Annotated in this window: 56 protein-coding genes, 1 pseudogene and 1 riboswitch (1 of these 58 cut by a window edge); of the genes and pseudogenes, 38 read left to right on the plus strand and 19 right to left on the minus strand. The window is 54.0% G+C overall.

What is annotated here, in order from left to right; translation table 11 throughout:
• Nucleotides 1–368 (minus strand): IS3 family transposase (locus tag FHS72_RS16310; protein WP_425511123.1); only part of this gene is annotated, 368 nt, incomplete at its 3' end.
• A 204-nt stretch (nucleotides 369–572) separates the two neighbouring features.
• Nucleotides 573–755: pseudogene (locus tag FHS72_RS16315) on the minus strand (transposase); the annotation flags it as partial.
• Between the two features lie 149 nt (nucleotides 756–904).
• On the opposite strand from FHS72_RS16315, the gene FHS72_RS16320 reads away from it, so the two are divergent.
• On the plus strand, nucleotides 905–2,017 hold the full coding sequence (locus FHS72_RS16320; protein WP_183530791.1) for an LTA synthase family protein: 1,113 nt from the start codon (nucleotides 905–907) through the stop codon (nucleotides 2,015–2,017).
• Nucleotides 2,018–2,070: 53 nt separating this feature from the next.
• Nucleotides 2,071–2,268 carry a Rossmann-fold NAD(P)-binding domain-containing protein gene (locus FHS72_RS16325; RefSeq protein WP_183530793.1) on the plus strand — a complete coding sequence of 66 codons (198 nt, stop codon included), beginning with the start codon at nucleotides 2,071–2,073 and terminating at the stop codon, nucleotides 2,266–2,268.
• A 224-nt stretch (nucleotides 2,269–2,492) separates the two neighbouring features.
• On the opposite strand, the gene FHS72_RS16330 is transcribed toward FHS72_RS16325, so the two are convergent.
• The 4 genes from FHS72_RS16330 to serB form a co-directional block, all read right to left on the minus strand.
• The gene (locus tag FHS72_RS16330; RefSeq protein WP_183530795.1) at nucleotides 2,493–3,413 is read right to left on the minus strand and encodes a helix-turn-helix domain-containing protein; all 921 of its coding nucleotides are present in this window, start codon (nucleotides 3,411–3,413) and stop codon (nucleotides 2,493–2,495) included.
• A 232-nt stretch (nucleotides 3,414–3,645) separates the two neighbouring features.
• Complete coding sequence (locus tag FHS72_RS16335; RefSeq protein ID WP_183530797.1) at nucleotides 3,646–5,778, minus strand: hybrid sensor histidine kinase/response regulator; 2,133 nt, start codon at nucleotides 5,776–5,778, stop codon at nucleotides 3,646–3,648.
• Nucleotides 5,779–5,784: 6 nt separating this feature from the next.
• Complete coding sequence (locus FHS72_RS16340; protein WP_246414832.1) at nucleotides 5,785–6,807, minus strand: transporter substrate-binding domain-containing protein; 1,023 nt, start codon at nucleotides 6,805–6,807, stop codon at nucleotides 5,785–5,787.
• Nucleotides 6,804–7,682 carry a phosphoserine phosphatase SerB gene (serB, locus tag FHS72_RS16345; RefSeq protein WP_183530799.1) on the minus strand — a complete coding sequence of 293 codons (879 nt, stop codon included), beginning with the start codon at nucleotides 7,680–7,682 and terminating at the stop codon, nucleotides 6,804–6,806. Before serB ends, FHS72_RS16340 begins: the two co-directional genes overlap by 4 nt.
• 386 nt (nucleotides 7,683–8,068) lie before the next feature.
• Between serB and FHS72_RS16350 the strand changes: the two genes are divergently transcribed.
• The 7 genes from FHS72_RS16350 to FHS72_RS16380 all read left to right on the plus strand — a co-directional run bounded on the left by FHS72_RS16350 (nucleotide 8,069) and on the right by FHS72_RS16380 (nucleotide 14,763).
• The gene (locus FHS72_RS16350) at nucleotides 8,069–9,079 is read left to right on the plus strand and encodes an amino acid ABC transporter substrate-binding protein (RefSeq protein ID WP_183530801.1); all 1,011 of its coding nucleotides are present in this window, start codon (nucleotides 8,069–8,071) and stop codon (nucleotides 9,077–9,079) included.
• Nucleotides 9,080–9,158: 79 nt separating this feature from the next.
• On the plus strand, nucleotides 9,159–10,331 hold the full coding sequence (locus FHS72_RS16355; protein WP_183530803.1) for an amino acid ABC transporter permease: 1,173 nt from the start codon (nucleotides 9,159–9,161) through the stop codon (nucleotides 10,329–10,331).
• Between the two features lie 4 nt (nucleotides 10,332–10,335).
• Nucleotides 10,336–11,451, plus strand: a complete 1,116-nt coding sequence (locus FHS72_RS16360) for an amino acid ABC transporter permease (protein WP_183530805.1) — start codon at nucleotides 10,336–10,338, stop codon at nucleotides 11,449–11,451.
• 15 nt (nucleotides 11,452–11,466) lie between these two features.
• The gene (locus tag FHS72_RS16365; RefSeq protein ID WP_183530807.1) at nucleotides 11,467–12,237 is read left to right on the plus strand and encodes an amino acid ABC transporter ATP-binding protein; all 771 of its coding nucleotides are present in this window, start codon (nucleotides 11,467–11,469) and stop codon (nucleotides 12,235–12,237) included.
• A 59-nt stretch (nucleotides 12,238–12,296) separates the two neighbouring features.
• Nucleotides 12,297–13,898 carry a Na/Pi cotransporter family protein gene (locus FHS72_RS16370; protein WP_343042711.1) on the plus strand — a complete coding sequence of 534 codons (1,602 nt, stop codon included), beginning with the start codon at nucleotides 12,297–12,299 and terminating at the stop codon, nucleotides 13,896–13,898.
• A gap of 48 nt (nucleotides 13,899–13,946) precedes the next feature.
• Entirely contained in the window at nucleotides 13,947–14,096 is a 150-nt protein-coding gene (locus FHS72_RS16375; RefSeq protein ID WP_183530811.1) for a hypothetical protein, read from the plus strand.
• 25 nt (nucleotides 14,097–14,121) lie between these two features.
• Complete coding sequence (locus tag FHS72_RS16380; protein ID WP_183530812.1) at nucleotides 14,122–14,763, plus strand: response regulator; 642 nt, start codon at nucleotides 14,122–14,124, stop codon at nucleotides 14,761–14,763.
• A gap of 22 nt (nucleotides 14,764–14,785) precedes the next feature.
• Here FHS72_RS16380 and FHS72_RS16385 read toward each other — a convergent pair whose 3' ends face one another.
• Nucleotides 14,786–15,682: a LysR substrate-binding domain-containing protein gene (locus tag FHS72_RS16385; protein ID WP_183530814.1), complete on the minus strand. Its 897-nt coding sequence runs from the start codon at nucleotides 15,680–15,682 to the stop codon at nucleotides 14,786–14,788.
• 144 nt (nucleotides 15,683–15,826) lie between these two features.
• Between FHS72_RS16385 and ugpB the strand changes: the two genes are divergently transcribed.
• The 5 genes from ugpB to FHS72_RS16410 all read left to right on the plus strand — a co-directional run bounded on the left by ugpB (nucleotide 15,827) and on the right by FHS72_RS16410 (nucleotide 20,662).
• The gene (ugpB, locus tag FHS72_RS16390; protein WP_246414834.1) at nucleotides 15,827–17,137 is read left to right on the plus strand and encodes a sn-glycerol-3-phosphate ABC transporter substrate-binding protein UgpB; all 1,311 of its coding nucleotides are present in this window, start codon (nucleotides 15,827–15,829) and stop codon (nucleotides 17,135–17,137) included.
• Between the two features lie 61 nt (nucleotides 17,138–17,198).
• On the plus strand, nucleotides 17,199–18,080 hold the full coding sequence (ugpA, locus tag FHS72_RS16395; RefSeq protein ID WP_183530816.1) for a sn-glycerol-3-phosphate ABC transporter permease UgpA: 882 nt from the start codon (nucleotides 17,199–17,201) through the stop codon (nucleotides 18,078–18,080).
• Nucleotides 18,081–18,106: 26 nt separating this feature from the next.
• Nucleotides 18,107–18,943 (plus strand): sn-glycerol-3-phosphate ABC transporter permease UgpE, encoded by an 837-nt coding sequence (ugpE, locus tag FHS72_RS16400; RefSeq protein WP_183530900.1) that lies wholly within the window; start codon nucleotides 18,107–18,109, stop codon nucleotides 18,941–18,943.
• A gap of 6 nt (nucleotides 18,944–18,949) precedes the next feature.
• The gene (locus FHS72_RS16405) at nucleotides 18,950–19,999 is read left to right on the plus strand and encodes a sn-glycerol-3-phosphate import ATP-binding protein UgpC (RefSeq protein ID WP_183530818.1); all 1,050 of its coding nucleotides are present in this window, start codon (nucleotides 18,950–18,952) and stop codon (nucleotides 19,997–19,999) included.
• Nucleotides 20,000–20,116: 117 nt separating this feature from the next.
• On the plus strand, nucleotides 20,117–20,662 hold the full coding sequence (locus FHS72_RS16410) for a YaeQ family protein (protein ID WP_183530820.1): 546 nt from the start codon (nucleotides 20,117–20,119) through the stop codon (nucleotides 20,660–20,662).
• A gap of 53 nt (nucleotides 20,663–20,715) precedes the next feature.
• Here FHS72_RS16410 and FHS72_RS16415 read toward each other — a convergent pair whose 3' ends face one another.
• On the minus strand, nucleotides 20,716–22,131 hold the full coding sequence (locus FHS72_RS16415; protein ID WP_183530822.1) for a PAS domain S-box protein: 1,416 nt from the start codon (nucleotides 22,129–22,131) through the stop codon (nucleotides 20,716–20,718).
• A 257-nt stretch (nucleotides 22,132–22,388) separates the two neighbouring features.
• Between FHS72_RS16415 and FHS72_RS16420 the strand changes: the two genes are divergently transcribed.
• Nucleotides 22,389–23,765 (plus strand): NAD-dependent succinate-semialdehyde dehydrogenase, encoded by a 1,377-nt coding sequence (locus FHS72_RS16420; protein WP_183530824.1) that lies wholly within the window; start codon nucleotides 22,389–22,391, stop codon nucleotides 23,763–23,765.
• A gap of 53 nt (nucleotides 23,766–23,818) precedes the next feature.
• Entirely contained in the window at nucleotides 23,819–24,907 is a 1,089-nt protein-coding gene (locus FHS72_RS16425) for an alkene reductase (protein WP_183530826.1), read from the plus strand.
• Nucleotides 24,908–25,035: 128 nt separating this feature from the next.
• Here the strand turns inward: FHS72_RS16425 and FHS72_RS16430 are convergent, their stop codons facing one another.
• The 9 genes from FHS72_RS16430 to FHS72_RS16470 all read right to left on the minus strand — a co-directional run bounded on the left by FHS72_RS16430 (nucleotide 25,036) and on the right by FHS72_RS16470 (nucleotide 33,810).
• Nucleotides 25,036–25,332 (minus strand): PRC-barrel domain-containing protein, encoded by a 297-nt coding sequence (locus tag FHS72_RS16430; RefSeq protein ID WP_183530828.1) that lies wholly within the window; start codon nucleotides 25,330–25,332, stop codon nucleotides 25,036–25,038.
• A 159-nt stretch (nucleotides 25,333–25,491) separates the two neighbouring features.
• Nucleotides 25,492–26,934: a UdgX family uracil-DNA binding protein gene (locus FHS72_RS16435; RefSeq protein ID WP_183530829.1), complete on the minus strand. Its 1,443-nt coding sequence runs from the start codon at nucleotides 26,932–26,934 to the stop codon at nucleotides 25,492–25,494.
• Entirely contained in the window at nucleotides 26,934–28,169 is a 1,236-nt protein-coding gene (locus FHS72_RS16440) for a putative DNA modification/repair radical SAM protein (protein ID WP_183530831.1), read from the minus strand. The genes FHS72_RS16435 and FHS72_RS16440 overlap by 1 nt, the downstream gene beginning before the upstream one ends.
• 34 nt (nucleotides 28,170–28,203) lie before the next feature.
• Nucleotides 28,204–28,812 carry a poly-gamma-glutamate hydrolase family protein gene (locus tag FHS72_RS16445; protein ID WP_183530832.1) on the minus strand — a complete coding sequence of 203 codons (609 nt, stop codon included), beginning with the start codon at nucleotides 28,810–28,812 and terminating at the stop codon, nucleotides 28,204–28,206.
• Between the two features lie 14 nt (nucleotides 28,813–28,826).
• On the minus strand, nucleotides 28,827–29,777 hold the full coding sequence (locus FHS72_RS16450; protein ID WP_183530834.1) for a class II glutamine amidotransferase: 951 nt from the start codon (nucleotides 29,775–29,777) through the stop codon (nucleotides 28,827–28,829).
• A gap of 264 nt (nucleotides 29,778–30,041) precedes the next feature.
• Entirely contained in the window at nucleotides 30,042–31,247 is a 1,206-nt protein-coding gene (locus FHS72_RS16455; RefSeq protein ID WP_183530836.1) for a glycosyltransferase family 87 protein, read from the minus strand.
• On the minus strand, nucleotides 31,244–31,702 hold the full coding sequence (locus FHS72_RS18675) for a GtrA family protein (RefSeq protein ID WP_425511124.1): 459 nt from the start codon (nucleotides 31,700–31,702) through the stop codon (nucleotides 31,244–31,246). Before FHS72_RS18675 ends, FHS72_RS16455 begins: the two co-directional genes overlap by 4 nt.
• Nucleotide 31,703: 1 nt before the next feature.
• Entirely contained in the window at nucleotides 31,704–32,699 is a 996-nt protein-coding gene (locus FHS72_RS16465) for a glycosyltransferase family 2 protein (RefSeq protein WP_183530839.1), read from the minus strand.
• A 238-nt stretch (nucleotides 32,700–32,937) separates the two neighbouring features.
• Complete coding sequence (locus tag FHS72_RS16470; RefSeq protein ID WP_183530841.1) at nucleotides 32,938–33,810, minus strand: MurR/RpiR family transcriptional regulator; 873 nt, start codon at nucleotides 33,808–33,810, stop codon at nucleotides 32,938–32,940.
• Nucleotides 33,811–33,927: 117 nt separating this feature from the next.
• Between FHS72_RS16470 and FHS72_RS16475 the strand changes: the two genes are divergently transcribed.
• The 11 genes from FHS72_RS16475 (at nucleotide 33,928) to FHS72_RS16525 (ending at nucleotide 45,727) form a co-directional block, all read left to right on the plus strand.
• Nucleotides 33,928–34,707 (plus strand): N-formylglutamate amidohydrolase, encoded by a 780-nt coding sequence (locus tag FHS72_RS16475; RefSeq protein ID WP_183530843.1) that lies wholly within the window; start codon nucleotides 33,928–33,930, stop codon nucleotides 34,705–34,707.
• Entirely contained in the window at nucleotides 34,695–35,264 is a 570-nt protein-coding gene (locus FHS72_RS16480; protein WP_183530844.1) for a TRAP transporter small permease subunit, read from the plus strand. The genes FHS72_RS16475 and FHS72_RS16480 overlap by 13 nt, the downstream gene beginning before the upstream one ends.
• On the plus strand, nucleotides 35,264–36,592 hold the full coding sequence (locus FHS72_RS16485) for a TRAP transporter large permease (protein ID WP_183530846.1): 1,329 nt from the start codon (nucleotides 35,264–35,266) through the stop codon (nucleotides 36,590–36,592). Before FHS72_RS16480 ends, FHS72_RS16485 begins: the two co-directional genes overlap by 1 nt.
• Before the next feature lie 46 nt (nucleotides 36,593–36,638).
• Nucleotides 36,639–37,670 (plus strand): TRAP transporter substrate-binding protein, encoded by a 1,032-nt coding sequence (locus FHS72_RS16490; protein ID WP_183530848.1) that lies wholly within the window; start codon nucleotides 36,639–36,641, stop codon nucleotides 37,668–37,670.
• Nucleotides 37,671–37,733: 63 nt separating this feature from the next.
• Nucleotides 37,734–39,098, plus strand: coding sequence for a glutamine synthetase family protein (locus FHS72_RS16495; RefSeq protein ID WP_183530850.1), 1,365 nt, complete (start codon nucleotides 37,734–37,736; stop codon nucleotides 39,096–39,098).
• A 6-nt stretch (nucleotides 39,099–39,104) separates the two neighbouring features.
• Nucleotides 39,105–40,478 carry an aldehyde dehydrogenase family protein gene (locus FHS72_RS16500; protein WP_183530851.1) on the plus strand — a complete coding sequence of 458 codons (1,374 nt, stop codon included), beginning with the start codon at nucleotides 39,105–39,107 and terminating at the stop codon, nucleotides 40,476–40,478.
• 4 nt (nucleotides 40,479–40,482) lie between these two features.
• A complete protein-coding gene (locus FHS72_RS16505) occupies nucleotides 40,483–41,628 on the plus strand; it encodes an iron-containing alcohol dehydrogenase (protein ID WP_183530852.1) in 1,146 nt (381 codons plus the stop codon).
• A 150-nt stretch (nucleotides 41,629–41,778) separates the two neighbouring features.
• The gene (locus FHS72_RS16510) at nucleotides 41,779–42,840 is read left to right on the plus strand and encodes an extracellular solute-binding protein (protein WP_183530853.1); all 1,062 of its coding nucleotides are present in this window, start codon (nucleotides 41,779–41,781) and stop codon (nucleotides 42,838–42,840) included.
• A 62-nt stretch (nucleotides 42,841–42,902) separates the two neighbouring features.
• Entirely contained in the window at nucleotides 42,903–44,006 is a 1,104-nt protein-coding gene (locus tag FHS72_RS16515) for an ABC transporter ATP-binding protein (RefSeq protein ID WP_183530854.1), read from the plus strand.
• A 1-nt stretch (nucleotide 44,007) separates the two neighbouring features.
• Nucleotides 44,008–44,871: an ABC transporter permease gene (locus FHS72_RS16520; RefSeq protein WP_183530855.1), complete on the plus strand. Its 864-nt coding sequence runs from the start codon at nucleotides 44,008–44,010 to the stop codon at nucleotides 44,869–44,871.
• Between the two features lies 1 nt (nucleotide 44,872).
• The gene (locus FHS72_RS16525; RefSeq protein WP_183530857.1) at nucleotides 44,873–45,727 is read left to right on the plus strand and encodes an ABC transporter permease; all 855 of its coding nucleotides are present in this window, start codon (nucleotides 44,873–44,875) and stop codon (nucleotides 45,725–45,727) included.
• 40 nt (nucleotides 45,728–45,767) lie between these two features.
• Here FHS72_RS16525 and fabA read toward each other — a convergent pair whose 3' ends face one another.
• Nucleotides 45,768–46,277, minus strand: a complete 510-nt coding sequence (gene fabA / locus FHS72_RS16530; protein WP_183530859.1) for a bifunctional 3-hydroxydecanoyl-ACP dehydratase/trans-2-decenoyl-ACP isomerase — start codon at nucleotides 46,275–46,277, stop codon at nucleotides 45,768–45,770.
• 165 nt (nucleotides 46,278–46,442) lie between these two features.
• Between fabA and irr the strand changes: the two genes are divergently transcribed.
• The 3 genes from irr to FHS72_RS16545 all read left to right on the plus strand — a co-directional run bounded on the left by irr (nucleotide 46,443) and on the right by FHS72_RS16545 (nucleotide 48,330).
• A complete protein-coding gene (gene irr, locus FHS72_RS16535) occupies nucleotides 46,443–46,871 on the plus strand; it encodes a Fur family transcriptional regulator Irr (protein WP_183530860.1) in 429 nt (142 codons plus the stop codon).
• Nucleotides 46,872–46,985: 114 nt separating this feature from the next.
• Complete coding sequence (locus FHS72_RS16540; protein WP_183530861.1) at nucleotides 46,986–47,744, plus strand: hypothetical protein; 759 nt, start codon at nucleotides 46,986–46,988, stop codon at nucleotides 47,742–47,744.
• Between the two features lie 49 nt (nucleotides 47,745–47,793).
• Nucleotides 47,794–48,330 carry an REP-associated tyrosine transposase gene (locus FHS72_RS16545; protein WP_183530862.1) on the plus strand — a complete coding sequence of 179 codons (537 nt, stop codon included), beginning with the start codon at nucleotides 47,794–47,796 and terminating at the stop codon, nucleotides 48,328–48,330.
• A gap of 1 nt (nucleotide 48,331) precedes the next feature.
• On the opposite strand, the gene FHS72_RS16550 is transcribed toward FHS72_RS16545, so the two are convergent.
• Nucleotides 48,332–49,192 carry a glycosyltransferase family 2 protein gene (locus tag FHS72_RS16550; RefSeq protein ID WP_183530863.1) on the minus strand — a complete coding sequence of 287 codons (861 nt, stop codon included), beginning with the start codon at nucleotides 49,190–49,192 and terminating at the stop codon, nucleotides 48,332–48,334.
• Between the two features lie 174 nt (nucleotides 49,193–49,366).
• Between FHS72_RS16550 and miaB the strand changes: the two genes are divergently transcribed.
• From miaB to metK, 8 genes are all read left to right on the plus strand, one after another.
• Complete coding sequence (gene miaB / locus FHS72_RS16555; protein WP_246414837.1) at nucleotides 49,367–50,644, plus strand: tRNA (N6-isopentenyl adenosine(37)-C2)-methylthiotransferase MiaB; 1,278 nt, start codon at nucleotides 49,367–49,369, stop codon at nucleotides 50,642–50,644.
• Between the two features lie 180 nt (nucleotides 50,645–50,824).
• Nucleotides 50,825–51,430 (plus strand): OmpA family protein, encoded by a 606-nt coding sequence (locus tag FHS72_RS16560; protein ID WP_183530865.1) that lies wholly within the window; start codon nucleotides 50,825–50,827, stop codon nucleotides 51,428–51,430.
• A gap of 11 nt (nucleotides 51,431–51,441) precedes the next feature.
• Nucleotides 51,442–51,774, plus strand: coding sequence for a hypothetical protein (locus tag FHS72_RS16565; RefSeq protein ID WP_183530866.1), 333 nt, complete (start codon nucleotides 51,442–51,444; stop codon nucleotides 51,772–51,774).
• Between the two features lie 157 nt (nucleotides 51,775–51,931).
• Nucleotides 51,932–52,963 (plus strand): PhoH family protein, encoded by a 1,032-nt coding sequence (locus FHS72_RS16570; RefSeq protein WP_183530867.1) that lies wholly within the window; start codon nucleotides 51,932–51,934, stop codon nucleotides 52,961–52,963.
• A 33-nt stretch (nucleotides 52,964–52,996) separates the two neighbouring features.
• The gene (gene ybeY / locus FHS72_RS16575) at nucleotides 52,997–53,491 is read left to right on the plus strand and encodes an rRNA maturation RNase YbeY (protein ID WP_183530868.1); all 495 of its coding nucleotides are present in this window, start codon (nucleotides 52,997–52,999) and stop codon (nucleotides 53,489–53,491) included.
• 35 nt (nucleotides 53,492–53,526) lie between these two features.
• Nucleotides 53,527–54,417: a hemolysin family protein gene (locus FHS72_RS16580; RefSeq protein WP_183530869.1), complete on the plus strand. Its 891-nt coding sequence runs from the start codon at nucleotides 53,527–53,529 to the stop codon at nucleotides 54,415–54,417.
• Nucleotides 54,401–55,918: an apolipoprotein N-acyltransferase gene (gene lnt, locus FHS72_RS16585; RefSeq protein ID WP_183530870.1), complete on the plus strand. Its 1,518-nt coding sequence runs from the start codon at nucleotides 54,401–54,403 to the stop codon at nucleotides 55,916–55,918. The genes FHS72_RS16580 and lnt overlap by 17 nt, the downstream gene beginning before the upstream one ends.
• Nucleotides 55,919–55,954: 36 nt before the next feature.
• A riboswitch (SAM-SAH riboswitch) is annotated at nucleotides 55,955–56,002 on the plus strand.
• Between the two features lie 7 nt (nucleotides 56,003–56,009).
• A protein-coding gene (metK, locus tag FHS72_RS16590; protein ID WP_183530871.1) for a methionine adenosyltransferase crosses the window boundary here: on the plus strand, nucleotides 56,010–56,848 show its 5' portion. The gene runs 343 nt beyond the window's last position; the window shows 839 of its 1,182 coding nt (coding positions 1–839); it begins with the start codon at nucleotides 56,010–56,012; its stop codon lies beyond the right edge, outside the window.

The raw sequence follows: 56,848 nt of genomic DNA on the forward strand, positions 1-56,848 counted from the left end.
ATGCGGAAACGACGCCCGTCTGTCAGTGCATCGGATACGAAATCCAATGACCATCGCTGGTTTGGGCCATCCACTGCCCGGCAGTTGTTTGCTTGCAAACAATGAGAGGGAGGCAACACCATCGGCTTCCTTGTGCCCAAAGCACGCTTTCGGCCACCTCTACGGCGTACCTGAAGCTTCTCTTCGACGTAAATGCGCCTGACCTTTTTGTGGTTCACGACAAAACCCTCCCGCGCAATCATCACGTGGACACGACGACAACCAAACCGACGCCGTTCTCGCGAAACCCGTTTGATTGCATCACGCAAATCAGTGTCATCGCCCCGTCGCGACAGATATCGCACTGAAGAATGATCAACCTGCAGCACATCGCACGCCCCCTCTCGGCAGATTTGGCTTTGCTAAATCGCCTGCCGGGCGACGGTCGCTGGCTCACCTGATGAACATCCATCAAATGCGCCACAGCTTTCCGCTTTCCAACGGGCGTCACCATTTTTTTGAATTGATGTCTCGCAGCATGGCATTGTCCCCTGCCCGGCAGGGCATTGCGCAGCAATGTCCCGAGAGGGGAACATCTGCTCCGCCAACAACTTCTTCAGCTTGCCGTTCTCGTCTTCCAACGCCCTCAGCCGCTTCGCATCAGATGGCTCCATACCGCCATACTTCGACTTGTATTTGTAAAAGGTGCCCTGACTGATCCCGTGCCGCCGACACACGTCAGCAGTCTTCTCACCAGCTTCCTGTTCCTTGATCATCGCCCCTCTCGGCAGATTGCTACGCAATCGGCTGCCGGGCAATGAATGATCTGTTCGTCCGTAAATTGTGCCTTCATTTGTCCGTCCTTTTGTTGGGCAGACCCTACACAAATCTGGAGGAGTTTTAGGGGCGCAGCGCTAATACTTTTATGGCCAGCGCGCTGGATAGCGGCACGTTGGCACCTGAACCGCCACACGGCCGCCTACGCAACGTTCTGGTAGTCTATCTAGAAGGGGTGTCGCAATTCAGCCTCGAAAACGGCAGCATGCCGTTTCTCAAAAGTCTTGCGGCCGACAACCTGTCCTTCAGCCGCTATTTCGGCACGCAGTTGCAGACAAGCAACGGCCTTTATTCCAGTTTAACCAGACATTATCCAAATTTCCTCAGTGTCTCCTCTCCTTGGGATACGCTGCGCAGCGACAGACCTGACGCGCAGCAGTCTTTGCCCCGTGTCTTGGCGCAGCGGGGATACCGCACAGCATTTCTGCAAAGCGCTGATCTTGGGTTTATGAACAAGGCCGAACATCTGTCGCAGCTTGGGTTTGAGGACGTCAAAGGCCGCGAGAGCTGGACCGACTTCCATTCGGAAAACGGCTGGGGCATCGACGATTTGGGGCTATTCGAAGCGACGTTGGGCTACATTGACGAGCTTCCGACAGACAGACCTTGGCTGTTATCACTTCTGACCTCAGGCACTCATGCGCCCTACAACGTGCCGGCAAGTTACCGGCCCGGTGAACCCGATCGCCTGCGCGCCTTGACCTACGCCGACGCGGCAGCACAGGCGCTCATGGAGGGCCTGCGGACGCGGGGGCTGCTGGACGATATGGTTGTCATCTTCACCGCAGACGAATCCCGCGAACCTGGCGGCAAAAGTAACCTTGAAAACGCCATTCTGCTGAATTGGTTGCCGCTGATCGTCGTGAACCCCAATGGTCAGGGCAGCACCATCGAGTGGCCGCTGGCGGCCACAACATTCCGTGATCTGGTGCTGCGGGTAGCAGGCGACTGGACGCCCCGGGACATCGAAGAGCTGAACACGCCGGACTCGCCGCTGGTCTTCGGCAACTACTATAACTCGCGCATCTTCTGGTTCGACCGCAAACGTGGCGATTTCTATGCCTGCTATACGCAGAATTTTCTGTGTGCGCAGTTCAAGGACATCAGCGATCTGACCCAGCTTGCGGGGCTCAGTCCCGCTGCTGTGTCTCAGGAGCCGGCGATGCAGGCGATCTTTCAAAAGCACGAAGCTAGCCAGTGAATGACGCCAACAAGACCTCTGGACCGTGAATGGGATGGGGGCACTGCACAGCAATGGGCATTACAACGCAAGAGGCATTCCTCGACTCCAAGCTCGAAAGCATGCCGCGGATTCTTGCGATGAATACGTTGGCGCCCAACACGATCGCGCAGGGTGTGGCGCGGGATGTGGTTGCTCGCGGATCGGGCGGTTCAAATGTGAACGTGTCGAGCATCGCGGCGCAGATCGGATTCGCGAAACACATGGCGTGAAGCACGTACAAGTCCGCATTGGATGGATCACTCGGGTTATGGCTATCGAGCTTTAGTCAACATGGCATTCGGGGCAATTCGATGGACCCCGTTGGCGGTCAAAGCATGGATCGGTCCATTGAAGGCTGATCGTGTCAAAGCATGTGCTTTACCAGCCCGAAGAAGTTGCCGCCACTATCGCATCTTTGTTGCGCGATGATGCGTCGTTGACGAGAGGTCAAAGCTTAATTGTTGACGGTTGCCTGTTGGTTAATTGCCTCGTCGCCACGCGCGTGGAGTAGCAATTGCCGGTATTTTGTTGGTGGTACGCCTTTTTCAGCGAGAAACCGACGATTGAAATTCGAGAGGTTTTGATAGCCGGATTCGTAGCAAATATCGGTGATCTGTAAGCTGGTATCCGAGAGCAATTCGCAGGCTTTTGCGACACGAAGCTTGCGAACGTATTCGACAAATGTACTTTTCATGTTGCGTTTGAAGAAGCGCGAGAACGTGGGTTCCGTCATATCGACCAGTCGGGCCGCAGCGGACAGGCGCACATTGTCGGTTAGGTTATCGTATACATATTGCATGACCGTCGCGAGCGCGTCTTGCACTCTGGGGTCTAGGTTTGGCACGTAATCATGACTGGATAGAATGGTATATTCTGCGGTCTCCGCAAGGACTTGCAGGAGCTCAAGCATGAGGCTTAGTCGGATTAACCCGCTCTGCTGGCCTATTTTTTCGAGTATTTCACCTCCGCAACGTTCTGCTTCACCATGGAACACCACCCCACGCTTTGAACGCTCGATCAGGCTACTGATGGCGGCGAACTCTGGTAGCACGTCTGCGGCTTCGGCAAAACGCTCTGCCTGAAACTGCAGGACAACATGATCATCCGCCGCGATCTCGCCACGACGCAAGTTGGGCACCCAATTGTGTGGCAGATTAGGGCCTACCAGAACAAGATACCCGGGCTGGTATTGTGATAAATGATCGCCGACTGTGGCAACGCCGCTTGTGTTCCTGATACGGTGAATTTCACATTCAGGATGATGGTTCCAGTGTGCGACTTCGCAGGGAAAATCATGCACATGCCACCGAAATGACGAGCCGGGGTCAAGATCGATCCATTCGAACTTTGGCGCATTAGTCGTCAAATTGGTCATCGCCTCGAACCCCTGAATTGGTTATTCGCCCGTGCCCTTGGTATCAGGTTGCAAGCTTGATTTGAAGGGTAACGTCAGTGGGTCGCACGTTCGGCGGGCTCGATTGACTGATGAAAAGTGAAGGCTTCCGGCGACCTGTGCGCTGCAAGTTGGGCCATTCGCTGTTTCAGAGGCGGATCAACTTCGCCCGTCCGATAAGACCCGTCAAGTGCTGCTGGTGACGTCACCTAAATTATCGATTTCGGCATAAAAATCGAACGAGGCTAGCCAGTCGATTTATCATGAATGGTTTTTCCATGACATGAATTCTTGGATCGACTTTCCAGTCGTTGGGCAGTCGTGCTGGGCTGGCTGTTGCGACGATGACGCCCTGCATCTGTTGGTTCTTTGATAATAACTCCGTCACGAAATCCGACGTCGTGTTCCCTCTGCCAAGATCAAAGTCGGTTATGAACAGAAATGGGGTTTCGTGGTCGGCAATGACGCGTTTGACCTCTTTGATTGACTTTGCCGCGGTCACGTTTCCGCCGAGCGCCTCAAGCTGACTTTGCGTGATTGAGGTCACTGTCGCGTTGTCTTCCAGCAGGATGATATTAAGGCCTGAGAGGCTGTGCCTTGGGGGTTCTATCGAGGGGCTCGAAGACAGGGCTGTCTGCTCGGCGAGGGGTACGGAGAAGTTGAAAATGGTGCCGCCTTTTTCCGGACTGTGATAGTTTAACTTGGACCCCATCGCGTTCGCCAAGGCGAAGCAGATCGACAGACCCAATCCGTAGTGTGGAATATCTGCGTTGCTCGCTCTGTTTGACGTCGTAGCGAGGCCGGGGCCATCGTCGGACACTTTGAAAACAGCGGTGCCGTTCTTGAGAAAGCATTCGACTGCGACAATACCTTTGTCTCCGTATTCGATTGCGTTGATGATGAGGTTGCTCAGAATGCGGTAAATTGCTTCGCTGTCACCGAGCACCATTTCGTTTGAGATCTGGTTTGTGATGGACAGGTCCACGTTTTCGGCCGCGGCACGTGTAGGGAATTCGGAGCGCAGGCGGTCGAACAATTCACCCACATCCACGGTTACTTTGATTGCGGTGAATGTGCCGGTTTCCAACTTGGAGAGATCAAGGATCGAGTTGAACATCTGACCTGTTTCGCGCGTTAAGGCAGCCAAATTTTCGATGGTGCCTGCCGTTTCCGCGTCAACTTTGGTGCGATCAATGCCGCCGAGCAAAAGCCCCATTGCGTGTATCGGTTGGCGTAGGTCGTGACTGGCGGCGGCCAGCAGTTTGGACTTCGAACGGTTCGCTTGCTCTGCTTCTGAACGTGCTTCTGTCGCGGTTACATTCAGGGCCACAAGCCGTTCCTCGCGTTCGTCTATGGTGTCGCGAAGCGTGTCGAATGAGACCTCAATCGTGGTGATTTCGTTCCACTGAGCATCATTTTGCGCGGCGCCGCTTTTGCCGATGTAGGCGTTAATTTGACGGGTCAATTGTTGGATGCGGCCGACGACATTTTTGTCAAGATAGAAGAAGATCGCCACCGCAATCGAAGCAAAGACCATGAAACATACTAGAATTAAATAGGCATTAAGGCGCATCTTTTTCTGAATTAATGCGCTACGTTCGGTCGTGCTTTTGTTGAGTATCGACGACATCAGTTGCGTGGAGTCTGTGAGTAAAGATGCCAGTTGTGCGTGGTGGTTCAACCCGCCTTGGATCAATCGTTCGACGCTTGCGAGGTCGCGGCGTTTGCTCAAGAGGATAGGTATCATCGCACGTGTGGCGGAGGTGAACCCAGTCTCATACATGGCCTCGAACGCACGCTCTATCCGGGTGACGATGATGGGATTGCGTGCGTCTTCGAGGTCGTTGAGGAGTAGCAAGAACGGCCTTTGCAGATCTGCGGCGACTTCGGCTTGGCGTGCTTGTAGGACCAATTTCTGATATTCTGTTTCGCTGTCGATCCGCTGAGTAATGAGGTCCATCAGGGATCGCAGGTTCGACGTCAGTTGTGTTAGGCGATCATCGATTTTGGCAAAGTCCGCTGACAAAAGGCCGACATCTTGGACTTGGTCGCGAAGCCGTCCGATCGCTTCTAATTGGTCGTCGATCTGAATGCGTACGGTTCCCAATGCGCTGTTGGAATGGACCAAAGCCAAGGCGCCGACTTGGCTTGTTAATCCTGAAATCGCACCGTTCAATCGGATCGACGCGTCGGCTTGCGGCAGGTCTACCTCTACCAGCCGGTCAAATTCTTGGCCGTATGACTGGACGCCGAAAATGGCTGTAAACCCTATCGCCAAGGTTCCCAAAGACATGCAAAGCAAAGACGCGAAGACGATTTTTCCGATGCCCAACTGCGTGCGTTGCATGGCCGCTTAGTCCGTGCTCATGGGGAGGGGGTACATCAGTCCGCCGTCTCGCCAGAGGTTGTTGAGGCCGCGTTTGATGCCCAACGCGCTGTCGTCGCCCAAGTTGCGTGCGAAAATGTCACCGTAATTTCCGACTTGGGAAATGATTTGTGAGGCCCAGCCGTCTGAAAGTCCAAGTGCGGTTGGTGCGGGTATTGAAAGCTGTGAAATGACCGTGGCACCGCTATCTTTACCGACACCTTCGGCTTCTGAGAGGACGAGTAGATTGACGACCCATCGGATGATTTGTTCCCATTGCTGATCCCCTTCGAGGACAACGGAACTGAGGGGTTCATTTGCGATTTCATCGTCCAAGATTACAAATGTTCGCTCGTCTAGACCTTGCGCTGCGACCATCGCGCTGAGGTCGCTGTAGTCACTGGTTACCGCGTCGCATTCTTGTCCAAAAAAGGCGCGCCAGCGGCCTGCTTGGGATGAAATTTCGAGGATATCTACGTCAACGTCATTTGCTTCAATAGCTTTGCGGATGTTGGCGATGCTTGTCGTGCCTGCGTTTGCGCAGATAGTGAATCCGTCGAGGTCGGCCAAGCGTTTTGCGTTGGTGCTTGCGTGAGCGAGGACACGTTGCGAGTCGTAGTAGGTGATCGCAGGGAATTCGAAACCAAGGGCGACGTCGCGATCCATGGTGTAGGTGGTTGTGCGAAATAGGACGTCCACGTCACCGTCTTTTAAAGCCCTTAAACGGTTGAGGCTGTCGAGTGGGACAAACTCAACGGCTTGTGCATCGCCTAATGTGGCGGCAGCGACAGCGCGGCAAAAATCGACGTCGAAACCAGCCCAGTTCCCGTTCACTTGCTGTGCTGCAAAGCCGATATCGGCGACGCCAACTCCGCAGATCAGGTAGCCCCTGTCGAGGACCGTAGATAACGTTGTGCTGTTTTCATCGGCGTGGCCTTGCGTCGCAAGTGACGACAAGACGGCGGTACAAAGGGCAAGTGACGTCATTCGCGCGGTTTTTGAGAGTTTCATAACGGGTCCACAATATCCTCGGATCGGAAGCCTTGCGCATACAGGATTGCAGTTAAATCACTATGAATGATGTTCAGGTCAACGCGGTCGCGCACGATTGACTTGCCGTGATAGCTCGCTGCGAGACCAGCGTATTCAAGCATATCAAGGTCGTTTGCGCCATCCCCGACGCAACAGGCTTGATCGGGCTCAACGCCGAGATCACGACAGACCCTGAACAGCGTGTCCTTCTTTGTTAAGGACGTGCAAATCGGGTGGTCAAGTTCGCCTGTCAGAATGCCATTTTTGACGATAGGTCTGTTGGCGATGACCTCGTCAAAGCCACAGGCGTTGGCCACAACTTTGGCGAAGATTTCATACCCGCCCGTCACAAGAGCCGTTTTTGCGCCTGACCTTTTCATGCTGGCGACCAGCGACTTTGCTGCGGGCGCGTATCTGATCTTTGCGCAGAGCGTTTCGAGTTGGGATAACGGGGTTCCGGCGAAGAGCGCGGTGCGTTCAACAAGGGATTGCGCAAAATCCATCTCGCCGTTCATTGCGCGTGACGTGATCTGTGCGACGGCATCGCCGACACCGCGTTCAACCGCCAAAATGTCCAGCATTTCGTCCAGAATGATGGTGGCTTCCATATCGGCGACGAGCACTTTTTTCTTCTCGATGGGCTTGGGTGATATGAAAAGGTCGAGCTTTAATCGTGCAGCCCGTTGCAACAAGCTGTCGATGTCCGCGCCATCTAGGTCGTGGTTGGCTGTGAAGTGTGCGGCGTGTCCTTTCGAGAGGCAATCGGCGGCGGTGACACCACCTTCGCTGAGAAACGCATGTAGCGCGCCTGCGGGGCAGTCCTTTGGTCCAACCAAAACGAAATTTAATGTCACGATCTACCTCGGTCATTTGTTAAGTTCTTAGAGCTTGGAGCCAAAGGTCGCACGATAGCGGCTTTCAGCCCATTCCGCACAAAGACCCAAGGGTATTGTAGCTTGGGCTTTTAGTATAAATTGGTTAGTCGCCTGAAAATGCTCGCATAAATGCGATAGCATCCTCCGAAATGACTAGTCCTTCCGGTTGGTGTGGCAGGTTTATTGCCGGCATCAGCCACCAGTCTCATTCCCAATGACGATATGCTGACGGGGGCGTGTTTCGTAGCGTTTACGAGAGCGGACGCAAGAATTCGCCACTTCAATTTGCATTCTTTCTCGTCCGTGCGGCCTTCAAAATTTTGGCATGCAGCAAGGACGTTGAAGACCATCAGGGAAACGTAGAAATGAAAAACGTAAGTCTAATTTCAGCAATTGCACTCGTGGCTGCGACGGCGGGTTCAGCGCAAGCTCAGACGCTTGAAAAAGTAATCAGCGAAGGCGTTCTTGCCTGTGGCGTAAGTGAAGGCGTTCCGGGCTTTTCAAACCCGAACTCAGAAGGCGTTTGGGAAGGTCTCGACGTTGATATCTGCCGCGCAGTTGCGGCTGCTGTTTTGGGCGATTCGGACGCCGTGCGCTTTTCGCCTTTGACGTCGAGCCAAAAGATTTTGGCAGTGTCGAGCGGCCAAGTTGATATGACGTCGCGCACAACCACGTGGACGATGAAGCGTGATAGCTCTGAGGGCGTCGATTTTACGCAGGTGGTGTTCTATGACGGCCAAGGCTTTATGGTCCGTGCGGAATCCGGGATAACGGATGCCAATCAGCTCGACTCTGCGACGGTTTGTGTAACGACGGGTACGACGACGGAACTGAACCTTGCCGATTTTGCGCGTGCCCAGAACATCACCATCGAACCCGTTGTCTTTGAAGGTAAACGTGAAGCGGTGGCTGCGTATGAATCCGGTCGTTGCGATGCGTTGACAACAGATGCGAGCCAGCTTGGCGCGTTTCGGACCAGCTTTATCGATCCAGAAGCGCATACAATCTTGGACACGCTGATTTCCAAAGAACCGTTGGCCCCGCTTGTCGCGCATGGCGATAACCAGTGGAAAGACATCGTGACCTGGACCATCTTTGGTCTGATCTCAGCAGAAGAGTTGGGCATCACATCCGAAAACGTCGAAGACCTTGCCGCCAATTCTGACAATCCAGATGTTCAACGTTTGCTGGGTGTGTCCGGCGATACTGGTGGTTTCATTGGGCTGGAAGGGACGTGGATGAAAGATGTGATCGCGTCTGTTGGCAATTATGGCGAAATCTTTGATCGCAACCTGACCCAAACATTGGGCCTAGAGCGCGGTTTGAACGCACAGTGGAACGATGGCGGTATCTTGTACGCGATGCCGATCCGCTGATCCGTTGATCTGAAAGTGAAGCAGAAACAGGCCGCGTTGCCTGTTTCTGTAATTTCCCCTCTGTTCAATGGAAGTTGCGATGTCGAGTATTCCCAAAATCAAATCAAAGAGCCTGAGTGGACAGGTCTTGTGGGCGGTGTTTGCCCAAGGCGCTGTCCTCGTCGTCGTCCTGAGTGCGGCCTATTTTCTGTTCCAAAACACCCAAGCGAACTTGGACGCCAAAGGCATCAAAAGCGGCTTTGCGTTTCTGGGACATGAGGCGGGTTTGCCGATTGGCGATAGCCTGATCGAATATAACCCCACCAAGAGTTATGGTTACGCCTTTCTTGTCGGTATTCTGAATACACTTATGGTGTCGGTGCTTGCGATTATCTTGAGTACGATTTTGGGGATTTTGGTCGGTGTCGCGCGTGTGTCAAATAACTGGTTGCTTGCTAGGCTCGCCGCTATTTATGTCGAAACGCTGCGCAACATTCCGTTGCTGTTAACGCTGATCTTTACCTACATTATTATCATCGGGTCCTTGCCGCACCCACGCGACGCGATCTCGTTGTTTGATGGGTATTTTCTTAGCAATCGCGGCATCTATATTCCCAAGCCCATCGCCGAAGACGGGTTCGGGATCTTCATCATCGCGGCCATCGTCGCATCCGTGCTGGCGATCAGCTTTGGGGTTTGGGCCAAGCAGTACAAACGCCGTACGGGCAGGTTGGTCCCCGGTATCTGGGGCGGCTTGGCGATCTTTGCGGTGCTCACGGGCCTCGCGTTTCTGGCTACGGGCAATCCTATCGGGTCAGAAACGCCAGAGTTTCGCGGCTTTAACTTCAGCGGCGGTCTGGGGCTAAAACCTGAATTTGTGGCGTTACTGACCGGCCTCGTTTTATACACGGCAGCCTACATCGGCGAGAACGTGCGAAGCGGTATCGAATCCGTCCATGCGGGCCAGATTGAGGCGGCAAATGCGCTGGGCGTGCCCAGTGGCGTTGTTACCCGACTTGTGATGTTGCCCCAAGCGTTGCGCGTTACCATTCCGGCCACGACCAACGACTATGCGAGTTTGGTCAAGAACAGTTCGCTTGCGGTGGCAATTGGGTTCCCCGACATGGTGTCCATCGGTGGTACGATCATTGGTCAAAATGGGCAAGCCATTGAAGTTATTGCGATGTGGATGGCGGTTTATCTGACAATCAACATGTTGATTTCGTTTGGGATGAACTTGTTGAACTCTCGCGTGCAGATTGTGGAAAGGTAAGTCGATGACACAGATAACCTCGGAAGCTGACACCAAAACCTTTGAACCTTTAGCCGCGCGCGGCGCACCGACACGACAAATAGGCCCCTTGAACTGGTTGCGCAAAAACTTGTTCAGTGGCTGGTTGAACAGCCTGACGTCCCTGGTGCTGATCGGTGTGCTACTTTGGGTTTTGCCAGTGATGATCAATTGGCTGTTCCTTGATGCGGTCTTTCGCGGGAACGGCGAGGTTTGCCGTCAAAGTGCGGGTGCCTGTTGGCCATTCATCTATGAAAAAATCCCCGTGTTGATGGTGGGCGTGTACCCGCAGGAACTGATTTGGCGGCCCGCTGTGGCTGGCGTTGCGTTGCTGGCCTTGGTGTACTTAACATTCTCGGACAGAATACGCGGGTTTGTCCTGATCAGTGCTTGGTTGGCCTTGCCGCTGTTTGCATTGGTCATGATTGGCGGTGCCTTTGGCATGACAGAGGTTAATCAATCCCTTTGGGGTGGATTAATGCTGAGCATCTTGCTTGCGCTCGTTGGTGTCATTGTATCGATCCCGCTTGGTGTGATGCTGGCGCTGGGCCGTTTCTACGGATCGCCGCTGGTGAAGGCACTATGCATCGGGTTCATCGAGCTTATTCGCGGCGTCCCATTGATTACGATCCTCTTCATGGTTTCGGTAATGATGCCGCTTTTCCTGCCACCCGAGATGATCATCAATAACCTGATGCGCATTCAAATCGGCATGATCTTCTTTTCAGCCGCCTACATGGCCGAGGTAATTAGAGGCGGGTTGCAAGCCATACCCAAGGGGCAAACTGAGGCGTCATTGGCCTTGGGCGTTAGCCCAAACCGCACAATCCTGTTTGTGATCGTGCCACAGGCGCTACGTCATGTTCTGCCACCTCTGATCGGGCGTTGCATCGCGTTGTTCAAAGACACGTCGCTGGTCATCATCGTGGGGCTTTTGGACTTCCTTGGCATGATCAAAGGGGCCGCCCTTGATCCCGATTGGCTCGGGTTCCAGACCGAAGCCTATTTTTTCGCAGCCTTTGTATATTGGCTCATTTGTTACAGCCTTAGCCGTTATGGTCGTGCCCTCGAAAATCGCGGACCAAACGGCGCAAAACGCTAAAGTTAGGAGATTTCCATGACAACGAAAATTGAAAGCCGCGTCACGACCAATGAAACCGTGATTGAAGTGGCAAAGGTTAACAAATGGTTCGGCGATTTCCATGTGCTGAAGGACGTGTCGCTGTCGGTCAAAAAAGGCGAACGCATCGTGATTTGCGGTCCGTCTGGGTCGGGTAAATCGACATTGATCCGTTGCATCAACCATCTTGAAGAACACCAAGAAGGTAGGATTACGGTGAACGGCACTGTGCTTGATGAAAACCTGAAAAATATCACCAACGTCCGTCGCGAAGTTGGCATGGTGTTTCAGCAATTCAATCTGTTTCCTCACATGACCATTCTGGATAACCTGTGTTTTGCACCGGTTTGGGCGCGCAATATGCCGCGTAAAGAGGCCGAAGATACGGCAGTTATGTATCTGGAACGCGTGGGCATTGCGGAGCAAAGAGACAAATACCCCGGTCAACTTTCGGGCGGTCAGCAGCAACGTGTCGCGATTGCGCGGTCGCTGTGTATGAATCCGTCTGTGATGTTGTTTGACGAGCCGACATCGGCGCTTGATCCGGAAATGATTAAAGAAGTTTTGGATGTTATGGTTGAGCTTGCCAGTTCTGGCATGACGATGATCTGCGTGACCCACGAGATGTCGTTTGCGCGTCTGGTTGCTGACCGCGTCATCTTTATGGATGGCGGTGAGATCGTGGAAGAAAACACGCCTGACAAGTTCTTTGATAATCCGCAAATTGATCGGACCCAAAAATTCTTAAGTCAAATTCTGGCTCATTAGGCGCATGATCTACCGCCCACGGTGTCCCTTTTTGAAATCCCCCTTCGGAGGACGAGACCATTTCTAGTACTGCAACTCTTGTTCAAATAATCGGATCTGTCGCCCTTATGTTATGGGGCATCCGGCTGATCCGAACGGGTATCATGCGTGCGTTTGGAGGGTCATTAAGGCATGTTCTGGGGGCGATCACCAACGGGCGGATCATGTCTTTTGGCGTTGGGGCTGGCGTCACGGTTTTCATCCAAAGCAGCACAGCCACAGCGATGATTATTGCCTCACTGGCGAGCAAAGGATTGGTCGGCGCACCTGCGGCGCTTGCGGTGATGTTGGGTGCGGATGTTGGCACGTCAGTCGCCGCGCAAATCTTGTCGTTCGATTTAAGCACGGCGTCCTATGGCCTTATCTTCGTAGGTTTTGTGATCCATTCGCAGTCTGTAGACCATGTAAAACGACAGATAGGGCGGTCGATTTTGGGGCTGGGCATGGTCCTGTTGGCGCTCTCGCTGATACGCATGTCGTCTGCGCCGCTGCGGGATTCTGCACTATTGGTTGATCTGTTGACGACGCTTGAAAGCGAGATGTTGTTAACGTTGTTTATTGTCGCGGTGTTAACGTGGTTGATACATTCCAGCCTCGCGGTCGTGTTGTTGACAGCGTCACTTTATGCAGCGGGCGTGATCCAAACTGAAATGGGTTTGCTAATGATTTTGGGGGCAAATATTGGCGGCACAATTCCGGCAATTATCGCAACAATGAATGCCGAAGTCGAAGGGCAGCGCGTTGCCATGGGGAACGCGGTTTTTAAACTGACGGCCTGCCTGCTGGTGCTTCCGATCCTTCATTTTAAGGGCGATATTCTGATCGGTTATTTGGGCGAAACCCATGCGCTGATTAACTTTCATACGGTGTTCAACATATTTGTAGCGGTTTTGTTTTTGCCTTGGGTCGGGGTGTTCGCGCGTCTGTTTGAGCGGTTGATACCTGCAACAGAACAAGAGGGGGCCGAGCGTGTTGTGCGGTATTTGGATCGCGATCTTTTGGAGACACCCACACTGGCGCTTGCGAGTGCATCGCGCGAATTGAACCGCATCCCAGAACAGATCGAAGAGGCATTGCTTGCGCTTAAAACTGCTGTGCTCACCGATGATCTCGCTACGGTCACGATTGCGATGAAAAACCACGCCAATGTCGCAGCAACCTTAGATGCGCTGAAGTTTTACCTCAGCGATGTGACCCGTGGCGAAATTTCGGACAACGAAAGCGATCGTGCCATGAACATGGTGCTGTTGTCCGCAAATCTGGGGCATGTCTCGGAACTGGTGCTGAACGCCGTGACTTTGTGTGAAGCGCGCATCAGGGATCAAGTGCGGTTCTCGAATGAGGGCCGGGACGAGCTTTTGCCGCTGATCGATATTATCCTTCAAGGGTTGCGCCATACCCTGGTTTCTTCGCTTCAGGGCGACAGTCAAGTCCGCAAAAACATCAACAAACAGCGCAAAGAATTGGATAATTTGGTCGAAGCTAGCTGGCAGGCCCATTTCCGACGTCTTAGTGAAGGGAATCCGTCTGCGATATCGACATCCGGTTTACACAGCGAACTTCTACGCGATTTTACCCGTATTTTTTATCATATCCATGCCGCGTCCAAGGTCGGCATCTGATGTAAATTTCGGTTTTTGATATTTTAAGATCGGAATGGGGCAAAAGTTGTGACCGCACCGATCGGCGCGGTGAGAGCGATTGCTGCCGCTGGGTTGTCGCTGAGTGGTGAAACCATGCGCAGCATTGGCAACGATATGCATGAACGCTATAAGGAAACATCATTGGGGGGCTTGGCCCTTTTCGTCACCGCTTGCTGAGGCAACAAGCCAAGAACTGAGCGATATGCGCAAAATACTTATTGTCGATGATCATTCAGTCATCCGGTCCGGAATGAAAACCCTGTTAGAGCTGGAGCTTGGTGACGTTCAGGTTTTGGCGGCAGCAACCGTGGCTGATGCATTGCAGATCGTACGAGACAGCAAACCCGTAGATTTATTGCTGCTCGATTTGAACTTACCGGACTCGAAAGACTTTGATGGGCTAACGCGGCTCAAACAAGCAGACCCTGCAATGCCTATTGCGCTGGTGTCCGGTGATGAGGACGGCAGCACGATCCGCCGTGCAAGCGAAGCTGGTGCAGACGGCTATATCCCAAAGACGGCAGACCCTGACATCCTTGTTCATGCAGTGAGTTTGCTACTGAAGGGCGAGGTCTTTTTTCCCCGCGTTTTGTTTGAGCAGACTGTAGGCGACGCGCGTGTTGCCGTGGCGTCTGAACCAATACCTGCCCTGCCTGTGTTAACCGAGCGCCAGACAAACGTGTTTGATTGCATCGTTCAGGGGTTGTCGAATAAAGAAATTGCGCGTGAGCTTTTGCTAACGGAAAGCACGGTCAAAACGCATGTGGCAGCGATATTGCAGAAATTTCAGGTGAGTTCCCGTGGTAAATTGATGGCTCAAGCTGGGTTTCCTGCGCAGGAGTAAAGGACTGTCCTTAGATTTTCCTTCAAGCGACAAAATCGTTCAGGCTTGCCTTAAATGCTTCCATAAAATCCAAGGTTATGCGCGAAGGTAGCTTGTGGGTTGGCCTGACGAGGGAAACCTTATGAGGGATGCTTGGTGCGAAGGGGCGGAATTCTAGTCGGTCTTGGTACGTTCGCGCATCGATTTCGCTGACCACTGACACGCCCACGCCTAGGGCGACGAGTTCGCAAGCTGCCGTGAATTGCCGTGCTTCGACGACGTGTTTGGGGGCTACTGATGCTTTGTGGAATACATCGCTTAATGCACGGTAAAAACGGCTGTCGCGGCGTGTGTGGATAAAGCGTTCTTGGTCTAGATGTTCGGGTTCGACTTTTTTCAACTGCGCGAACCGATGCCCTTTGGGAAAAATACAGACCGTTCTGATGTCGAGCGTTGTGCTGTCGATCGCTGGGTGACCGTCAAATCCGTCGGTGATGCCGCAATCGTATTGTTCGCCGATAATCCATTCGAGGATGCGTTCAGGGCGGTCTGGCTCCAACGTGATTGTCACGTCTGTGCGCGTCCTGAGAAAATCAGTCACGACAGCGGGTAGGTGGCTAGTGGCGAAACCGGGAAGGCAGGCAACGCTGAGGTGTCCGGCTGTTCTGTCGTTTAGGTTTTGGCTGGTGTCGGTGATGTTTTTGAGAACTTCAAGCACACGCGTAATATCGGGCAGGATATAGCGGGCCTCTTGTGTGGGGACGAGCCGGCCATCTTTGCGTTCGAGTAGGGTAAAGCCCAACTCGCCTGATAAATCAGCCAGTAAACGACTGACGGCAGGTTGTGAAATTTCTAGGCTTTGGGCCGCCCGTGTCATCGTCCCGTGATCTACGACTGATTTAAGGGCTTCGAGCTGTCGCAGTTTGGGACGTGTTGTCATTGTTGTTTTGTACCTTATGCCGAGTTTCATAATGTTATGTTATGAATTTCAGCCAAGGAATAGTCTTGAATTATGCGAAAGCTCGGATAACGTGTAGAAATTCCGTGTCGGCGAAACCGCCGATACGATTCCTGGGAGGAACACATGAAAAACCTGACAGCAGGCGCATTGATCGCCGGATCAACCATGCTTTCGCCGATTGCGGCGTTTGCGCAAACCGAAGTCCAATTCTGGCATGCCTTCACAGGACGCCTTGGTGAATTGGTCGCGGTCCAAGTTGAAGATTTCAACGCAAGCCAAGACGATTTTACCGTCGTCGCATCCTTTAAAGGTAACTATTCCGAAACGTTAAACGCTGGTATCGCTGCGTTCCGTGCGGGCGAACAGCCTGAAATTCTTATGGTATTTGAAGTCGGCACCGCGACGATGATGTCCGCAAAAGGCGCTGTCCGGTCTGTGACCGAAGTGATGGAAGCCTCTGGCGCCGCGTTCGATCCGGACGCTTATATCGGGTCCGTCAAAGGCTATTACACCAGCACAGACGGCGAAATGTTGTCGTTGCCATTCAACGCATCCACGCCTGTTTTGTGGGTGAACCGTGATGCATTCGAAGACGCTGGCGTCGATCCTGACACTGATCTGTCCACATGGCAGAACGTCGGAGAAGTGCTGGGTCAGCTGAAAGAAGGTGGCAGCACTTGCCCACTGACAACAGCTTGGCAGAGCTGGATTCAACTAGAAAACTTCTCAGCTTATCATGACGTTCCGTTCGCAACGCAGGCCAATGGTTTTGCCGGTGTTGATACGGAACTTGCGTTCAACGGACCTGCTCAGGTCGCGCATATCGCGGCAATGGGTGAATGGGCGCAGGACGGCAAATTTATCTATGCGGGTCGTCGTAATGAAGGCGGCGCAAACTTCCGCGCTGGCGAATGTGCGTTGTTCACCGAGAGCTCTGCTGGCTACGCGGGCATCAAGGCTGAAGCCGAATTTGACTTCGACGTGCGTCCGCTTCCGTATTGGGAAGGCGTCGGCAATAGCCCACAAAACACCATCATCGGTGGTGCATCTTTGTGGGTAATGGAAGGTCACGAAGAAGATGAATACGAAGGCGCTGCACAGTTCCTCGCGTATCTGTCGTCGTCGGACGTCCAGGAGCAATGGCACAAAGATACAGGCTATTTGCCGATCACAACCGCCGCTGCGGACGCCACACGCGAGTCCGGTTTTTATGAAGAAAACCTTGGCACTGAAGTCGCCGTGATCCAGATGACCACAAACGAGCCTACCGAAAACTCCAAGGGTTTGCGTCTTGGGTCTTTTGATCAAATTCGCACGATCATCGACGAAGAACTCGAGGCTGTTTGGGCTGGTGATAAAGACGCGCAAGCGGCTCTTGATAGTGCTGTAATGCGTGGCGATCAATTGCTGCGCCGCTTTGAAGCTGCGAACTAAACAAACGTAAGATGCGGGCGGCCAAATGCGGTCGCCCGTATGTCTTTTGGGGGCATCTGAGATGGAAAAACGGGTCACATTCAAGGGCTGGCTATTGCCGCTGTGCCTGATCGCGCCGCAGGTCCTCGTGTCTGCGGTGTTCTTTTTCTATCCGGCGGGGCAGGCGATTTGGCAGTCCTTGTTCATCCCCGATCCGTTCGGATTGTCGATGCAGTTTGTAGGCCTTGGCAACTTTGAGTACCTGTTGTCGGACCCGTATTACCGCACCTCATTTCTGACGACTGCAATCTTTTCGACCCTTGTGACGCTCGCGTCGATGATACCCGCGTTGTTTCTGGCGGTCGTCGCTGATCGCTTGATCAAGGGCGCAGGCGTTTACCGCACCATGTTGATCTGGCCCTACGCCGTAGCACCCGCCGTTGCAGGTGTGCTTTGGCTGTTTATGTTCAACACCCGCGTCGGCGTGGTGTCATGGTATTTGGGCAATCTAGGCTATGACTGGAACCACGTTTTGAACGGTGGCGAAGCCATGGGGCTGGTCGTTGTCGCGTCCGCATGGGGACGCATCAGCTATAACTTTTTGTTCTTCTTTGCCGCTCTACAGGCGATCCCGAAATCGGTGATTGAGGCCGCTGCCATCGACGGCGCAAGGTTCTGGAAACGGTTTTGGACTATCGTTTTGCCGCTGCTATCGCCCACCACATTTTTCCTGCTCGTCGTGAACATCGTTTACGCATTCTTTGAAACCTTCGGTGTAATCCACACGATCACATCGGGTGGGCCGCAACAATCGACAACGATCCTAGTGTATAAGGTGTTTTCAGACGGTTTTGTCGGCCAAGACCTCGGCTCTTCTGCTGCGCAATCTGTGATCCTGTTGATCGTCGTCGGGGCGCTTACAATCTTTCAATTCAAGTTTGTGGAACGGAGGGTGCACTATTGACCCATCCTAAAGATCCCCCACCGGGCATGGTTGAAAAGCGCGGTGCGTCGCTTTGGATTAGCCATATCATCATGATCGCTGGCGTGCTGGTTGTGTTCTTTCCGATCTGGCTGGCCTTTGTCGCATCAACCGTAACGCAAGCTGAAATCGTTCAACCGCCCATGCCGCTGTGGCCCGGTGATCAATTCATTAACAACTACCGCGAGGCTTTGTTTTCGGGGTTCAATGTTCCCGTCGCCACGATGCTGTTGAACAGTTTGATTATGGCAATGGGGATCGCAATCGGCAAGATTATCATTTCCTTGCTGTCGGCGTTTGCCATCGTGTATTTCAAGTTTCCGGGCAAGATGATCTTTTTCTGGCTGATTTTCCTGACGCTGATGCTGCCTGTCGAAGTGCGGATCGTACCGACTTACGAAGTCATCGCGAACTTTGGCATGCTTAACAGTTACGGTGGTTTGATCCTGCCGTTGATCGCATCGGCCACGGCGACTTTCCTGTTTCGCCAGTTCTACATGACAGTGCCGGATGAACTTGCCGAAGCAGCGCGGGTCGATGGCGCGTCACCGATGCGGTTTTTCTGGGATATTTTGTTCCCTATGAGCCGTACAAACATCGCGGCATTGTTCGTCATTCTGTTCATTTACGGCTGGAACCAGTACCTTTGGCCGTTGCTGATCACGACCGATCCGTCGATGAACACCATCGTGATGGGCATCAAACAGATGTTCCCGTCGGGTGATGATTTGGCTAACTGGCCCGTTATCTTGGCGACATCTATTTTGGCCATGGTCCCACCGATCATCGTCGTCATCTCAATGCAAAAACTGTTTGTCCGTGGTCTCGTGGACAGCGAAAAGTAGGCAATCATGGCAACTGTAGAGCTTTCCAATATCAAGAAACGTTTTGGGTCGACGGAGGTCATCCACGGTGTCAGCACGGCGATTGAAGACGGTGAATTCATCGTCATCGTCGGCCCATCAGGTTGCGGCAAGTCTACGCTGTTGCGCATGGTTGCAGGGCTGGAATCCGTGTCTGAAGGTGAAATCAAAATCGGCGACAAGCGCGTGAACGAGCTAGAGCCGATGGACCGTGATATCGCCATGGTGTTTCAGAACTACGCGCTTTATCCGCATATGTCGGTGCGTCAAAATATGGGATACGGGCTGAAAATCGCCAAATTGCCCAAGGCCGAGATTGAAAAGAAAGTACGCGCTGCGGCCAAGCTGTTGCAACTTGAGGACTACCTCGACCGTCGTCCGCGCGATTTATCGGGTGGGCAGCGCCAGCGTGTTGCAATGGGGCGCGCGATTGTCCGCGAACCTGCGGTGTTTTTGTTTGATGAACCATTGTCCAATCTCGATGCGAAACTGCGTGTGCAGATGCGTTTAGAAATCCGCGATCTGCAACACCGCCTTGGGATCACGTCGCTTTACGTGACCCATGACCAAGTCGAAGCGATGACCATGGCCGACCGTATGATCGTGATGAACGCAGGGCGGGCCGAGCAAATCGGTACACCGCTTGAAGTTTACGAGCGTCCTGCAACCTTATTCGCCGCACAGTTCATCGGCAGCCCATCGATGAATGTTCTGGACGGGGAAATCAACGCCAGCGGTCTGACAATTGGTGACGCGCAGGTGCCCACGCATACGAAGCACACTGGTAAGGTAACGGTTGGTATCCGGCCTGAACATATCATTGCTGACCCGAATGGGCCGTTATCGATGACCGTTCAAATGGGTGAACCTTTGGGGGCGAACACGCTGTTGCATGGGCGCATTACAGGCCGCCGAGATGCGTTTACGATTAGCCTACCCGGCGTGCATCATGCGACATCGGGTGATGTTGTGCGGTTCGGGATTGATCCAAACCACTTGCATTTCTTTGATCCAATAAGCGAGATGCGACTGGATTGATTAGACTTCGCTTGAATTGTACGGCCAGATAAGGGCCAGCAGTCATCCGACGTTATCCGCTTTCACACACTCGACAAACGCAGTAGGCATCCCAATCTTGAAGGTTTGGGACAAATCATGGCGCTAAAATCAACCATTTATAAAGTTGAACTGTCAGTCTCTGACATGGATCGGCATTATTACGAGACCCATAAGCTGACCGTCGCGAAACATCCTTCTGAGACGGATGAACGTCTGATGGTGCGGATTCTCGCTTTTGCTTTGAATGCTCATGAACATCTGGAGATGACCAAGGGACTTTCAACAGACGACGAACCGGACATTTGGCAGAAAAGCCTGAGTGGCGAGCTGGAATTGTGGGTCGCCTTGGGCTTGCCCAGCGAAAAGGTGGTGCGCCAATCCTGTGGAAAAGCCAACAAGGTGGTTATCTATCCTTACGGCGGCAGGAATGCCGATATGTGGTGGGATAAGATCAAGAATAGCACCACGCGTTTTGAAAATCTTCAGGTTGTCAATTTGTCCGAGACCGACACGAGCGCGCTGGCGAAACTGGCTAGTCGCGCGATGAAGCTTCAGGTCAATATTCAAGAGGGCGATGTGATGGTCAGTGTTGATAACAGCATCGTTTACGTGACGCCCGTGGAATGGAAAAACGGTACATAAATTACCGCGCTAAGTGCGGCTATCGACACATAGGGACGCACAAACCAACCTCGTCAGCCGCATTGCACATCCAGTTTGAAGTGCTCGCTAGGGATGGCAATCGTCCATCTGATCTCGCGCTCTCCGACATCATAAGTCGAATCCGCCCCGATCATTGTAGGTGCGAGCGATGTTAAGACTTTGCCGCCAAATCCTTTGCGTTCTGGCTGCAGGCTGATCGTGATATCGGTCTCGTGCCAGCACAGATGTAGCAGCGGGCCAGTTGCGCCGTCGATGACCTTCCAATTGATGCTGATTTGACCGCTACGCTGCATCAATGCGCCATGTTTAGCCGAATTGGTCGCGAGTTCATGCAGCGCCATTCCGACGGCCTGAACGCTTTGCGGCGGTAGTTTTAGCGCTGGGCCAGACGTCGCATACGAATTTTCACAAGGGTCCACGAACGGTTCGAGTTGACCGTTCACCAAGTCCGCCAAGCCAACACTGGTCCACGCATTCCTGACAAGCAGATCGGTCGATCTTGACAGTGACTGTAGACGCGCCTCGAAACTGCTTTTGAAGCCTTCGACGGTCGTTTCGGCCCGAGCTGTCTGGCGTTGAATGGCGACCACGATGCTTAACATGTTCTTGGCGCGGTGAATGACTTCGTGCGCGATCAAGTCACGGGATTTTTCGGCGTTACGAACTTCTGTGATGTCGCGGTGGATGTTGGAAATCGCGACGATATCGCCGTCCGAACTGCGGATCGGGGCGCAGCTGATCCATACTTCGTGTCGTGTTCCGTCCTTGGCAACGCGCGTCGCTTCGAAACTTTCCAGACGACCCGCGAGCACTTCGTCGCGGTAATGCGTTACTGGTTTTGGCCAATTTTGTGGATACAAAAGTTCAACGGATTGTCCCAATGCTTCGTCGGAACTGTACCCGTACATGCGTTCCGCCGCGCCATTCCAAGTCGTGATTTTACCATCGAGATCAAAGCTGAGGATCGGATCGGACGTGGTCGCCACGAGTGCTACCATCGCATTCGAATTGATGAAGGCTTGTTCGATCTCGGTCCGCTCGATGTGCCGGATGGTAATGTTGCGGTGCTGCAAGAGCAGGTAATAGTCGCCATCTTGGGCGAGCCTATTCACGGTTAATTCAAACCATCGTTTGACCGTCGGGCTATCGCAGGGATATTCGCACCTGAACTGTTTTCCGGTGCGCAGCGTTGCGGCACATCCGTCGGGGATGATCATCGCTTCGGCGCTCGACGGGCCGTCCGCGCTACGGCAGATGTCCAGATAGTTCGCGCCGACATAAGACGTCGTCACATCGCCGCCGTTTTCAGCGCTGAAAGTTTGCCACGCCTTGTTGGTCGCAACGATTACGCCAGTGCTGTCAAGGATCGCCACCTCGTCCTGCATCGCATCCATGAATGCGGAAATATCAAACCGCTGTTTCAGGTCGCCGTGGTCGTTTGAAATCATTTTTACTCCGTATTTCATAGCACGATAGCACAGGGCGGACGAACTTGGCGATGCTAGTCTTTTCGGGTGCTTTTCGGCGGCGCGTGCGGAGCCTCTCAATTAAGTGATCGCGATATGCGGGCAAAGCGAAGCGTGCGATGGAACGAGTGTCGGGCTGGATGGGTTTGTAAGCGAGTGGCATGAAACTAAGCGATCTGCTGCGGCTACGATCCACGGTTTCAGATGCCAAAACCCATACGAGCCTTGAAAGGGTAACAATGTCCCAGATTAGCACGATCAACCCCGCCACCGACGAGAAAATTGCCGATTACGATGTGATGAGCAAAGAGCAGGCGTTCGACAAGATCGACGCCTCGCATGCTGCGTTTCTGGATTGGCGAATGAAATCACACGAAGAACGCGCACCATTTCTGCGCGACATTGCAAAAGGGCTGCGGTCGAATGCGGATGCCTTGGCTGATTTGATGACCAAGGAAGTCGGCAAGCTGCTGCGGGACGGTCTGACCGAAGTTGAGCTATGCGCCCAGATTTTCGAGTATACCGCTGAACATGGGCCGGAGATGCTTGCTGATGAAGAACGCAAACATGCCGGCGGTGAAAAGCGCGGTATCGTCGCGCATTGTCCGATTGGTGTGATTTACAGCATCCAACCTTGGAACTTTCCGGTTTACCAGCCTGTGCGTGTGCTTGCCGCGAACCTAATGGCGGGCAACTCTGTGGTGCTGAAACATGCCGAAATCTGCACGGGTAGTGGGCTGATGTTGAAGGATATTTGCGACAAAGCTGGCCTGCCCAAAGGTTTGTTCGAGGTGATCATCATCGACCACGACACGTCGGACGAGGTTATCGCGCACGAACATGTTCGCGGTGTAACCATGACGGGCAGCGACAAGGCGGGGCGTCATATCGGCCAAGTCGCGACAAAACATTTAAAGAAAACGGTTCTAGAGCTGGGCTCTAACGATGCCTACTTGATCTTGGAGGATGCGGACGTTGCGCTGGCGGTGAAAACCTGCGTGCAGGGGCGCCTATATAATAACGGTGAAACCTGCGTGTCTGCTAAGCGATTTGTCGTGACAGAGGCCGTATACGATGCCTTTGTCACCGAGTTTGTGTCGCAAATGGAAGCGATCAAGATGGGCGACCCGATGAAGGACGACACCCAGCTAGGGCCGCTTTCGAGCGAAGGCCAGTTCGATACTATCGACACGCAAGTCAAAGATAGCATTCAGGCAGGGGCCAAGCTGTTGTGTGGTGGCAATCCGAAAGATGAGACGGGCCAATACTACCCCGCGACCGTTTTGTCGGATGTAACGCCGGGCATGCCTGCATATGATGACGAGCTGTTCGGTCCTGTTGCGTCGATCATCCGCGCGAAGGATGACGAGGATGCTATGAAAATTGCCAATGACAGCCGTTACGGCCTCGGCGGTGGTATTTTCACCAAGGATGAAGACACGGCGATCAAGCTGGCACGTGACCACTTTGACACCGGCATGATCCGCATCAATTCGTTCGGTGCTGCCGATCCCAATATGCCGTTTGGCGGCGTCAAGGATTCCGGGTTTGGCCGCGAGCATGGTGGGTTCGGGATGAAGGAATTCACGAACGCTAAGGCAATCTATTTGCCTTAACGCTCAAGCTTCCGCGCGAACATGAAAACAAGCACACAAGAATTGAGTTTATAATGACTGACACAGCTAACCTTTTCACGCCCGTCAAAATGGGCGATTTAGACCTGCCTAACCGAGTTTTAATGGCCCCGCTGACGCGCAATCGTGCACAGTCGGACGGGACACCGAAAGACATGGCACAGATATATTATCATCAGCGGTCGTCGGCTGGGCTGATCTTTTCCGAGGCGACACAGATCAGCGATATCGCCAAGGGATACCTTGATACGCCGGGTATTTATACCGAGGACCAAGTCGCGGGTTGGCGCAAGATCACAGATGCCGTTCATGCGGGAGGCGGGCGTATCTTTTGCCAACTCTGGCACGTTGGCCGTATCAGCCATGCGTCGCTTTTGCCTGAGGGGCAATCGCCAGTGTCGTCGTCCGATCTAAAGGCCGACGCCCAGACGTTTACTGCCAACGGTTTCGAAGCGGTTTCCAAGCCAGAGGCGTTGACGACAGAGGGGATCAAGCAAACGACCCAAGATTACGTCCATGCCGCCAAATGCGCTAAAGAAGCGGGTTTTGACGGGATCGAAGTGCATTCCGCTAATGGCTACTTGCTCGACCAGTTTTTGCAGGATGGGGTGAATACCCGCGACGATGAATATGGCGGTACGGTCGAGAACAGAATGCGGCTGCTTGTCGAAGTCCTAGATGCCGTTGAAGCCGTTTGGCCCAAGGGTCGCATCGGCGTACGACTGTCGCCGCTCGGACAGGCGGGTGATATTTCGGATAGCGATGTCGAAGGGCTGTTTACCGAAGTTTACAAAATGCTCGACGCGCGCAAGTTGGCGTATCTACACGTCGTTGAGGGCTTTCCTGGCGGCGGCGGCGATGAAAACGACGCCAAGCTGTTGGCGCGGCTGCGCGAACACTACACAGGCTTTTTCATTGGAAACGGTGGATATGACGCTGACACGGCGGTCAACGCGATTACCGATGGGCGTGCTGACGCTATCAGTTTTGGCCGCCCGTTTATCGCCAACCCCGATTTGCCAGAGCGTATGCGCGTGGGTGCAGAGATGAATAAACCGCGTCAGGCAACTTTTTATGGAGGTGATGAGAAAGGGTATACTGACTACCCGTTCCTTGATCGGTAGCGTGGCGATAGCCGTAAGATCTTGACAAGCCACATAGATAAAAGGCCCGGTCATATCTGATTGGGCCTTTTCAATTTCCATTGCGAGCAAGTGGTGGCTTTAGCGCGGACCAAAGCCACCAACCTTTATCAATCGCGATGCTCGGGCAGGGCTTTCACTTCGTCTTTTGTGAGGTCTGTTGTCGCGTGGACGGTGCCCGATGCGTCGCGCATGAAGTCTAGTCGGCCAATATCTAGCCCGACGCGTTTCGACCCGATGCCGAGGAAGCCGCCTGCGTCTAACACGACTTGGGTCGACGGTCCTTCACCGTGAAGGTGGGAAACGTCACCGATGGTTTCGTCGTCGGGGCCGTAAACGGTGGCCCCTTCGAGGTTCAATGCGTTCAACTCGGTCGCTTCGAGGCGGGGGTGTTTGGAATGGTCCATCTTTCATCTCCTTGCTTTAGGTTTGCTTAGTCTCTGCATGGTTAACCATTGCAGCCCCGTGGAGGTTCCGTTGGATGAGCCGCCCCGCACACCTAGTAGGCGAGTTCATGCTTCATATGATTTCCGAAAGGGTCGTTAGATATTGCGACTAACGGGGGGTCATTCTGCTTGCGCTTGGTTGTCACTTAGAAAGCGAACTGCGGTTAGCAGGTCTTGCTGAAACTCGCTGTGCGCTTGTTGCTGCGTTTTTGGATCGCGCACGCGCAATAGATAGGACGGATGCAACGTAATCAGAACAGGCGTACCCGTCAGGCTATGTTCTATCGTGCCGCGGCGACGGGTGATGCCCTCACCGCTGCCTGTTAGGCTTTGTGCAGCGGTGGCCCCCATTGCAAGGATCAGCTTTGGTTTGACTTGCGTGATTTCGGCGTCGAGCCACCAGCGGCAATGTTGGATTTCTGATGTATTGGGCCGCTGATGAAGCCGTCGTTTACCGCGTGCGGTGAATTTAAAGTGCTTAACTGCGTTGGTGACATAAGCCTGATTACGGTCCAATCGGGCCTCGCCCGCGACACGGTCAAACACCTGACCCGCGGGACCAACAAAAGGTTTGCCGCTGAGGTCTTCCATATCGCCGGGTTGTTCACCGACGATCATCAGATCAGCATCCGCGGGACCTTCGCCCGCGACCGCCTGGGTTGCTGTTTGGTGCAAGGGGCACCGTGTACAGGCGGAAATCGCGGCGGGCAGGGTGCCTTTGGGGCCGTCCCACGCTGAATGGCACGTCGCGAGCTGCGCCTGAACCTGCGCCATGCGGGCCGGTGGCAACGAGGGGGCTGCCTGCGCCATCGCCAACGCACGGGCAGGGGCATTTGCAATCATGTCAGGGATCGACGCGGCCTCTGGCATGTTTTTCCAGTACTTCTTAGGCATTTCGGATTGCATCGCCGACACCTTGAGACGGGCCGGATTAAAGATGTTGCGGAAATAGGTGATCCAAAGCTGCTCGCTCGCGTCATCGGGCAGGGCTGGTTTTACGTGCCCTTCCTGAAAGCTCAGCGTGCCATTTTCGAAAATCGCGGACACATCAGGCGTGAGGATGCGCCAATCCATGTCTGCAAACCGTCGCACAAAGAAGCTGGATGTCGGTTCGATGGTGTGGTGTGTCGGCTCGAACCATGCGGCGAAGGAGCGGCGGGTTGCGTCAGGCGGACCGATTTCGCGATAGCGGACGAAGGCTTTCATTTTGTGTTGGCAGCGTCGCACGTTCTTTTCCATCTGGCGCAAACGCGACAAGCCCGCGTCGCCGCGATCAGTCATCAGATGCGGCGCATCTTTCACGCGCCAGAGGAATGCATAGAGGCGCGCAAAGCGTTCGGGATCACTGTGCCAAACAACTGTTTGCGCCAATGCAATAAAGCTGCGGGGTACGGTCGCTGTCGCGCTGGGTGTGATCGCAGTTTCTGCGCCGAATAAGTCAGGCGCTGATCCATGCGCACCCCAGAGAATTTGATCTGGCGGTATGCCCGCTGCTAGAAAATCGCGTGCCGCGTTGCGCCACGCAATGTCAGTGCCGATCGGCGGGATGGTTGCGCGGTGCATCAGAATAGCGCCAATTGCTCAGGTGGCGGCGTGAATTTTGCGCGTAGATTGACGCTGTCGATTAAACTTCCGGGGGACCAGCCGCCTGCCGTGATAAACGTTTTCGCCTTTTTCATCGATGCGCCCATGCGCTGTAAATCCTCGTAGCGCAGCAGCCGGTGACGTCTTGTCGTCAGGATGCGCGATACGGTTTTCACACCGAAACCCGGCACTCGTAACAGCATTTCACGACTGGCACGGTTAACGTCGAGAGGAAAAATTTCGCGGTGCACCAAGGCCCATGCCAGCTTCGGGTCAACTTCAAGATCGAGATTACCATCGGTGGTCACAGAGGTGATTTCGTCCAGTTGAAAATCGTAGAACCGCAGCAGCCAATCGGCCTGATAGAGCCGATGCTCGCGTTGCAGGGGCGGGCTGATTAACGGCAATTTGGACGAGCTATCGGGGATCGGTGAAAACGCAGAATAATAAACGCGTTTGAGCTTGTAGCTGGAATAAAGTCGCGTCGATTGGCCCAGCACAGTCGCGTCGTTCGACCCGTCAGCGCCGATGATCATTTGCGTCGATTGACCAGCAGGGGCAAAGCGCGGGGGACGCTTGCCAGTATAGGATTTTTCCTTGCCAGCGTCCTTGCGCAGACGCACATCTGCCATCGCTTTGCGGATTTGATCAGGCTTTTTTTCCGGCGCGTATTGCTGCACGGCGGCGTCGGTGGGGAGTTCCACGTTTATGGAGAGGCGGTCCGCGAGCAGTCCTGCCTCGGCGATCAATTCAGGGGCCGCATCAGGGATCGTTTTGAGGTGAATATAGCCGCGAAAGTTCTCTTCGTGCCGTAACTTGCGGGCGATTTGAACCATATCGGACATCGTTGCATCTGGTGAACGGATCACGCCTGACGACAAAAACAAGCCTTCGATGTAATTGCGGCGATAGAATTCGATAGTCAGTTTGACTACTTCGTCCACGCTGAACCGCGCACGGGTGACGTTTGAGGACACGCGATTGATGCAATAACTGCAATCATAGATGCAAAAATTGGTCATCAAGATTTTTAGCAGGCTGATGCAGCGCCCGTCGGGGGCGTAGGCGTGACAGATGCCGCTGCCTTCGTTTGATCCCAGACTTTTGCCATCGCGCGAGTCGCGTTTGGTTGAGCCTGAAGATGCGCAAGAGGCGTCGTATTTCGCCGCGTCGCTGAGAATCGCTAGTTTTTGATCGAGTGTTTGTCTGGCCATTTGTTCACTATACGTTCTCAATTCGGCGGTGTCTTTAACCTTTATTTAGAGGTGTCAATTTGTCGCTTATGAAGGGGGGAATGGCAGTGCGTATAGCCGTGCAAAACGATTTCAGCAGTGCATCGTCGTTCGCGAGCTTACGTCGTAGCGATCTGGGCAGTTCCAACTGCACACCTTTGCCTGTGCGCGTGCGATTGCAGATGTTGGTTTCATGGATTCCGGGTAGCGTTATGTTAAGTTCGGCCTCGAAGCTCGCTACGTTTAACGATGCGCCGATAGCATCGCGCAGGTCGGTATCGCGTCCTCCGAGCCAGACCGTATCGCTGCCGTCGTCCTTGCGCCCGTGGATCGCCACAGAGGTCACAGCTCTGCCGACAAGGTCGATCGCGACAGGTTCGTCAAAACGATGCGACGTGATGTGGAAATCACCGTGCGCCCCAGTGCGCAACGCCTCAAAGGTGTAGAACGACAGATCCGCCCCCGCGATTGCAATCGCAATCTCCGACGTTTCCGGTTCGATGCTGCCACCGTGCGGGGCGAGGATCACGACGGTTGTGCCGCGATCTTCGCTTTTGATGCGGTAATCCATGTCCACCTTTTGCTCTAAGGCAAGGTCATTAAAGTTTTGGTAACGGTCAGCCATGAAGCAACGCCCTGCTATACGTTCAGTTTTGTGACGGTCTTTGAAATTTTGCTGCCCTTTCGTTCGAGCGCGACAAGTTCACCAAACGCGATGGTTAGCCACTCGTCACGATCTTCAGTCAAAGGTTCGGACGCAAAGATAGCGGCGGTCGCCTCGTCTTCCCCGCACACGTCAACTTTGTAAGATTTTTCGTGGTCCTGAAAGTTTTTGCCCATGAGGAGGTACATCGGCTCTAGCAGCATCGAAAGTGCGTAGTCGTCAGTGCCATGACCGGATTTCCGTAACTCTTTCCAGTCGCCTTTGTTGTCTGTGCTTCCGTCGTGATCAGACCCGTAATTGACGCCGATAATGCGGTTCGGCGAAACCAGCGCGATCTTCAGTTTAAGCAGCTCCACCAGATCGAGTTTCTTCATCGCTTGAAGGATGAGTTTAAGCAGTTCTTCAAAGCCTTGCTGCACGTCGGCATCGCTATCGCCCTTGAGCAGCGAGAGCAGTAAAACGTAGAGAAATTCCGTGTCGGTGGTTCCGCGCATTTGTTTTAGGTATCGGTCGTCGCAATGGGGCAATAGCTCTCGTTGCAAAATCCTCCAGTTCGGCACGGCGCCGTTCTGCGCAATGATCCAAGGCGTCTCGTTATACGAAAACGGATGGCAGTTTTCATCAGCCAGTACCGTGCGCGAATTATAGGCGGCGGCCCTGACATGCGCGAGCAGCGTGCTGCCCTGAAGGCTGGGAATAATACCTGTCGCGTTGTCGTCATAAAACGCGCCCATCGGCCTGTGGTAAAGTAAGGGTTCGTCCGGTTTCAGCAGATGTTCGCTCCACGCGCCGAAGCCCCAGCCAGCAAGCTGCAGCAGTGGATGGAGTTCCGGGTCAAGGCTTTGATTAATGAGGCTGTTTTCCGGCTCAAGTAAGAGGCTTTCGAGCGGTATTTCTGGCCCGATATAGGCGAGGACACGGCACATGTTTTTCCTAACTTTTGATCTGAGGGCAGAGGGCTGCAACCAACTGACACAGCGTGGCAGTGGTCACGCTGTGCTGCGAGGTGCGAAGACGTCGTCTTTGAGCGACGTGACAGGGGTTGATTGTATGCTGGCATATTCATCTCAATTGACCTAGCGCAGCCGGCGTCAATATCCACAACAGGCCGTGTTCACAAAACGATCGAGCGCCCATAACGGGCAACCATCAGCAGTTTTCACGTAGCGATTCAGTCACGCTGAAGGTGTCTAAGCAATTTTTAAAGAGGCACTTGTTTGTGTGGCATGGCGACTACGCCAAATTACACGGAACAAAATAATCCCGCTGATAAATAACACCGGCCCCATAAGTGAAACTGGGCGAGCCGACTGGTTGTCGAGGATGAGATCGGCAAATGCTGTGAGTATCAAACCATACGCACCTGTGCAAATGATCACGATGCCGAATATGCACTGCTCGGCCTTACTGGCGTGTCGCGTGACCGTGTCGAACAAGAGGCAGGCCGCCGCGCCGAGCAACGCGAGATCGTAGTCGTAGTTGTAAGGGCTGATCAGCGCCGAAACGAACACGCCTGCCCCCATAAAGACCTTGGGCGGAAGCTTGGCCCGAGCCATGAAAATCAGTGCGCCGAGGGCCGCGACAACGGTCGTTAAGTGCAACATCATGGCGACAGGGTGTGGTATGGCAAGGGATAGCGCAAACGCGTAAATCGAGGTCATGCGAAACAGCGGGAAACGCCCATCGCGTAGGACTTCTGCTGTCGCGGATATGGCGGCGAGCGATGTTGGCCAAACGTCCGTGCTGAACGCCAGTGTCGCTAAAAGTGACAGGACGGCCACAACAATCAGCGAAAGTGCCGCGAGCCCCCATCGGCGATCCAGCAAGGACCAGATGCCTACGCCCAGCGCGAGATGCGGTTTGATCGCCATTAGCCCGAGCGGAAGTCCGGCCCAGCGTGATTGACGCAGTGCGAGAATGCAGGTCAACGTGATCAACCCGCCAGTTATAAAACTGTTCTGCCCAGAGCGGATGATCAATAATACTAGCGGCAGAAGCAGTACCGCGACTGTGTGAAATGCTGGCCCAGCCAAGACACGGATCGTCATTACATAGAATGCAAGCGTCACGATCATGAACAATGCATAGGAGACTGGCAGCGGAAGGAGCGACATCGGCGCTACGACTAAATTGAAGTGCGGCGGATAGCTCCAGAACATTTCTGAACCGCTAAAACCCGGAACCTGAGCCTGTCGGGGCAAGAAAATTTCTTGCGTGTAGGCCTCTCGTAAATTGTCTTCGCCAATCATCGTACTGACCAGATAAAAAATATCATAATCAAGAAGGTGCTTTTTGTCGAAGTACACTGGGAAGGCGAATGTCAAAGCGACGTAACCAATCAGTGCCAGCAAGATTAAAACAAGCAATGCCTGTGTCGATGTCTTGATCTGTATCATAAGGTTTCTCCGCTTTTCGGACCGGAAGCGGTCGAACGACTTGTTAGAACAGCGAAGGCCCAGAGCCTTGCTGCGAGGAATGACATGATTGGGACGATCAGCGCGACGAGGCCCATGGCGACGACCATGCTGCCGCCCAGAGAGGTCCAGATAGCGGTGATCAGGCTACTGACCGCAAGAGATGCGAGTGAGAGCACAACAAACCGATAAAAATGCTGCCGTTGTGGTTCCTTCACTCGGAAAGTCACTCGCAGGTGCCCCCAGAACGATACGGCGACGGCCGCACAGAAGCCGGATAGGTTGGCGGTAAGTGGGGCCAACGAGAAGACGGAGGTGACTATCAATGCAACGGCGACGTGGATTGCTGTGGCCACCAGCCCAACAACAGCAAAGCGCGTAAGTTGCGCTAGCCAGACGCTAGGCGTCTGGTTCGTCCTGGCCGACACTGTAAGCATCCTACTCACTCGTTCCGTGGATGGAATGTATCACATACATAGGTCTTTCGCGGACTTCAGTCAGGATACGACCAATGTATTCGCCCAAAATTCCGATAGCGAATAGATTTAAGCCGCCAAAGGTGAGGGTCAGCAAGATCAATGACGCATAACCTGGCACATCAACGCCAAACATCAGCGTACTGAAGAAGACGTAGGTCGCATAGAGCAGCGACATGAGCCCGAGGATCGTGCCGATATAAGTCCACATCCGCAACGGTTTGGTCGTGGACCCGATGATCCCGTCCAACGCCATATTCCACAGTCGCCAGAAGTTCATTTTTGACTGCCCTTCGCTGCGAACTTTGCGCTCAAAGGTAACTTCCTCGGCTTTAAAACCGACCCAGTTGAAGAGGGTTTTGTTTAGGCGAGTTCGTTCGCCCAGCGTGCGCAATACATCGACGACCTGACGGTCTAAAAGGCGGAAATCGCCGACGTCGGATGGCATTGGGTAATCGGAGAGGTAGTTAAACACGCGGTAAAAAGCTGTCGCCGTTGTCCGTTTCGCCCAGCTATCACTGGAACGATCGGTGCGGCGCGCGTTGACGACTTCTGCACCATTTCGCCATTTGGCAACCATCTCTGGGATGATACTTGGTTCGTCCTGCAGGTCGACATCAATCGGAATAACGGCATCGCCGTCGGCATGATCTAAGCCTGCACACAACGCGGCTTCTTTGCCAAAGTTACGCGAGAGGTTAACCAACTGGATGCGTGGATTAGCCTGCATATAAGACCGGATTGTAAATTCGGTGCCATCGCGGCTGCCGTCATTGACGAACAAAATATCGGTCTGCACTGCGGGGGCCATCTGAGCCGAGATTCTCGCCATTTCATCAAGAAACGGTCCAATAGCAGCTTGCTCGTTATAAACAGGAACGATCAAAGTCAGTACGACTTTCTTCGGACGATCCACGACAGCGCTGTTCGCAGGTAGGTCAAGTTTGACAATACTCATCGTGCTATCCTGTTTTACTGTCGTATCACGGCTGACAAATCGCCCTGAAGCGGGTCAGCAAAGACATGATGCGCAACTTTGTTCACAAGGTGGCCGATTGTTGCTGTATTTGTGATAATGAGAACTAGCAGACACTTCGGTTTCGCGTGATGTGCATAGCCGTCTGTGGCTCGCCTCGTCAGGCGTGATCGGCAGAGCAGAAACGTCGTTCATTCCGGCTCCCACAGACTGTTCAGGCCTATGTAAATTTCCGAAACAGTTTTGTTTGGTCGAACATGTCTTCCAGTGCTTCCATGCGGTCTTTGGTATCGCCCCACGTGAGGTCTTGGACCGCCGCGACCATGGTTTCGAGCAACAAAAGCGGAGTCGCGGCTGAATCCCATGCAGAGGGCACGACGATGCGACTACTAAAGCTGATTTGTGCAAGTTGATGTACTGGCGACCGCCACTGATCGGTAAACAAGATCAGTTTCGCGCCCTTTGCATGCGCCATTTCCGCCAGTTTCAGCGTGTTATTTTCATAGCGCCGCATATCGAAAATGATGAAAACGTCACCTGGTTTGACGTCCAAGAGGTAGTGTGGCCATGTGTTTGATGTTGATTGAATATGCGTAATCCGAGGCCGGATGACTTGCATGTGAAGGAATAGATATTCCGCCAGAGTATGTGTGACACGACCGCCAACGATAAACAGATGACGCTTGGTATTGGCGGCCATGGCGCAGGCGGTGTCGAAATCCTGCGGATCGATTTGGCCAAGCGTGTGGCGGATATTGTCAATTACGGCGTCAGTAAACCGGTTTAGGATATGCCCCGATGGCGCACCGCCAGCCCATGTATCATGTTTGGCGATGGGGTCTTTTGCCTTGGCTTTGAGTTCTTCACGCAGCTCGGTTTGGAACTCAGGGTAGCCGTTAAACCCCAACTTTTGAACCATGCGCGCGACCGTCGGGACCGACACCTGTGCATCTTTTGCCAAGGCGCTGAGCGGGCCAAGACCAGACGCTGGGTAGTTTTCGAGTATCGAGTGCGCCAACTGCCGCTCGGCCCTTGTGAGGTCGTCGAGCTGGCGTTGAATGCGATCTGATATCGTGAGTGGTGCGTCGGTCATAGGTTTCGCCCGATTTTTGATCGAAAAAATTACAAGACATCATCATCTGTTATTTCATTTTCATAAATATGTTGACAGATGCGGAATTTGGCAAGACGTTTCACACACGGGGGGCCAATGGCACAAAATCTTAACGAAGCAGCGGGCGACTATGTCCTGTCGGAAAATTCTGACGGGGGATCATCCATCGTTCTGGTTTGCGAACATGCCTCGCACCATATTCCAGCGCGGTTCAGTGGTTTGGGGCTCTCCAGTGATGCCCGCCAAAGCCACGCAGCATGGGATCCGGGGGCTATGGGTGTCGCAACATTGATGTCCAAACAGTTGGACGCTGCCTTGGTTGCCAGCGGCGTGTCGCGTTTGGTCTATGACTGCAATCGCCCGCCAAGTGCGTTAGATGCGATGCCCGCACGTAGCGAAGTTATCGATGTGCCAGGTAATGCAGGATTAACCCAAGCGGATCGCGATGCGCGCACCGAAACTTACTACGAACCATTCCGCGCGGTATTAGCTGCTCAAATCGCCCAGACGCCGCATCCCATTATTGTCACGATCCACAGTTTCACGCCTGTTTATCACGGTGCCTTACGCAGCGTTGAAATTGGCGTTCTGCATGATGACGACACGCGGCTTGCGGATGCTCTGATGCTGACCGCCGCCGTGCATACTGCCTGCGATGTGCAACGCAATGCACCTTACGGACCTACCGACGGCGTGACGCATACGTTGATTGAGCATGCCGTGAAGCACGGTCATCTGAACGTGATGTTGGAAATCCGCAACGACTTGATTGCGACCGCCACCCAACAGAGCGCGATGGCTGCGATGGTTTCGAGGTGGATCGTGGATGCCTGTGCGCAAATGAACGTGGCGGGGGACGTGTCATGTCAGGCCTAATGCGCGGATTTATCAAGGTCGTGGACAGTGTGAATTACCGTATGGGCCGGATGATCATGTACTTCATTTTTGTGCTGATGGGCATTTTGCTATGGTCTTCGATCAGTAAGACATTCTTCCTGCCGTCGATCTGGACGCTTGAAATGGCGCAATTTGTGATGGTGGCCTATTATATTCTGGGCGGGCCGTATTCGCTGCAACTGGGGTCAAATGTACGCATGGACCTGCTGTATGGCGAATGGTCGCTGCGCAAGAAGGCGTGGTTTGATCTGCTCACGGTCATGTTCCTGCTCTTTTATCTGGGCGTCTTGCTGTACGGCGCAGTTAGTTCGACCGCCTACTCGCTAGGCTATTGGGGAACAGAGCCGTTTTCGTTCTTTGGGGGACTGCTGACCGGATCAGAGGAAATCGGCCGGATGGAGCAATCATCTACCGCGTGGCGTCCATACATGTGGCCGATCAAATCTATTATGATTCTGGGTCTGTTCCTGATGCTGCTCCAGTGCATTTCGGAACTGCTCAAAGATATTTTACGTCTGAAAGGCGAACCAGTCTGATGTCGTATGAATTGATCGCCACGCTCATGTTCTCGTCGATGATGCTGATGCTGCTCACGGGGCAGCGCGTCTTTGGCGCAATCGGGTTTGTGGCCGTTGTTGCATCGCTGCTGTTGTGGGGCGATCGGGGCGGTTTTGACCTCGGTTTTGCCGCCGCGATGAAGCTGATGAAGTGGTATCCGCTGCTGACTCTGCCGATGTTCATTTTCATGGGCTACGTGTTGTCGGAAAGTAAGATCGCGGATGACCTCTACAAGATGTTCCACGTCTGGATGGGCGGCTTGCGCGGTGGTCTGGCGATTGGGACGATTGGCCTGATGGTGCTGATTTCGGCGATGAACGGTTTGAGCGTTGCGGGCATGGCGATTGGGTCAACCATCGCGCTGCCAGAGCTGCTGAAAAGGGGGTACGATAAACGCATGGTGACGGGGGTGATCCAAGCGGGATCAAGCCTCGGCATCCTTGTGCCGCCGTCCGTTGTGCTGGTGTTATATGCGATGATCGCGCGGCAACCTGTAGGGCAATTATGGCTTGCTGGCGTGATCCCCGGTCTGATGATGGCGACGCTGTTTGTGATCTATATTGTCGTGCGCTGTCGGGTAAATCCCGATCTGGGTCCGGTTCTGGACGCGTCAGAACGTGATATTCCTCGCGCTGAGAAAATGCGTTTGCTGCGTGCCGGATTGCTGCCGATTATCATTTTCGCCACGATGATGGTGCCGTTTGTGAACGGCTGGACGTCGCTTGTTGAAAGCTCTGCTATCGGCGCACTTGCGGCCTTTGTCGCTGCTGTTCTCAAAGGGCGGATGACCAAAGAGGTATTCGAGAATTCCGTGCGCAACACACTTGGGATCACCTGCATGTTCATGTGGATTATCCTTGCGGCGCTGGCATTTGGGGCAGTGTTTGACGGGTTAGGGGCGGTCAAAGCAATTGAGGCTGTGTTCACCGAGCGCCTGAACCTTAGCCCATGGACCATCCTGATCCTGATGCAACTCAGCTTTATCCTGATGGGGACGTTTCTGGACGACACGGCCATGCTGGTGATCGTGGCCCCACTTTATGTGCCGCTGGTCGGCGAACTAGGTTTTGATCTGATCTGGTACGGTATTTTGTATACGATCACGACGCAGATCGCTTATATGTCGCCGCCGTTTGGCTACAATTTGTTCTTGATGCGGGCGATGGCCCCGCCGGAAATCAGCCTACGCGATATCTATTCTTCGATCACACCTTTTGTGATGATCATGGTCGGCGCGCTGATCCTCGTCATGGTGTTCCCGCAGATCGCCCTTTGGCTACCCGAATACGTGTATAACAAACCATAAAAGAGCCGCCCGAAGGTGGTCGAAACCCAACCAAGGAGATGAAGATATGACATCTAGACGTAAGTTTATCCAAGGGGCGGCGATTGCACCCGCAGCCGCGTTGGCCACACCGGCGCTGGCCCAAAACACGATCACATGGCGTATGCAGACCTATGCAGGCGCGTCATTGGCCGCCGAAGTCATCGTGCCAGCCGTGGAAATGTTCAACAAGATCGCAGGCGACCGCATGCAGATCGAATTGTTCTTTGCTGATCAGCTTGTGCCAACGGGCGAATTGTTCCAAGCGATGCAGCGCGGCACAATCGACGCGGTCCAATCCGACGACGATTCCATGGCATCCCCAACCGATGTGACTGTTTTCGGTGGGTATTTCCCGTTCGGGTCACGCTATTCGCTCGACGTGCCTGTGCTGTTTAACCAATACGGCTTGAATGAAATCTGGGACGAGGAATATTCCAAAGTCGGCGTCAAACACATCTCTGCTGGTGCATGGGACCCCTGTCATTTCGCAACCAAAGACCCGATCCGTAGTCTTGCCGACCTCGAAGGGAAACGCATCTTTACCTTCCCAACTGCTGGCCGCTTTATGTCGCAGTTCGGCGTTGTTCCGGTCAACCTGCCATGGGAAGACATCGAAGTCGCCTTGCAGACGGGCGAATTGGACGGCGTTGCTTGGTCCGGCATCACCGAAGACTACACCGTTGGCTGGGCTGACGCGACGAACTACTTCCTGACCAACAACATCTCGGGCGCTTGGGCAGGGTCATTCTTTGCCAACATGGACCGCTGGAACGAATTGCCAGAGGACCTGCAAACACTGTTCCGCGTCTGCTGTGACCAGTCGCACTACCACCGTCAATGGTGGTATTGGGGCGGTGAAGCGGACCTGCGCGTCAATGGTACCAAAATGGAATTGACCTCGATCCCGGACGACGAATGGGCGACAGTTGAGGCCGCAGCGCAAGTATTCTGGGAAGAAATCGCGGCTGAATCCGATGTGAAACGGCGCGTGGTTGATATCTTTAAGCAGTACAATGCGGACATGGTCAAAGCTGGCCGTCCTTACCGTTACAGCTAAAGCCGATGCAACTTTTGGGGCAGCCGATGGTTGCCCCGAATCCCTGACAGAAAGTAAGAAACCATGCCTGGACTAATGACATTTGATGATCTCAAAGCCCACGTTGCCGATGGATCAATCGACACCGTCCTTGCGTGTTTTGTGGACATGCAGGGACGCTTGATGGGCAAGCGGTTTCACGCGGTTAACTTTGTTGAGACATCGTTCAACGAGACCCATTGCTGCAATTACCTGTTGGCCACTGATATCGAGATGGCGACGCCCGACGGTTTCGCGTCGACCAGCTGGCAGTCTGGCTACGGTGACTATGTGATGAAGCCTGATCTGGGCACGATCCGTCCTGTGCCTTGGCTTGAGGGTACCGCGCTGGTGTTGTGCGATGTTCTGGATCACCACGATCATTTGCCTGTGCCGCATTCGCCACGTGCGATCCTAAAAAAGCAGATTGCGCGGCTTGAGGCGCTGGGCTTTGACGCGAAGATGGCAACTGAGCTTGAGTTTTTCCTCTTTGAGAAAAGCCTCGATGATATCCGCAAAAGCGGTTTCACTGATCTGACGCCAATCAGCGGATACAACGAAGATTACAACATCTTCCAGACCACCAAAGAAGAGAACGTAATGCGGCCAATCCGCAACCATCTGTTCGCGGCAGGTATTCCGATTGAGAATTCTAAAGGCGAGGCCGAAGCTGGGCAGGAAGAGTTGAACATCCGCTACTCGCCCGCTTTGGATTGCGCAGATTATCATTCGATTGCGAAACACGCGATCAAGGAAATCGCGTGGCAACAGGGCTGTTCTGCGACGTTCCTGCCAAAATGGCACAAAGACCGCGTTGGATCATCCAGTCACGTGCATCAGTCGCTCTGGAAAGACGGCGAGGCTGCGTTTTTTGACAAGTCTGCAAAGCACGGCATGTCCGCATTGATGGCGCACTACATGGCAGGACTTATCAAATACGCACCTGATTACACCTACTTTCTGGCACCATATATCAATAGTTACAAACGTTTCGCCAAAGGCACGTTCGCGCCAACCAAGACGGTTTGGTCCGTAGATAACCGCACGGCTGGCTTCCGGCTATGCGGTGAAAACACCAAAGGCGTGCGCGTGGAATGCCGGATCGGTGGATCAGATTTGAACCCGTATCTGGCACAAGCTGTGATGCTCGCGGCCGGGATCAAAGGCATCGAAGACAAGCTGGACTTGCCACCTGCCACTACTGGCGATGTCTACGAAGACGCAAAGGCGGCGGATATTCCGCAAACGCTACGCGCGGCGACGCTGACGTTGCGGAGCTCTGCATTTTTACGCGACGCTTTGGGCGACGATGTGGTTGACCATTACACCCGCGCCGCCGAATGGGAACAAGAAGAATTTGACCGCACCGTGACCGATTGGGAAATCGCACGCGGCTTTGAAAGGGCCTAACCGAAAATGACTATCACCTGTATCTCGCCCATCGACGGGTCAGTTTACGCAACCCGTGAAACGCTGTCGCATGACGCCGCTGTTGACGCCGCCGCGCGTGCCAAAACAGCCCAAATCGCATGGGCCGCGCGGCCATTGGCAGAGCGTATCGCACTGGTGCAAGCAGGCGTCGCAGCCGTGGGCGCGATGAACGATGAAATCGTGCCAGAGATCGCGTGGCAGATGGGCCGCCCTATCCGTTACGGCGGCGAATTTGGCGGCTTCAACGAACGCGCCAGCTACATGGCCGAGATCGCGCAAGACGCGCTTGCCCCGATTGTGGTCGAGGATAGCGATGCGTTCAAGCGCGTGATCAAACGGGTACCGCACGGCGTTGTTCTGGTCGTGGCCCCTTGGAATTATCCTTATATGACAGCGATTAACACCGTGGCCCCCGCATTGATCGCGGGTAATGCGGTGATGCTGAAACATGCCTCGCAAACGCTGCTGGTGGGTGAACGTCTGGCGCAGGCGTTCCATTCCGTTGGCATCCCCGATAACGTGTTTCAGAACGTGTTTCTTGACCACAAAACCACCGCGGATTTGATCGCGCAACGTACCTTTGGTTTCGTGAATTTCACCGGCTCTGTTGGTGGTGGCAAAGCGATGGAAGCAGCGGCCAGCGGCACGTTCACAGGCATCGGGCTAGAGTTGGGCGGCAAAGACCCCGGTTACGTCATGGAAGACGCAAACTTGGACGCGGCCGTGGATACGTTGATCGACGGTGCGATGTTCAATTCCGGTCAATGTTGTTGCGGGATCGAACGGATTTACGTGCACGAAAGCCTGTTTGACGCCTTTGTCGAAAAGGCCGTGGCGATTGTGAACGGCTACAAATTGGGCAACCCATTAGAGCCTGAAACGACGCTTGGCCCGATGGCGCATGTGCGTTTCGCGGACGAAGTGCGCAGTCAAGCGGCAGAAGCGATTGCTGCAGGGGCCAAAGCCCACATCGACGCGGCGAATTTCCCCGAAGATGGTGGCGCCTATCTGATGCCGCAAATCCTGACCAACGTGACCCACGACATGCGCGTCATGCGCGAAGAAAGCTTCGGTCCCGTTGTCGGCATCATGCCCGTCAAAGACGACGCCGAGGCAATCGCGCTGATGAACGATAGCAACTTTGGCCTGACCGCATCGCTCTGGACACAAGACGCTGATCGTGCCGAAGCAATTGCTGACCAGATCGAAACCGGCACCGTGTTTATGAACCGTGCCGACTACCTTGATCCGGGCCTGTGCTGGACCGGCTGCAAAGACACCGGACGCGGTGGTGGGCTGTCTGTAATCGGCTACCACAACCTGACACGTCCAAAATCATACCACCTTAAGAAGGCTTAATAAAATGAGCATCACCGCAAATTGGTCATACCCGACAGCCATCCGTTTCGGCGCTGGCCGCATTGCTGAAATCGCTGACGCCTGCGCTGTTGCTGGCATCAAAAAACCGCTGCTGATCACGGATCGTGGCCTTGCCGAAATGGCGATCACGACGAAAACACTGGACCTGCTAGAGGCCGCTGGCCTTGGTCGTGCAATCTTTGCCGACGTGGACCCGAACCCGAATGAGAAAAACGCCGAAGCTGGTGTCGCGGCCTATAAGGCTGGCGGGCATGACGGTGTGATCGCGTTTGGCGGCGGCTCTGGTCTTGATCTGGGCAAGTTGGTTGCGTTTCTTGCGGGCCAAACCCGCCCGCTGTGGGATTTTGAAGACATCGGCGACTGGTGGACCCGCGCCGACGCAGACGCGATCGCGCCGATTGTTGCCGTGCCAACAACGGCTGGGACCGGATCGGAAGTGGGCCGCGCGTCGGTCATTACCAATTCCGAAACCCAAGAGAAAAAGATCATCTTTCACCCGAAATTCCTGCCAGCCGTCGTGATCTGCGATCCAGAGCTGACTGTTGGTATGCCTAATTTCATCACCGCAGGCACTGGACTGGATGCCTTTGCACATTGCGTCGAAGCCTTTTGTTCGCCGCACTACCACCCGATGTCGCAGGGTATGGCACTGGAAGGCATGCGTTTGGTTAAGGAATACCTGCCACGCGCTTACGCTGACGGGAATGACATCGAAGCGCGCGCGCATATGATGTCGGCGGCGGCAATGGGGGCGACTGCGTTCCAAAAGGGGCTTGGCGCAATCCACGCGTTGTCGCATCCAATTGGCGCGATGCACCACACGCACCACGGCACGACGAATGCGGTTTGCATGCCTGCAGTGCTGCAATTTAACAAACCCGCGATCACGGGTGTCATCACCGACGCGGCAAATTATCTCGGCATCGACGGTGGCTTTGATGGGTTCTGCGCGTATGTGGATGAGTTGAATGCATCGCTAGGTATTCCGAAAACACTGTCAGAACTTGGTGTTAAAGACCCCGACATCGACCGTATAGTTGCGGGTGCGCTGGCTGACCCAAGCACAGGTGGCAATCCCGTTAAGATGACAAAAGAGAATACAAAAGCATTACTTCTCGCCTGTCTTTGATAAGTTAGGAGATAATTATTTTCAACAAAGGGCGGTTTTATTTTGTAAGTCTGCCCTTTGTTACACGCCTTTTACAAAGCAAGACTATGGACTCTTGTTATCTTGATCGCCCTTATTGGGTTATCACAACTCGGATGAATGGAATTTGTAATGAAACTTGGATTAGTCTCAACGACAGTGCTTATGGCGGCGATTTCTGCCACGTCAGTATCCGCTGAAACATTGCGTTTGCTCACATGGGGCGGCTACGCACCAGAAGAAGTTATCGCAATGTTCGAGGCCGAAACAGGCCACACTGTAGAAGTCACCACATCAAACAACGAAGAAATGATTGCCAAGTTGCGGGCGACAAACGGCGGCGGGTTTGACCTTGCCCAGCCCAGCCAAGACCGGATCACATCCGCGCAGGAAGAATTCGGCATTTATAAACCGATCGACATGGAGCGTGTTGACGCGGCGCAGATTGTCCCATCCATGTTGGCTGCAACGGCTAGCAACACTACATTTGATGGCGACGTCTTCGGTTTGCCACACATCTGGGGCACTAGCGGTCTGGTCGTGAACACGGCCGAAGCAGGTGATGTTGCTGACTATACTGATCTGTGTAACGACGCTTACGCTGGCAAAGTATCCTACCGCCTAAAGCGTCCAACGTTGATCGGGTTCGGCTTTGCTATGGGCCTTGATCCATTTGCGGCCTACGACGACGAAGCCGCTTACCAAGGCATTCTGGATCAAGTTGAAGAAACTCTGACCGCCTGTAAAGCCAACGTGAAAACATATTGGGACGGCGGCGACGAGTTGAAAAACTTGCTGCGCTCTGGCGAAGTTGTTGCATCCATGGCGTGGGACACTGGCGGCTGGCAGTTGAACGCGGACAACGCGGACATCACTTTTGTGGCGCCTGCGTCCGGTGCGTTGGGCTGGATCGACACGTTCGTTCTGCCCGCACGTGGCCGCGCGGACGATGCGGCTTATGACTGGATCAACTTTGTGATGCGCCCTGATGTGGCCGCGATGATCACCAACACAGCCGGTAACTTTACCGCATCTGTTGGTGGCGATGAAGGTGTGAACGCTGATCTCAAAGTACGCTACCAGGCTAGCTTTGACCAAGCGGCGATCGACAACATCAAGTGGTATCCACCAGTGCCAGCAGGTCTGGAAATGCTCGAAGGTGCGACGCTTGACCGGATCAACGCCGCAAACTAAGCAATCATGACTGTGAAAGAGGGCGCGGAATGTGCCCTCTTTTTTATTTAGAAAGTGAAAATATGTCCGCGACACCTGACCTTGAGTGCAAAGAGTTAACAAAGAATTTCAAGGACTTTAAGGCGGTCGATCAGGTCAGTTTCGATGTGCCGCAAGGATCGTTCTTTTCGATCCTCGGGCCGTCAGGCTGCGGGAAAACGACTTTGTTGCGAATGATCGCGGGGTTTCAATTTCCGACCAGTGGCGATCTGCTGATCAAAGGTAAATCCATGATCGGCGTCGGGCCAAACAAGCGCCCCGTGTCGATGGTTTTCCAACATCTCGCTTTATTTCCGATGATGAATATCGGCGAAAATATTGGCTTTGGGCTGCGTCAGCGCGGCGTAAATAAATCCGAAATCACAACCCGCGTGAAACGTGTTCTCGAACGGGTCGGCCTGCCCGGCATTGAACAGCGTCGTGTGGAACAACTGTCTGGCGGCCAAAAACAACGGGTCGCGATTGCGCGGTGCATGGTTCTGGAACCTGACGTTTTGCTGTTGGATGAACCGTTGGGGGCGTTAGACCTCAAGCTGCGCGAACACATGAAGATCGAGCTGAAATCGCTGCAAGCTGAATTCAACACCACCTTTGTTTACATCACCCATGACCAATCCGAAGCGTTGGTCATGAGCGACAACATCGCCGTGATGAACAAGGGTCGCTTTGATCAGATAGGCACCGCAAAAGACCTGTATTTCGAACCTGCGAATGCCTTTGTCGCGGGGTTTGTCGGTGACGCGAACCGGTTTGAAGGCAAGGTAGCATCCGTTGACGGCGAGATCGTTGCGATCTTGACTGACGGCGGCGTGGCCTTGCATGGGCGGGCGACGCAGCAACGCCCAGAGATTGGCGGACAAGCGCAAATCTACGTGCGCCCCGAAGCAATCCAGCTCTCGTTGACCAAACCTGATGCAACTTACGGACGCAACGCCAGCGAACGCACCGTCGATAGTGTGTTGTTCAACGGCGCGAACAGTCTCGCCATTCTGCGCGACGCGACCTCAGGCGAGACGATGAATGTGGCGCTGCCGCAAACTGGCGCGTTCCTTGGCTTGAACAAGGGCGACACGGTCTACGCGCAATGGGACCCCGCCCAAGCCCGTTGTTTTCCGGCGGGTGAATAGCATGGTGTCGGATAAATCAAAGCTCGGGTTTTACCTGCTGTTGTCGCCGTTAATATTGTGGCTGGTCACGCTGATCATTCTGCCGCACATGGGATTGTTCGCCGTGTCGATGAGCGAAAAGGTCGGCGTGCGCGAATACGAGACGGGTTTCGGGAACTACGCCGTTTTCTTCAATGAACCGCTGTATTGGCGCACTTTTGCACGCACCGCATTTATGTCGATCCTGACCACCGCGCTGACATTGGTCCTCGGGTTTCCCATCGCGTATTATATCGCGAAATTAACGCGGGGGCGGACCAAAACGACATTGTTTTTGATGTGCCTGATCCCGTTCTGGGTGTCCGAATTGGTCCGCACTTACGGCTGGATGATCCTGCTGCGCGAAACCGGCGTGCTGTCGAATTTCCTGCTCTACATCGGCGTTATAGATACCCCAATCGAGTTCCTGTATAACGATGCGGCGATCCTCGTGGGCCTCGTTTATACGTCGATCCTGTTTATGATTGTGCCTTTGGTGACGACGCTGGACAGTCTCGACGATAGCTTGATCGAGGCGGGTTATGACCTTGGCGGTACGGGCACGTCGATCCTGCGTGAAATCGTTATTCCACACGCCATGCCGGGTATCGTATCGGGCTGTATCGTTGTGTTTATGCTATCGCTGGGCAACTATCTGACGCCGATCCTGCTAGGTGGCAAAGACAGCCTGTGGTTCACGGGGCTGATCTATACGCAGTTCATCACCCGCTTTAACTGGGAACTTGGGTCCGCTTTCGGGTTCCTTCTGCTGGGCCTGTCATCCGCCGTGGTTTTCATCGGGCTCAAGCTGTCGCGGCAGTCCCTTTCCAACACGATGGGGCGGTAACATGATCCCAACAGTCCCCCAATCCAACGCGCTCAAATGGTCCTACCGGGCCTATGTCACGCTGTTTTTCGTCTACCTCGCCTTACCGCTGAGCGTCGTTTGCCTGCTCGCCTTCAACAACAGCGTCTTCCCGTCATTGCCGTGGGAAGGTTTCACGATGGCGTGGTTCTTTGGCACCGAAGCTCCGTTCGTCGGCGTGTTCCACGAACGCAGCATTATCCGCGCGATTGGCACTTCGGCCTTCGTGGCAATGTGGGTTTCGGCGCTGTCGGTGGCCGTGGGCACCTGCAACGCATTTCTATTTGTGCGGCACGATTTCCGCGGGAAAGGGTTTCTTTATATCCTCATGCTGCTGCCGCTGATTATTCCGGGCGTAATTTTAGGCATCTCGATCTTGGTGTTCGCCAGCTCTGTCGCTAACACGTTAGAGGATGCGACAGGCTTGTGGTTCGACGGACTGCGTCCCGGTTTGATCCTTGTGATCTTGGGCCAGTTTTCGTTCATTACAACCTTCGCCACGCTGGTCATCTCGGCAAGGTTGCAGAAATTTGATTCTAGCTTGGAAGAAGCCGCATTGAACCTTGGCGCGACCAAGTGGGGCGCGATCCGTCAGATCACACTGCCGTTCCTGATGCCCGCGATTGTCGGGGCAGGGGTGGTGGCTGTCCTGATGAGTTTCGAGAACTTTAACACGACGCTGATGTTGGTTGGCTCGGATTCACCGCTGACGATCGAAATGTTTGATAAGCTCAAGCAAGGCTCGACGCCTGTGCTGAATGCGGTGTCATTACTGCTGATTATCGTCTCAGCACTTCTTGGATTGATGTCGCTGATGTTCCAAAAGTCCAAGGAATAGAAAATGGCGGCCCGTGTCTGGGCCGCCAATTCCGGTGGCGTTAGCTCTCGCTCAATGCGACTTTCATGTCTTTGACTTGATAGATCACTTCGCCGTCGGCTTCGACGATCCCGTCAGCTACGCCCATGGTCAGGCGGCGTGTTTGGATCGCTTTGGTAAAGTCGATCTTGTAGGTCAGCATTTTGCGCTCTGGTCGCACCATGCCTGTCAGTTTCACCTCGCCAACGCCCAGCGCATAGCCGCGACCCAGCCAGCCGCGCCAGCCCAGGTTAAAGCCGGTCAGCTGCCACAGGCCATCAAGGCCCAAACAGCCGGGCATGATCGGGTTGCCGGGGAAGTGGCATTCAAAAAACCACAGGTCGGGCGTGATGTCGAATTCAGCGACGATGTTGCCTTTACCGTGTGCGCCGCCGTCGGCGGAGACTTCGGTGATCCGGTCCATCATCAGCATCGGCGGCGCAGGAAGTTGCGCGTTGCCGGGGCCGAATAATTCGCCTGCTGCGCATTTCAGAAGGGCTTCTTTGTCAAAACTGCTCGGATATTGGGACAATGGCTTGGCTCTTTTTTGGTCAGTTGCTTTGTCTACCTTTACCATTTGCGTGAACTTAAGGGCAAGTGTGCCGCTTTGCCGCGAAATGAGGCGCTAAATTATAGGGTTTTCGTTTGATCCTACTCAGATTTACGCCATATTAGGACAGTAAGGAGACAATCGTCGATGATCGAGACCGCACAAGACACCGCAGCACACAGGGGCAACACATGGTTGGCATCAGCCGATCTGCGTCCCACACGCCAGCGCGTCACGCTTGCAACATTGCTCGTTGGCGACGGTCAGAACCGACATGTCACCGCGGAAAGTCTGTTTGACGCCGCCTCGCGACATGGTGAAAAAGTATCACTGGCCACTGTGTACAACACACTTCGCGCATTTTGCGATGCTGGTTTGATGCGTGAAATTACGGTTGATGGGTCCAAAAGCTATTTTGACACGAACATCACAGATCACCCACATTTCTACTGGGAAGACGACCACAAGCTGACTGATGCTGCTGCTGATCAGTTGGAAATCTCGAAATTACCGGATATTCCCGAAGGCGCAGAAATCGCTTCGGTTGATGTCGTGATTCGCCTGCGCCGTACCTAAAGGTCAGGTTTCGCCTACCTTGAGTAGGCGAATGCCATCTGCCATCCTATCGTTATCCCAGTCCTGTAAGTTCGCCTTGCGGGAAAGGTTGGAAACGATAGTCGAGGGCATATCATGCCAAAGCAACATCACACCGACTTGGTTTTGTCATTTACGCGGGTGCGCACAGCGCTTGGGCTTCTGGGGATGTGCTTGCCGCTGTTTTTGATCTTGGGTGGCTTGCTGGATCTGCCGCGCGTCGATTCCGAGGTGGGGCGCATCGAGCCGACGATCAGTGATTTTTACCACACGACTTATCGCGATATCTTTGTCGGGACGCTCTGTGCAATTGGCGTGTTTCTGATTTCCTACCGTGGATATCGCCGCGAAGAAGGTGAATGGATCGACGATGATTGGCTGGCAACGACTGCTGGGATCAGTGCATTCGGCGTCGCATTCTTTCCGAATGAAGGTGGTGGCGTCAAAGTTGCAAGCATGACGCAACATTTGCTTGGTGCGGAATTCACACCGATTATTCACTACCTCTCGGCGTTCGTTTTCTTTTCCAGCCTTGCAGCGTTCTGTTTTGTAAAATTCGCGCGGACATGCAGCATGGGACGCAGGCGTGTGTATATCGCGTGTGGCTGGACGATAATTGCCGCGCTTATTTTGACCGCGCTGGCCGTTGTTTTCAAACGCTTTATCGGCGGCACCGGACGCGAGATCGTTTTGGACTACAATCTGATTTTCTGGTTCGAGGCGATGGGAATTTGGGCCTTTGGTCTGTCGTGGCTGACCAAAAGTAAAGCCGACCTCGCGCTGTTTAGAAAGTCTGGATTTGCGGTGGGGGACACGCCTAGGCTTGGTGGCTGCGATGACGAGCAAGTTGGATAACGTGTAGCGATTCAGGTTCTGTTAACCTTGCTGAAGCTAACTTCGGGGTATGACCGATTTTATGCACCCGATTCTCGCCACGAACGCCACGTTCTTTACTGTCCGCCTTCAGGATACGACTTCGCGCCTGTTGGTGGATCAAGTCGATGTTTTGCGGCAGTCCATACGTGTTTGCAGCAAGTCTATGCCGTTTCAAATTGTGGCGGCTGTGATCTTGCCTGCGAAACTTCACATGATTTGGACGTTACCGGACAAGGATTTTGATCATGCTGCGCGTTGGCGGATCATCAAATCCACGTTTTCGCGGCATTGCCCGAAACCCGATCCGGCTGATTTGTCGCCAGCGATGATCCGGCGGCGTGAAAAAGGGATTTGGCAACGCAGCTTCTGGCAGCACGATATCCGCGATCAGGCCGACTACGATCTGCATGAACACTTGATTATCCATGCGCCGGTATCAGAAGGATTGGTGACGCGGCCCGGTGACTGGGCGTTGTCATCGCTGCATACGCGGGGACGTGGCTTGCAATTTCGACCGCAGCAACCGCCTAAAACGTATCGGGCGCGGACAACGACAGTTGCCTAGTTTAGAACCATTGCCCCGGTTCCATCAGGCCGAGGTCCATCAACTGGGTTGATGACCATTCAAACTGGGTTGAAGACCGCCATTTGAAATCTTGGATCGCATCGCGACTGCCCGGATTGCGTTTTAACGCTTTGGCTGTTCGGAACGAGCAGACCGCGGCCGTTAGGTTATTGTGCCATGGACACGCATATGTGTTGAATTCCGGCAAATTAAACGTGTGATCCGCTTGAAGCTGCAAACCGGGACGTGCGCGGAATAGACTGACGCGATCAATCCGTCGGCGCGTCCATGGCATGTGTTCCTCGAACCGCCAGCGTAGCCCACCAAAGAAATCGAGCTGTCGTTCTTCGTAGTCTTCGCCGTTCCAACGGGCCAATGCGTAGTAACCGGACGTGTCCAAATGTGCGTTCTCTAACGATACAGCATTGGGCGCTTCATTCAGATCACCCGCATAGAGATCGACCGTAAAGGTCATGATCGTTTCACGGCGTTCTTCAGCATTAAAGGCCAGCATTTCGCCAACTGTGCGATCATCCGAAAATGGGTAGTGCAGATATTCGCTATTATAACAGTAATATAGCCATTTGCCGGATGCGGCCGCGATCACACCATTCACCGCGTTTTCTAACGCCGCATCTTCGGACATGTCGTGTGTCACCCAATGCACGTTTTGATCCAAACCCGCCAACGGTACGATTTCGTCGCTCGCGAACACAACCAAGGCTTGAAACCCAGCCCGCAAATGGTGCGCGATCGTTGACCGAACCTCGACGTCATCCTCGACCATGATCAGCCCAATAGGCCCCTTGGCCAATGCCGCTTTGCCGTCACGCAGAAAACTAGATAAATCGGGATACATCATAGGCGGGTCCGTTCGTGATACATGTGCTCTCTTTTGCCGCGAAGTTTGCCTGCATTGCAAGCACGGGCGGCTCGGGGTAGGACAGCGACTGATTTGCACTTGCTCAGGATGTCACAGATGTCAGACCGCACGCCCGCCCCAAAGAAGTTATATATCAAGACTTATGGATGTCAGATGAACGTCTATGACAGCGAACGCATGGCTGAAGCGCTGGGCGGGAATGGCTATGTAGAGACAAAGTCGCCAGAAGACGCGGACATGATCTTGCTCAACACATGTCACATCCGTGAAAAAGCGGCGGAAAAGGTGTATTCCGAACTGGGCCGCATGAAGGCGCTGAAGATTGATAAGCCTGATTTGAAATTCGGTGTGACTGGATGTGTGGCCCAAGCCGAGGGCGAAGAGATCATGCGCCGTCAGCCGATTGTCGATCTGGTTGTGGGACCGCAAAGCTATCACCGTTTGCCAGCGATGGACGACGCGGTGCAGGCGGGCAAAAAGGCACTGGATACCGATTTTCCTGACGACGACAAATTCGACACGCTGAAACGACGGTCCAAAGCCAAGCGCGGGCCAACAGCATTTCTGACCGTGCAAGAAGGCTGTGACAAATTCTGCGCCTTCTGTGTGGTCCCATACACGCGCGGGTCCGAGGTATCACGCCCTGCGGACCGGATTATTCGCGAGGCACAGGAATTGGTCGAAACGGGCGTGCGTGAGATCACGCTGTTGGGCCAGAACGTGAATGCCTATCACGGCCATGACGGCGGGCTTGCTGGTCTGATTTGGGCGCTGGACAAGGTGGACGGGCTGGAGCGCATCCGCTTTACCACGTCACACCCTAACGACATGGATGACGCGCTGATCGAGGCTCATGGCACCTGTTCTAAATTGATGCCCTACCTGCATTTACCGGTACAGGCGGGGTCCGACAAAATCCTCAAGGCGATGAACCGCAAGCACACCGCCGAAAGCTATATTCGTGTCATCGAACGCATCCGCGCGGCGCGGCCTGATATTTTGCTGTCCGGTGACTTCATCGTTGGTTTCCCCGGTGAGACCGATCAAGACTTTGAAGATACGCTGAGCCTCATTCGCGAAGTGCACTACGGCCAAGCCTATTCGTTCAAGTATTCCACACGCCCGGGCACACCGGCTGCTGAAAAGCCGCAATTGCCCGAAGATGTGATGAACGAACGCTTGCAGCGCCTGCAAGGCCTGCTGCGTGAACAACAGGTGCAGACGCAAGAAAGCATGGTTGGTCGTGAGGTCTCGGTATTGTTCGAAAAAGCCGGACGCGAAGCAGGGCAGATGATCGGAAAGTCCGAATATCTTCATGCCGTGTTCGCCGAAGCGCCGTTGGATTCAATCGGCAAGGTTCGAAAAGTGAGAATCACTCGGTCAGAAACCAACTCTTTGGCGGGAAATCTGTCGAAATCGCCACAATTTTAACTTAGTTTGTCACAAATTCCGGCTCAATGCTTGAGAGGCGACCGCACAGTTTCCGTTCTGGATGCAATATGTGGTTATTAGGTCTTACAACGGGTCCTAATCTTGGTACAAATGTAGCTAACGTAATTAAAGTAGACGGTATGTGTTTCCGTCTTGGTTTTGAGACGCAAAGCGAGGGATATGGTCGTGGCGAAATTCAATTTTAGAAAGTCATCGCAGTCGGTGTTTGCAATTGCAGCGGCAGCACTGTCGGTGGCAATGATTGCAGCTCCTGTTTCTGCACAAACGGTGGTTGTCGAGGCGACCAATGGCAACCGCACAATCATTGGTGAAGAATACACGCCAACGATCTGGGTTGATCCCGACGGCTGCGAACACTGGGTGTTTGATGATGGCTTCGAAGGCTTCATGTCCCCACACCGTAACCGTGATGGTAGCCCAGTGTGCCGCCGTCAGGAAGTTTGCGGTGTTGTCCCGTCCGATACATTGTTTGCAAACGATGAAGCGTGGATTGCGGAAGGCCGGAAAAGCCAGCTGATGAGCTATTTTGCTAATCTCGACGCCTATGGCGTCATGATTTATGGCCACACAGATGCCAACGCATCTGATGAATATAACATGGGTCTGTCCCAGCGTCGCGCCGATATGGTTGCTAATGTTGCACGATCCGCAGGCGTCAACGTTGTTGAAGCTCGTGGTTTTGGTGAGCGTCGTCCGGCACAAGCAGGTAACTCTGCTGCAGCTTATGCTGCGAACCGTCGCGTCGAAGTCATTTGTCTGAAGTAAGGAGCAGTATGATGAAAATGGTTAAAGTTTCCGCCCTGCTCGTTGCTGGTTTGACAGTATCTGGGTGCGCAGAATTGGTTGTTGGTCAGCTTGAAGGTGGTCAGCGGACAGGTCTAGAACGGTCCTTCGATGGTGGCCGTGATAGCAAATCCCTTTCACAGCTTGTCGCTGGTATCTGGGTCGATCCAAACGGATGTGACCACTGGATCATCGACGACGGTGTTGAAGGCTACTTGTCAGAGCGCCTGACACCTGATGGTCGTCCTGTGTGTTCCGGTGTTGCACCGCCAAACACAGCAACAGGTCCGTTCCGCGAAGGTACAGACATTCCTGATACGCTCTAAATCAGGGCAGTTCAGATTTTCGAGAAAGGTCGCGGATATTTCCGCGGCCTTTTTTCATGTTTGAGCGTCATGTCGCGCAGCAGTGCTTGCGCAAGTCTGCGCATATTGCGACGATAGCGTTAACGCAGATTCTGCCGCTTACAATCAGGAGAGTTGTTTGACCCCTAGCGACCAGACCCCCGATAATGGTGTTCAGCATAACGATGACGTATCTGAATCCCTGCTTGCCTTTCCTGACAACTATTTACTGATCGATCTCTGCGGCGAATTTGACCGTAATCTCGCGACGCTCGAAGATCGGCTTTCGGTGCAGATCATCAGGCGTGGCAACGAACTCGCTGTGGTAGGCGAGGAGAAGCCTCGCAAAGATGCTATCGATATACTCAAGTCTTTATATGGGCGGCTAGAGGCGGGTAAGTCGTTGGAAGACGGCGATATTGACCGTGAGCTGCGGATGGGGCCAGCAGAGGTGCGTGGTGCCGCAGAACCCGGCGACCAGAAAGAACTGTTCAAAGGCGTGAGCGGTGCGCGGGTCGAGATTAAGACGCGCAAGAAATTGGTCGAACCACGGACCGAGGCGCAAAAGGCATATGTGCGGTCTTTGTTCGAGAAAGAACTCGCGTTCGGTATTGGACCTGCTGGGACGGGGAAAACCTACCTCGCGGTCGCCGTTGCTGTGAACATGTACATCAACGGCGAAGTGGACCGGATCATTCTGTCGCGCCCTGCGGTCGAAGCGGGGGAAAAACTTGGCTATCTGCCCGGTGATATGAAGGACAAAGTCGATCCTTACATGCAGCCGCTCTATGATGCACTGAATGACTTTTTGCCTGGGAAACAGACGGCGAAGCTGATCGAAGAAAAGCGGATCGAAATCGCGCCGCTTGCCTTTATGCGCGGACGGACGTTGTCTCGGGCATTTGTTGTTCTGGATGAAGCGCAGAACGCGACGCCGATGCAGATGAAAATGTTCCTGACCCGCCTTGGTGAAGGATCACGGATGGTGATTACTGGCGACCGGACGCAGATTGATTTGCCGCGCGGCGTGACGTCTGGGCTGTGGGATGCGGAACGTTTATTGAAAACGATCCCGAAGATCAGCTTTAACTACTTCACGTCCAAAGATGTGGTGCGTCATCCACTGGTTGCCGCGATCATCGAAGCCTATGAAGCCGACGATCCCAAATGATACGATGTTTCGCGAAAAATCGAGGCATCCAGCATGAGCGTTGACGTCATCATCGAAGACCCGCGCTGGGTGGCCCTTGATTTCGAAACACTCGCCGTGGTCGCCAGCGACGCTGCTTTGACGCGTTTAGGTTTAGAGGCGTCCGAATTTGAGGTCAGCATCTTGGCCTGCGACGACGCTCGCATCGCGGTGCTGAACCAAGACTTCCGCGCCAAGTCCACACCGACAAATGTTCTCAGTTGGCCATCGGACGAACGCGCGGCCGACATACCCGGCGACATGCCCGAGATGCCGTCGCCGGGTCCTGACAATGAATTGGGCGATATTGCCATCGCATATGACACTTGCTCGCGCGAAGCTGCGGAGCAGGGCAAGCCTGTTGCGGACCATGTGACGCACCTGATCGTCCATGGAACACTGCATCTGTTGGGTTTTGATCACGAAAATGAGCCGGATGCCGCATTAATGGAAGGATTAGAGACGGAAATCCTTGGCAATTTGGGGTTGGCTGACCCATATAGGGAATAACCCGCGTATTTGGGTGTGTTTTTAGGCAAGGATTAATGGGCGACACAACGGACGGATCCTCGAACGCGGCGCATAGCGCGCTCGACGAGGAGAACGAAGAAACGAACCGCGGCTTTATTGGTCGCTTTTTTGATGCTTTTAGTGGTCCGGGGGATAACCCTGATCCTGACCCTGACAAACCCCATTTGATTTATCCGCAGCCTGCGATGCCCGGGATGCGTAACCTTCGGTCAATGCGGGTTGAGGATGTGTCGATTCCCAAATCGGATATTGTCGCGGTGCCTGTCACGCTGTCGCAGCAGGACCTGATGGACGTGTTCCGCGAAAGTGGCATGACCCGTTTGCCAGTTTACGATGGCACACTTGATACGCCGCTTGGCAACGTCAACATGAAGGATTTTGCGCTGGCTTACGGGTTCCAGCAAAATCCGGGTCCGTTTGATCTGCGTAAAATTCTGAGGCCATTGTTGTTTGTGCCACCGTCGATGCCGTTGGGTGTTTTGCTGCAAAAGATGCAGCAGGAACGCAAACATATGGCTCTAGTGATTGATGAATATGGTGGCACGGACGGGCTTGTGACGATCGAAGATTTGATCGAGCAGGTCGTTGGTGCGATTGAAGACGAACACGACGTCGAAGAGGAAAAGCTGTGGGTGCTTGAAGGCCCCGGTGTGTATTCTGCGCTTGCGAAAACGCAGCTTGAACCGTTTGAATCCGAGATTGGTATCGTCCTGACTGCACACCACGAAATTGACGAAGAAGAAATCGACACGCTTGGGGGGCTGGTCTTCATGCTATCAGGCCATGTGCCTGCGCGCGGCGAAATCGTCAGCCATCCTGATGGTGTCGAATTCGAAGTGGTTGATGCAGACCCGCGCCGGATCAAACGTCTGCGGGTGCGATTGCCAAATGCTGCAGAGGCCTGACGACATTTTCGAGCGCTTTGCGCGCTTGGGATGGAAAGGGCGGGGCGGTATCCTTGCGGCGCTGGGCGTGTTCATCGCGCTCGGTCATGCGCCGCTTGATTGGTGGTTTGCCAGTGTGATTGGCCTCGCTGTTGCGCTTTTTCTGATGCGATCAGCGCCTGATCTACGCACAGCGTTGTGGCACGGCTGGGCGCTGGGCGTCGGGTATTTCGGCTTTTCACTGCGCTGGATTATCTCGCCATTCCTCGTCGATATCGCCCGCGACGGTTGGATGGCCCCGTTTGCAGTTGTCCTGATGGCTGCGGGATTTGCTTTGTTCTGGATGCTGGCCGCAGGGATCACGCATAAGGTTTTCAAGGGCGGCATCATTGGTCTCGCCTTGTCCATCGTTGCTGTCGAGGCGTTGCGATCATTGATCCTGACTGGCTTTCCTTGGGCGTTGTTGGGGCATGTCCTGATCCCAACATTTCTCGGGCAAGCGGCTGCCGTGGGTGGGCCGCATTTGCTAACGCTCATCGTGACGCTTCTGTCGGCGAGCCTCGCTATGTTGGGTGTCGGGCGTGTCAAAATGGGACTAAGCAGCGCCGCCTTGACGGTGGCGACGGCGGCGATGTTTGCATTTGTTAACCTTGCCACTACGTCAGTCGCGCGATCATTAAACGATGGCCCCATCGTCCGCCTCATTCAACCCAATGCCCCGCAAGACGAAAAGTGGGATATCGAAAAGCGTGACATCTTTTTTAATCGGATGCTGGAATTCACTGGAACTGGTGAGATTCCCGACCTGATTGTCTGGCCCGAAAGCGCGATCCCGACGCTGCTGAATTACGCGGACCCTGAGCTTGAGCTCGTGTCAGAGGCTGCGCGTGGTGCGCCGCTGATCGTCGGTGTAAACCGTGCGCAAGGCGGGCTGTACTTTAACAGTTTTGTCCTGATGGGGCGCGGCGGGGCGATTGATGCGTTCTACGACAAGCAACATCTGGTCCCGTTCGGTGAATATGTGCCGGGCGGTGACCTGCTGCACAACGTTGGAATCCAAGGGTTCGGATCGTCTTACGGCGGCGGGTTCAGCGCTGGCGAAGGGATACGCACGATAAACGTGCCGGGCATTGGACCCATTCGACCATTGATCTGCTACGAGGGTATTTTTGCCGAAGAAGTCGGTGGGACCGAAACGCGCCCACGGGCCTTGGTCTTGATCACAAATGATGCATGGTTCGGCAAGGATGCGGGGCCGTATCAACACCTTGCACAAGCGCGACTACGAGCGATTGAGCAGGGGTTGCCGATGGTCCGTGTTGCTAACACTGGTGTCAGCGCAATGATCGACCCATATGGCAAGATCACCGCCTCTATCAACATGAATACCGCTGGTTTCATTGATGCGGTGCTACCCGATGCCTTGCCGCCGACGCCTTATAGCAAATACGGCGACATTCCCGTATTTCTGTTGCTGATTGTGCTTATGTCCGGCCTGTTCTGGCGAAAGAGACAATTTTAGTTGACCTGTGGGGCGGGGCGGCCTAGGTCCAATCCCAGCCTGCCACAACGGCTTCCTGACGTGGCAGAGATATTCATTGGAGCACGACCTCATGACCAGACAAGACTATATTTTTACTTCGGAATCTGTTTCTGAAGGGCATCCTGACAAGGTCTGTGACCGTATTTCGGATTCGATTCTTGATACGTTTCTTGCAGAAGAACCAGAGGCGCGCGTCGCCTGTGAAACCTTTGCCACAACGAACCAAGTTGTTGTCGGAGGCGAAGTTGGCCTTTCCGATCAAAGCAAACTTACCGAATATATGGGCCAAGTCGAAGGTATCGTGCGTAGCGCGATCAAAGACATCGGCTACGAGCAAGACAAATTCCACCACGCGACGTGCAACGTAACGAACTTTCTGCACGAACAATCTGCCCACATCGCGCAGGGCGTGAATTCCGCTGTGGACAAAGAAGAAGGCGCTGGCGATCAAGGTATCATGTTCGGTTACGCGACGACCGAAACTGAAGAGTTGATGCCTGCGCCAATTCAGTATTCCCATGCGATCCTGCGCCGCTTGGCTGAGGTGCGCAAAGACGGCACCGAACCTACGTTGCGACCTGACGCGAAAAGCCAAGTGTCGTTGCGGTATGCAAACGGCAAGCCGGTTGAAGTTACTTCCATTGTGCTATCGACGCAGCACGCGTTGGAAACGCAGACCAGCGCCGACATTCGTGCAATTGTTGAACCGTATATCCGCGACGTACTTCCTGATGGATTGATCACGCCGAAAACTGAATGGTGGGTGAATCCGACGGGTACGTTTGTGATCGGTGGGCCAGACGGCGACGCAGGTCTGACTGGACGTAAAATCATCGTGGACACCTACGGCGGTGCAGCCCCGCATGGCGGTGGCGCGTTCTCAGGCAAAGACCCAACCAAAGTGGACCG

The sequence above is a fragment of the Yoonia ponticola genome (assembly GCF_014199395.1).
GTDB lineage: Bacteria > Pseudomonadota > Alphaproteobacteria > Rhodobacterales > Rhodobacteraceae > Yoonia > Yoonia ponticola.

Bases quoted from the DNA above. Each gene is read 5' to 3' on its own strand.
- FHS72_RS16465 (WP_183530839.1), bottom strand. From the start codon at position 32,699: ATGAGTATTGTCAAACTTGACCTACCTGCGAACAGCGCTGTCGTGGAT.
- FHS72_RS16425 (WP_183530826.1), top strand. From the start codon at position 23,819: ATGACTGACACAGCTAACCTTTTCACGCCCGTCAAAATGGGCGATTTA.
- FHS72_RS16565 (WP_183530866.1), top strand. From the start codon at position 51,442: ATGAAAATGGTTAAAGTTTCCGCCCTGCTCGTTGCTGGTTTGACAGTA.
- FHS72_RS18675 (WP_425511124.1), bottom strand. From the start codon at position 31,702: ATGCTTACAGTGTCGGCCAGGACGAACCAGACGCCTAGCGTCTGGCTA.
- FHS72_RS16355 (WP_183530803.1), top strand. From the start codon at position 9,159: ATGTCGAGTATTCCCAAAATCAAATCAAAGAGCCTGAGTGGACAGGTC.
- FHS72_RS16490 (WP_183530848.1), top strand. From the start codon at position 36,639: ATGACATCTAGACGTAAGTTTATCCAAGGGGCGGCGATTGCACCCGCA.
- FHS72_RS16580 (WP_183530869.1), top strand. From the start codon at position 53,527: ATGGGCGACACAACGGACGGATCCTCGAACGCGGCGCATAGCGCGCTC.
- FHS72_RS16485 (WP_183530846.1), top strand. From the start codon at position 35,264: ATGTCGTATGAATTGATCGCCACGCTCATGTTCTCGTCGATGATGCTG.
- FHS72_RS16350 (WP_183530801.1), top strand. From the start codon at position 8,069: ATGAAAAACGTAAGTCTAATTTCAGCAATTGCACTCGTGGCTGCGACG.
- FHS72_RS16545 (WP_183530862.1), top strand. From the start codon at position 47,794: ATGACCGATTTTATGCACCCGATTCTCGCCACGAACGCCACGTTCTTT.
- FHS72_RS16540 (WP_183530861.1), top strand. From the start codon at position 46,986: ATGCCAAAGCAACATCACACCGACTTGGTTTTGTCATTTACGCGGGTG.
- FHS72_RS16525 (WP_183530857.1), top strand. From the start codon at position 44,873: ATGATCCCAACAGTCCCCCAATCCAACGCGCTCAAATGGTCCTACCGG.
- FHS72_RS16420 (WP_183530824.1), top strand. From the start codon at position 22,389: ATGTCCCAGATTAGCACGATCAACCCCGCCACCGACGAGAAAATTGCC.
- FHS72_RS16415 (WP_183530822.1), bottom strand. From the start codon at position 22,131: ATGATTTCAAACGACCACGGCGACCTGAAACAGCGGTTTGATATTTCC.
- FHS72_RS16550 (WP_183530863.1), bottom strand. From the start codon at position 49,192: ATGATGTATCCCGATTTATCTAGTTTTCTGCGTGACGGCAAAGCGGCA.
- FHS72_RS16480 (WP_183530844.1), top strand. From the start codon at position 34,695: ATGTCAGGCCTAATGCGCGGATTTATCAAGGTCGTGGACAGTGTGAAT.
- FHS72_RS16515 (WP_183530854.1), top strand. From the start codon at position 42,903: ATGTCCGCGACACCTGACCTTGAGTGCAAAGAGTTAACAAAGAATTTC.
- FHS72_RS16520 (WP_183530855.1), top strand. From the start codon at position 44,008: ATGGTGTCGGATAAATCAAAGCTCGGGTTTTACCTGCTGTTGTCGCCG.
- FHS72_RS16510 (WP_183530853.1), top strand. From the start codon at position 41,779: ATGAAACTTGGATTAGTCTCAACGACAGTGCTTATGGCGGCGATTTCT.
- FHS72_RS16385 (WP_183530814.1), bottom strand. From the start codon at position 15,682: ATGACAACACGTCCCAAACTGCGACAGCTCGAAGCCCTTAAATCAGTC.
- FHS72_RS16505 (WP_183530852.1), top strand. From the start codon at position 40,483: ATGAGCATCACCGCAAATTGGTCATACCCGACAGCCATCCGTTTCGGC.
- FHS72_RS16335 (WP_183530797.1), bottom strand. From the start codon at position 5,778: ATGCAACGCACGCAGTTGGGCATCGGAAAAATCGTCTTCGCGTCTTTG.
- FHS72_RS16435 (WP_183530829.1), bottom strand. From the start codon at position 26,934: ATGCACCGCGCAACCATCCCGCCGATCGGCACTGACATTGCGTGGCGC.
- ugpB (WP_246414834.1), top strand. From the start codon at position 15,827: ATGAAAAACCTGACAGCAGGCGCATTGATCGCCGGATCAACCATGCTT.
- ugpE (WP_183530900.1), top strand. From the start codon at position 18,107: ATGGTTGAAAAGCGCGGTGCGTCGCTTTGGATTAGCCATATCATCATG.
- FHS72_RS16405 (WP_183530818.1), top strand. From the start codon at position 18,950: ATGGCAACTGTAGAGCTTTCCAATATCAAGAAACGTTTTGGGTCGACG.
- FHS72_RS16325 (WP_183530793.1), top strand. From the start codon at position 2,071: ATGGGCATTACAACGCAAGAGGCATTCCTCGACTCCAAGCTCGAAAGC.
- FHS72_RS16430 (WP_183530828.1), bottom strand. From the start codon at position 25,332: ATGGACCATTCCAAACACCCCCGCCTCGAAGCGACCGAGTTGAACGCA.
- FHS72_RS16475 (WP_183530843.1), top strand. From the start codon at position 33,928: ATGGCACAAAATCTTAACGAAGCAGCGGGCGACTATGTCCTGTCGGAA.
- irr (WP_183530860.1), top strand. From the start codon at position 46,443: ATGATCGAGACCGCACAAGACACCGCAGCACACAGGGGCAACACATGG.
- FHS72_RS16330 (WP_183530795.1), bottom strand. From the start codon at position 3,413: ATGACCAATTTGACGACTAATGCGCCAAAGTTCGAATGGATCGATCTT.
- FHS72_RS16320 (WP_183530791.1), top strand. From the start codon at position 905: ATGGCCAGCGCGCTGGATAGCGGCACGTTGGCACCTGAACCGCCACAC.
- FHS72_RS16380 (WP_183530812.1), top strand. From the start codon at position 14,122: ATGCGCAAAATACTTATTGTCGATGATCATTCAGTCATCCGGTCCGGA.
- FHS72_RS16340 (WP_246414832.1), bottom strand. From the start codon at position 6,807: ATGAAACTCTCAAAAACCGCGCGAATGACGTCACTTGCCCTTTGTACC.
- FHS72_RS16450 (WP_183530834.1), bottom strand. From the start codon at position 29,777: ATGTGCCGTGTCCTCGCCTATATCGGGCCAGAAATACCGCTCGAAAGC.
- FHS72_RS16445 (WP_183530832.1), bottom strand. From the start codon at position 28,812: ATGGCTGACCGTTACCAAAACTTTAATGACCTTGCCTTAGAGCAAAAG.
- miaB (WP_246414837.1), top strand. From the start codon at position 49,367: ATGAACGTCTATGACAGCGAACGCATGGCTGAAGCGCTGGGCGGGAAT.
- FHS72_RS16455 (WP_183530836.1), bottom strand. From the start codon at position 31,247: ATGATACAGATCAAGACATCGACACAGGCATTGCTTGTTTTAATCTTG.
- FHS72_RS16560 (WP_183530865.1), top strand. From the start codon at position 50,825: ATGGTCGTGGCGAAATTCAATTTTAGAAAGTCATCGCAGTCGGTGTTT.
- FHS72_RS16365 (WP_183530807.1), top strand. From the start codon at position 11,467: ATGACAACGAAAATTGAAAGCCGCGTCACGACCAATGAAACCGTGATT.
- FHS72_RS16360 (WP_183530805.1), top strand. From the start codon at position 10,336: ATGACACAGATAACCTCGGAAGCTGACACCAAAACCTTTGAACCTTTA.
- FHS72_RS16410 (WP_183530820.1), top strand. From the start codon at position 20,117: ATGGCGCTAAAATCAACCATTTATAAAGTTGAACTGTCAGTCTCTGAC.
- FHS72_RS16500 (WP_183530851.1), top strand. From the start codon at position 39,105: ATGACTATCACCTGTATCTCGCCCATCGACGGGTCAGTTTACGCAACC.
- FHS72_RS16495 (WP_183530850.1), top strand. From the start codon at position 37,734: ATGCCTGGACTAATGACATTTGATGATCTCAAAGCCCACGTTGCCGAT.
- ybeY (WP_183530868.1), top strand. From the start codon at position 52,997: ATGAGCGTTGACGTCATCATCGAAGACCCGCGCTGGGTGGCCCTTGAT.
- FHS72_RS16440 (WP_183530831.1), bottom strand. From the start codon at position 28,169: ATGGCCAGACAAACACTCGATCAAAAACTAGCGATTCTCAGCGACGCG.
- ugpA (WP_183530816.1), top strand. From the start codon at position 17,199: ATGGAAAAACGGGTCACATTCAAGGGCTGGCTATTGCCGCTGTGCCTG.
- FHS72_RS16470 (WP_183530841.1), bottom strand. From the start codon at position 33,810: ATGACCGACGCACCACTCACGATATCAGATCGCATTCAACGCCAGCTC.
- lnt (WP_183530870.1), top strand. From the start codon at position 54,401: ATGCTGCAGAGGCCTGACGACATTTTCGAGCGCTTTGCGCGCTTGGGA.